45 protein-coding genes (1 of these 45 running past the window's edge) are annotated in these 57,671 nt (G+C 46.1%); 23 read left to right on the forward strand and 22 right to left on the reverse strand.

All coding sequences use genetic code 11. The features are described 5' to 3' along the window. The first annotated feature begins 778 nt into the window (after positions 1–778). From ltrA to QUA24_RS06610, 3 genes are all read left to right on the forward strand, one after another. Entirely contained in the window at positions 779–2,596 is a 1,818-nt protein-coding gene (gene ltrA, locus QUA24_RS06600; protein WP_333228221.1) for a group II intron reverse transcriptase/maturase, read from the forward strand. Positions 2,597–2,743: 147 nt separating this feature from the next. After that, positions 2,744–3,346 (forward strand): hypothetical protein, encoded by a 603-nt coding sequence (locus QUA24_RS06605; RefSeq protein ID WP_333228223.1) that lies wholly within the window; start codon positions 2,744–2,746, stop codon positions 3,344–3,346. A 105-nt stretch (positions 3,347–3,451) separates the two neighbouring features. Continuing rightward, complete coding sequence (locus QUA24_RS06610) at positions 3,452–3,802, forward strand: hypothetical protein (protein ID WP_333228224.1); 351 nt, start codon at positions 3,452–3,454, stop codon at positions 3,800–3,802. 150 nt (positions 3,803–3,952) lie between these two features. On the opposite strand, the gene QUA24_RS06615 is transcribed toward QUA24_RS06610, so the two are convergent. After that, positions 3,953–4,933: an ABC transporter ATP-binding protein gene (locus tag QUA24_RS06615; protein WP_333228421.1), complete on the reverse strand. Its 981-nt coding sequence runs from the start codon at positions 4,931–4,933 to the stop codon at positions 3,953–3,955. Between the two features lie 112 nt (positions 4,934–5,045). On the opposite strand from QUA24_RS06615, the gene QUA24_RS06620 reads away from it, so the two are divergent. Then, positions 5,046–5,234 carry a hypothetical protein gene (locus QUA24_RS06620; protein ID WP_333228226.1) on the forward strand — a complete coding sequence of 63 codons (189 nt, stop codon included), beginning with the start codon at positions 5,046–5,048 and terminating at the stop codon, positions 5,232–5,234. 103 nt (positions 5,235–5,337) lie between these two features. On the opposite strand, the gene QUA24_RS06625 is transcribed toward QUA24_RS06620, so the two are convergent. Both QUA24_RS06625 and QUA24_RS06630 read right to left on the reverse strand, forming a co-directional pair. Continuing rightward, a complete protein-coding gene (locus QUA24_RS06625) occupies positions 5,338–6,267 on the reverse strand; it encodes a phosphoribulokinase (protein WP_333227394.1) in 930 nt (309 codons plus the stop codon). Positions 6,268–6,469: 202 nt separating this feature from the next. Then, positions 6,470–6,808: a hypothetical protein gene (locus QUA24_RS06630; RefSeq protein ID WP_333228228.1), complete on the reverse strand. Its 339-nt coding sequence runs from the start codon at positions 6,806–6,808 to the stop codon at positions 6,470–6,472. Between the two features lie 95 nt (positions 6,809–6,903). Here QUA24_RS06630 and QUA24_RS06635 point away from each other — a divergent pair, with 95 nt between their 5' ends. Continuing rightward, entirely contained in the window at positions 6,904–8,037 is a 1,134-nt protein-coding gene (locus QUA24_RS06635; protein ID WP_333228230.1) for an adenylate/guanylate cyclase domain-containing protein, read from the forward strand. 102 nt (positions 8,038–8,139) lie between these two features. Here QUA24_RS06635 and QUA24_RS06640 read toward each other — a convergent pair whose 3' ends face one another. Beyond that, positions 8,140–9,783 carry a GTP-binding protein gene (locus QUA24_RS06640; protein WP_333228232.1) on the reverse strand — a complete coding sequence of 548 codons (1,644 nt, stop codon included), beginning with the start codon at positions 9,781–9,783 and terminating at the stop codon, positions 8,140–8,142. A gap of 72 nt (positions 9,784–9,855) precedes the next feature. Next, the gene (locus QUA24_RS06645; protein ID WP_333228234.1) at positions 9,856–10,083 is read right to left on the reverse strand and encodes a hypothetical protein; all 228 of its coding nucleotides are present in this window, start codon (positions 10,081–10,083) and stop codon (positions 9,856–9,858) included. 328 nt (positions 10,084–10,411) lie between these two features. On the opposite strand from QUA24_RS06645, the gene QUA24_RS06650 reads away from it, so the two are divergent. Both QUA24_RS06650 and QUA24_RS06655 read left to right on the forward strand, forming a co-directional pair. Then, positions 10,412–12,340 (forward strand): ATP-binding protein, encoded by a 1,929-nt coding sequence (locus tag QUA24_RS06650; RefSeq protein ID WP_333228236.1) that lies wholly within the window; start codon positions 10,412–10,414, stop codon positions 12,338–12,340. A 253-nt stretch (positions 12,341–12,593) separates the two neighbouring features. Continuing rightward, positions 12,594–13,124 (forward strand): hypothetical protein, encoded by a 531-nt coding sequence (locus QUA24_RS06655; RefSeq protein WP_333228238.1) that lies wholly within the window; start codon positions 12,594–12,596, stop codon positions 13,122–13,124. Between the two features lie 116 nt (positions 13,125–13,240). Here QUA24_RS06655 and ilvD read toward each other — a convergent pair whose 3' ends face one another. After that, complete coding sequence (gene ilvD, locus QUA24_RS06660; protein ID WP_333228239.1) at positions 13,241–14,926, reverse strand: dihydroxy-acid dehydratase; 1,686 nt, start codon at positions 14,924–14,926, stop codon at positions 13,241–13,243. A 287-nt stretch (positions 14,927–15,213) separates the two neighbouring features. Here ilvD and QUA24_RS06665 point away from each other — a divergent pair, with 287 nt between their 5' ends. Continuing rightward, positions 15,214–16,056 (forward strand): pentapeptide repeat-containing protein, encoded by an 843-nt coding sequence (locus QUA24_RS06665; RefSeq protein WP_333228423.1) that lies wholly within the window; start codon positions 15,214–15,216, stop codon positions 16,054–16,056. A 45-nt stretch (positions 16,057–16,101) separates the two neighbouring features. Beyond that, entirely contained in the window at positions 16,102–16,965 is an 864-nt protein-coding gene (locus QUA24_RS06670) for a sulfite exporter TauE/SafE family protein (RefSeq protein WP_333228241.1), read from the forward strand. 93 nt (positions 16,966–17,058) lie between these two features. Here QUA24_RS06670 and QUA24_RS06675 read toward each other — a convergent pair whose 3' ends face one another. Further along, positions 17,059–17,859: a hypothetical protein gene (locus QUA24_RS06675; protein WP_333228243.1), complete on the reverse strand. Its 801-nt coding sequence runs from the start codon at positions 17,857–17,859 to the stop codon at positions 17,059–17,061. Between the two features lie 381 nt (positions 17,860–18,240). Between QUA24_RS06675 and QUA24_RS06680 the strand changes: the two genes are divergently transcribed. Both QUA24_RS06680 and QUA24_RS06685 read left to right on the forward strand, forming a co-directional pair. Beyond that, complete coding sequence (locus QUA24_RS06680; protein WP_333228245.1) at positions 18,241–18,567, forward strand: hypothetical protein; 327 nt, start codon at positions 18,241–18,243, stop codon at positions 18,565–18,567. A gap of 59 nt (positions 18,568–18,626) precedes the next feature. Continuing rightward, a complete protein-coding gene (locus QUA24_RS06685; RefSeq protein ID WP_333228247.1) occupies positions 18,627–19,166 on the forward strand; it encodes a GIY-YIG nuclease family protein in 540 nt (179 codons plus the stop codon). A 321-nt stretch (positions 19,167–19,487) separates the two neighbouring features. On the opposite strand, the gene QUA24_RS06690 is transcribed toward QUA24_RS06685, so the two are convergent. The 3 genes from QUA24_RS06690 to QUA24_RS06700 form a co-directional block, all read right to left on the reverse strand. Continuing rightward, positions 19,488–20,810 carry a response regulator gene (locus QUA24_RS06690; RefSeq protein WP_333228248.1) on the reverse strand — a complete coding sequence of 441 codons (1,323 nt, stop codon included), beginning with the start codon at positions 20,808–20,810 and terminating at the stop codon, positions 19,488–19,490. Between the two features lie 105 nt (positions 20,811–20,915). Then, on the reverse strand, positions 20,916–25,043 hold the full coding sequence (locus tag QUA24_RS06695; protein WP_333228250.1) for an ATP-binding protein: 4,128 nt from the start codon (positions 25,041–25,043) through the stop codon (positions 20,916–20,918). 72 nt (positions 25,044–25,115) lie between these two features. Beyond that, positions 25,116–25,292 carry a hypothetical protein gene (locus QUA24_RS06700; RefSeq protein WP_333228252.1) on the reverse strand — a complete coding sequence of 59 codons (177 nt, stop codon included), beginning with the start codon at positions 25,290–25,292 and terminating at the stop codon, positions 25,116–25,118. A 7-nt stretch (positions 25,293–25,299) separates the two neighbouring features. On the opposite strand from QUA24_RS06700, the gene QUA24_RS06705 reads away from it, so the two are divergent. Beyond that, on the forward strand, positions 25,300–25,449 hold the full coding sequence (locus tag QUA24_RS06705) for a hypothetical protein (protein WP_333228254.1): 150 nt from the start codon (positions 25,300–25,302) through the stop codon (positions 25,447–25,449). Here the strand turns inward: QUA24_RS06705 and QUA24_RS06710 are convergent. Beyond that, a complete protein-coding gene (locus QUA24_RS06710) occupies positions 25,446–30,953 on the reverse strand; it encodes a PAS domain S-box protein (protein ID WP_333228256.1) in 5,508 nt (1,835 codons plus the stop codon). The two genes, QUA24_RS06705 and QUA24_RS06710, sit on opposite strands and share 4 nt — an antisense overlap. Before the next feature lie 229 nt (positions 30,954–31,182). Here QUA24_RS06710 and QUA24_RS06715 point away from each other — a divergent pair, with 229 nt between their 5' ends. Then, positions 31,183–34,995, forward strand: a complete 3,813-nt coding sequence (locus QUA24_RS06715) for a glycoside hydrolase family 2 TIM barrel-domain containing protein (RefSeq protein WP_333228258.1) — start codon at positions 31,183–31,185, stop codon at positions 34,993–34,995. Between the two features lie 263 nt (positions 34,996–35,258). Here QUA24_RS06715 and QUA24_RS06720 read toward each other — a convergent pair whose 3' ends face one another. The 7 genes from QUA24_RS06720 to dnaK all read right to left on the reverse strand — a co-directional run bounded on the left by QUA24_RS06720 (position 35,259) and on the right by dnaK (position 43,047). Further along, positions 35,259–35,504, reverse strand: a complete 246-nt coding sequence (locus QUA24_RS06720) for an HNH endonuclease (protein ID WP_015179287.1) — start codon at positions 35,502–35,504, stop codon at positions 35,259–35,261. Positions 35,505–35,554: 50 nt separating this feature from the next. Then, complete coding sequence (locus QUA24_RS06725) at positions 35,555–35,989, reverse strand: KGK domain-containing protein (RefSeq protein ID WP_333228260.1); 435 nt, start codon at positions 35,987–35,989, stop codon at positions 35,555–35,557. A gap of 28 nt (positions 35,990–36,017) precedes the next feature. Then, positions 36,018–36,383, reverse strand: a complete 366-nt coding sequence (locus tag QUA24_RS06730) for a type II toxin-antitoxin system PemK/MazF family toxin (RefSeq protein WP_333228262.1) — start codon at positions 36,381–36,383, stop codon at positions 36,018–36,020. Continuing rightward, positions 36,364–36,567: a hypothetical protein gene (locus tag QUA24_RS06735; protein WP_333228264.1), complete on the reverse strand. Its 204-nt coding sequence runs from the start codon at positions 36,565–36,567 to the stop codon at positions 36,364–36,366. Before QUA24_RS06735 ends, QUA24_RS06730 begins: the two co-directional genes overlap by 20 nt. Before the next feature lie 197 nt (positions 36,568–36,764). Next, positions 36,765–39,191: a dynamin-like GTPase family protein gene (locus QUA24_RS06740; protein WP_333228266.1), complete on the reverse strand. Its 2,427-nt coding sequence runs from the start codon at positions 39,189–39,191 to the stop codon at positions 36,765–36,767. 414 nt (positions 39,192–39,605) lie between these two features. Then, positions 39,606–40,802, reverse strand: coding sequence for a DnaJ C-terminal domain-containing protein (locus QUA24_RS06745; protein ID WP_333228268.1), 1,197 nt, complete (start codon positions 40,800–40,802; stop codon positions 39,606–39,608). A gap of 124 nt (positions 40,803–40,926) precedes the next feature. After that, positions 40,927–43,047 (reverse strand): molecular chaperone DnaK, encoded by a 2,121-nt coding sequence (gene dnaK / locus QUA24_RS06750; RefSeq protein ID WP_333228270.1) that lies wholly within the window; start codon positions 43,045–43,047, stop codon positions 40,927–40,929. Positions 43,048–43,106: 59 nt separating this feature from the next. Here dnaK and QUA24_RS06755 point away from each other — a divergent pair, with 59 nt between their 5' ends. From QUA24_RS06755 to QUA24_RS06785, 7 genes are all read left to right on the forward strand, one after another. Continuing rightward, entirely contained in the window at positions 43,107–43,301 is a 195-nt protein-coding gene (locus QUA24_RS06755; RefSeq protein ID WP_333228272.1) for a hypothetical protein, read from the forward strand. A gap of 64 nt (positions 43,302–43,365) precedes the next feature. Next, on the forward strand, positions 43,366–44,616 hold the full coding sequence (locus QUA24_RS06760; RefSeq protein WP_333228274.1) for an FAD-dependent oxidoreductase: 1,251 nt from the start codon (positions 43,366–43,368) through the stop codon (positions 44,614–44,616). A gap of 180 nt (positions 44,617–44,796) precedes the next feature. Continuing rightward, entirely contained in the window at positions 44,797–45,051 is a 255-nt protein-coding gene (locus QUA24_RS06765; RefSeq protein ID WP_333228276.1) for a hypothetical protein, read from the forward strand. Continuing rightward, a complete protein-coding gene (locus QUA24_RS06770) occupies positions 45,048–45,521 on the forward strand; it encodes a type II toxin-antitoxin system VapC family toxin (RefSeq protein WP_333228278.1) in 474 nt (157 codons plus the stop codon). The genes QUA24_RS06765 and QUA24_RS06770 overlap by 4 nt, the downstream gene beginning before the upstream one ends. 73 nt (positions 45,522–45,594) lie before the next feature. Then, positions 45,595–46,647, forward strand: coding sequence for a DUF6745 domain-containing protein (locus QUA24_RS06775; protein ID WP_333228280.1), 1,053 nt, complete (start codon positions 45,595–45,597; stop codon positions 46,645–46,647). 92 nt (positions 46,648–46,739) lie between these two features. Then, entirely contained in the window at positions 46,740–47,828 is a 1,089-nt protein-coding gene (locus QUA24_RS06780; RefSeq protein ID WP_333228282.1) for an SPFH domain-containing protein, read from the forward strand. 86 nt (positions 47,829–47,914) lie between these two features. After that, positions 47,915–49,177 (forward strand): hypothetical protein, encoded by a 1,263-nt coding sequence (locus QUA24_RS06785; protein ID WP_333228284.1) that lies wholly within the window; start codon positions 47,915–47,917, stop codon positions 49,175–49,177. Between the two features lie 79 nt (positions 49,178–49,256). On the opposite strand, the gene QUA24_RS06790 is transcribed toward QUA24_RS06785, so the two are convergent. Further along, the gene (locus QUA24_RS06790) at positions 49,257–49,895 is read right to left on the reverse strand and encodes a restriction endonuclease subunit R (protein WP_333228286.1); all 639 of its coding nucleotides are present in this window, start codon (positions 49,893–49,895) and stop codon (positions 49,257–49,259) included. 372 nt (positions 49,896–50,267) lie between these two features. Between QUA24_RS06790 and pds the strand changes: the two genes are divergently transcribed. Together pds and crtB are read left to right on the forward strand one after the other, a co-directional pair. After that, complete coding sequence (pds, locus tag QUA24_RS06795; protein ID WP_333228288.1) at positions 50,268–51,641, forward strand: 15-cis-phytoene desaturase; 1,374 nt, start codon at positions 50,268–50,270, stop codon at positions 51,639–51,641. A gap of 91 nt (positions 51,642–51,732) precedes the next feature. After that, the gene (gene crtB / locus QUA24_RS06800; RefSeq protein WP_333228290.1) at positions 51,733–52,662 is read left to right on the forward strand and encodes a 15-cis-phytoene synthase CrtB; all 930 of its coding nucleotides are present in this window, start codon (positions 51,733–51,735) and stop codon (positions 52,660–52,662) included. Positions 52,663–52,946: 284 nt separating this feature from the next. Here the strand turns inward: crtB and QUA24_RS06805 are convergent, their stop codons facing one another. Together QUA24_RS06805 and QUA24_RS06810 are read right to left on the reverse strand one after the other, a co-directional pair. Beyond that, entirely contained in the window at positions 52,947–53,444 is a 498-nt protein-coding gene (locus QUA24_RS06805) for a hypothetical protein (RefSeq protein WP_333216716.1), read from the reverse strand. 254 nt (positions 53,445–53,698) lie between these two features. Then, positions 53,699–56,452: a valine--tRNA ligase gene (locus tag QUA24_RS06810; protein ID WP_333228292.1), complete on the reverse strand. Its 2,754-nt coding sequence runs from the start codon at positions 56,450–56,452 to the stop codon at positions 53,699–53,701. A gap of 157 nt (positions 56,453–56,609) precedes the next feature. On the opposite strand from QUA24_RS06810, the gene QUA24_RS06815 reads away from it, so the two are divergent. Next, positions 56,610–56,987, forward strand: a complete 378-nt coding sequence (locus QUA24_RS06815) for a GxxExxY protein (protein WP_333060150.1) — start codon at positions 56,610–56,612, stop codon at positions 56,985–56,987. Between the two features lie 71 nt (positions 56,988–57,058). Here the strand turns inward: QUA24_RS06815 and QUA24_RS06820 are convergent, their stop codons facing one another. Then, positions 57,059–57,671, reverse strand: partial view of an FAD-dependent oxidoreductase gene (locus QUA24_RS06820; protein ID WP_333228294.1) — the end only. The gene runs 1,040 nt beyond the window's last position; only the last 613 of its 1,653 coding nucleotides appear in the window; the start codon falls outside the window, past its right edge — the gene reads right to left on this strand; it ends in the stop codon at positions 57,059–57,061.

Below are 57,671 nucleotides of genomic sequence, written 5' to 3' on the forward strand. Positions count from 1 at the left end.
AAATGTGCTCTTTGCCGCACTTGATGATGTCTGCTTTCGCGATAAATTCGGTTTAGCAATTTCAACGAAAGTGGATTAATATCTCGAAGTAAAAACATATAAAACCTCTTTGAAGTGCGATTCGTTCAGTCGAAACCGCGAAATCGGGGGATGACTGGCTTCTACAGGGTAATCCATCAGGATTGAGTTCGCACTTTAATCCCTTGTAGATGACAACTTCATGACCTTGCAGGTGAGCGTTAGTATCCTAGAAAACGGTAAGTCCTGCCCCTCAGACGTAGAGGTGAAAGCATATCTCCCACTGTAGAGACTAGCCATCAATCGGTGAAGCGGAGATAAAAGCGGAAAAGAGCTACTAGCCTAAAAGTGGTATCCCGTGAGCAAGTTCCCACGGATAGCGAAAGCGAAGTCACTGCCTGAATCACCGTTACGGCGAACCAGCGAAATAAGGCTCTGTGCGCTGGAAGTCCCAAAAGGGCATTAGTAAAAGGTGGTATGAGGATTTCAATCGACATACCTACGTTACCTAAAAAACTCGGTGAAGAGGTGACATCCTAACGGAACATACCAATGGTCATGAGGAACGAAGTAACCCACCTGATTACTCTCGGAGAGGTCGAATACTTCGAGCAGTCAGCTAAGACGAAACATCTGGGTTTCCAGGTAACAGGTGGTATAGATTGAGTCAGAAGCCAACGCCTCACTGTAATAGTGAAGGATATGCTAACGGACTCACGGTAATACGGATGATATAGCTACAAGTAGCAATGTAAATGTCATGAACACGGCAATAAAACCGATGTATGAATGGAGCGATATTAACTGGCGAAAGCTAGAGCGTAACGTCTTCAAGTTGCAAAAACGGATATATCAAGCGTCTAATCGTGGTGATGTCAAGCTAGTACGCAGACTCCAGAAACTTTTGATAAGTTCTTGGGCAGCAAAAGCATTAGCGGTTCGTCGGGTAACTCAGGACAATCAAGGCAAGAAGACGGCAGGTGTGGACGGCGTAAAATCGCTAACCCCAAAGCAACGTTTCGCCTTGATAAATAAAATTAGACTGGGTTCTAAGGTTAAACCAACACGCCGAGTTTGGATACCCAAACCTGGGACAGATGAGGAAAGACCTTTAGGAATACCGACAATGGAAGACCGAGCTTTGCAAGCGTTAGTCAAACTGGTGTTAGAGCCAGAATGGGAAGCGCGATTTGAACCCAACTCATACGGGTTTAGACCTGGGCGCTCATGTCACGATGCAGTAGGAGCAATATTTAACGCAATTAGGTATAAAGCCAAATATGTGCTAGATGCCGACATTGCTAAGTGCTTCGACCGCATTAATCACGATGCACTTCTCAAGAAACTGAATACTTGTCCTACCCTACGGAGACAAATCCGAGCTTGGTTAAAAGCTGGTGTTATGGATGGAAACAAGCTGTTCCCAACTGATGAAGGTACACCACAGGGTGGGGTGATTTCACCTCTACTCGCTAATGTCGCCTTACATGGGATTGAGGAATTGATTAGGGGTTTAGCCCCAAAATTCGACATGAAGCGACCCGACAACACTCAATTGGGTGTAAGAGATAAGCTGAAATCGATTTCATTGATAAGATACGCAGACGATTTTGTAGTCCTTCATGAGGATTTAGAAGTCGTCAAACTGTGTAAGTTAGAGATAGAGAAGTGGTTAAGTGGCATTGGGTTAGAATTAAAACCAAGTAAAACAAGATTAGCTCACACCCTGAACAGATTAGAGGATGAAGAACCCGGATTTAACTTTCTAGGATTCAACATCAGACAATTCCCTGTTGGAAAACACAATTCAGGAAAAAAGAGTAAAGTCGGGTTATTAGGTTTTAAAACTATTATCACCCCTAGCAAGGAAAGTCAGAAGAGACACTACAGAAAAGTTGCAGAAGTAATAAACAAATCGCGTGGGTTAAACCAAGCGGCTTTAATCAAAAAACTCAATCCCATCATAAGGGGTTGGTGTAATTACTTTTCAACAGTCGTCAGTCAGAAAGTATTTGAAAGGCTGTGGCACTTAGTGGTTTGGAAGCTCCTGAAATGGGGTCGCCATCGTCATAGGAATAAAGGCAGAGGGTGGATACGCCTTAAATATTTCAAAACCGTAGAAGGTGATAACTGGGTGTTCGCAACCAGAGAGGGTAATAACCCTTATGCGCTAATACAACATAGTTCCACTGAAATAAAACGCTATGTAAAAGTAAAAGGGATGGCATCACCCTATGACGGGGACTGGATATATTGGAGTTCAAGAATGGGAGTACACCCCGAAATACCCGTAAGAGTGGTTAAACTTCTCAAGCGACAAAAAGGGAAATGCACTCACTGCGATAACTACTTCAAAGATGGAGATTCGATAGAGGTTGACCACATCATCCCCAAATCGAAAGGTGGAAGGGAATTGTATGATAATTGGCAACTACTCCATCGACACTGCCACGACACAAAGACTGCCAATGATGGCAGTCTCGGTAACAAATCTAGCTGCAAAAGTGCTAAACCTAAGCCACCAGTGGAACCAAGCCTTTGGGTTTGGGAAAATGATATGTTGGTAATGACGTACTGATGACAACAGCCGTTTTATTGAGGAGCGGAATGATGGGAAACTATCACGTTCCGTTTTGGAGAGCAGTGGAGGGGGCGACTCCTTCACTGACTTTAATCACAACTTGATATTTTTATTATATCATATTACTTCTTTGTGTAATTAAATTTGTTTAACTACTTATTGACCCTCTCCAACGGCGACATTACCGCAGCCGTCAACGCTCAAAATGACTGTGGCAAAAAAACCGAAAATCTGCTGAAAATCCTCAGAGAAAAACCTTGCTTGCTCGTATTCGATTGCGCCGACACACTTTTGAAAGCAGGAGAGGCAAAAGCGGCGGATTATTTCGCCGACGATTGTGCAGAATATGCTTGGTTATTCAAACAACTATTAGAAACAGAACATCAAAGCAAAATTATTTTCACCAGCCGCGAAAGCTTAGGCAAATTGCCGTCAACAGTCACCCGCGAAATCCAGCTAAACGGATTGGATCGAGATGCGGCAGTTGCCCTATTGCAATTTTTTAATCTGACTGCAAATCCAGAGGAATTAGCCGAAATGTGCGATCGCTATTCAGGACATCCCAAAGCCTTACAACTCGTCGCAGCCTTGATTCGAGATGATACCGAGTTTCAGGGAAATGTCGGGATTTTTATGCACCAGAGAGACTGGTTGCTGATTCGAGATATTGAAAGAGCGATCGATGAAATGATAGCCCGTCTCAGCGACGGCGATCAAACTTGTCTCAGCCGAATTTCTGTCTATTAAACTTCAGAATATCCGCTATCTTTTTCAGGGATTAGCGCTCAAATGCCATAAGTTAGCAAGTATGAACTCAAAGAAAGTATTATTCAGGCCCTCAAGCGCCGACAATTGCTATATTACGATCGCCACCTCAAATCCTATCACTTGCATCCCCTAGTCCGAGAAAAGGGCGAGTACCTGCTAAGTCAAAACCCTGAAAATCTCCGTACCGCCCACAGCCAAGCCTATAGTTATTATATTAGCCTTCCCCTCAAACCTAAATCGGAATGGCAAGATATCGAGGATATTAAGCCCCTAATCAGAGCGCACTATCATGCTTCTCAAGCAGGAGATTTAGATGCAGCAAATGCGATTATTTCTGAAGTCTATGAGTATTTGCGGCAGTGGAATTGTACAGAGTTAGTATGTGCAAATCTACCGTTGCCATTGTTAACGGAAGTCAAAAACATTAGCCTTTAAGAGGCGGGCAAGATGCCCACCCCACAAGAAACTTGATCTTTTGTGGAACGGGCATCTTGCCCGTTTTCTTAGTCCGCGAAGGCGGACTTCATTTGTGTAGCTGCGGTTTCAACCGTCCGGTTTCAGTTTCAGCCGCCGATTTTATGGACTTCAACCACTAGAATAAATCCCTCTTTCTTGCAGTTGCTGCATAAAAAACTCTTCCAAACTAGGCTTAGCCAAATTCATCCCAATTAGCTGCCCTCCCGTACCACTCAGACTAGAAAGAAACTCCTTCGGATCGCCCTGCAAATGACCGTACCACAAATCATTATCCACTTCCATATCCGGTATCCATTTTTTCAGGATATTCAAGTGACCGCCCCTACCTTCAACCCGGTAAGTTTCAGTATTACCTAGGATTTCGTCGATCGCACCAATGCAGATTAATTCACCTCTGGCCAAAATTGCCACTCGATCGCAAATCTTCTCCACATCAGACAATATATGCGAATTAAAAAAAATCGTTTTTCCTTGATTTTTCAGCGATAAAATTATCTCCCGCATCTGATAGCGTCCCATCGGATCTAAACCAGACATCGGCTCATCCAAAAATACCACATCTGGATTGTTAATCAAAGCTTGAGCCATGCCGATCCGTTGCAGCATTCCCTTAGAATAGTGGCGCAACTGTTTTTTAATTGCCGCCGATTGAGATAGTCCAACTAAGTCTAGCAAATTCGGAATTCGCTGTCGCTGAATCGAAGGGGGAATTTCAAACAAGCCCGCCGCAAATTGCAAGAATTCCCAGCCCGTGAGATAATCGTAAAAATAGGGATTTTCTGGCAAGTAGCCGACTCGCTGCTTCACAGCGCGATCGCCCAAAGGCCTCCCCAACAGCAGCGCCCGCCCAGAAGTGGGGCGCACTATACCCAGCAAAGTTTTCAACAGCGTAGTTTTCCCCGCTCCATTTTGCCCTAACAACCCAAAAGTTTCCCCCTCAGAGACAGTCAGAGTGCAATTTTTGAGCGATTCAATTTTTTCATTCATCCAGAAGCCGGTACGGTAGAACTTCCCCAGATTAAATGTTTCCACCACTGGGGTAGCTCTGGGCATCTCGATGGGATTTGGCGCATCTACAAGAGGTTCCATTTTGGTCAGAGAAATAACTAGCACCTGATTATATTCTATTGCATAAGTTAAGTAATAATGTTGATATTTTTAATGTTAAACTAATATTAGCTGTAGTTAAAATTTGCTGAATATGGATCGTTCAAAACTTGTTGCTATTATCACTGGAGTGATTTCTATAATTTTAGCAGTTGCCTATCTGCTGCTTGTCACCATCCTCGACTTCCGAGGCGAAATGCTCCCTGCACCTCAAAGTCAGTTGCCAGTCTCCATGCCACTTCAGCAATTAGGCACTGCTAACCCGACTTTGCGACTACATTAGTTATTGGTTATTGGTTATTAGTTATTAATCCTTGCAATAACAACCAACAACCAACAACTGCCAACCAACAACTGCCAACTAACAACTGCCAACTGCCAACTAACTAATACACATGAATTGCTTTCATCATGTGATATGCAACTAGCAACTGCGTCAAAGCTAGCGGGTAACTTTGCAAAACTTCGCCAGTTGTGCCGATCAGTTTGCCAATTTCCGGGTTGCCTTGGGCGGAGCAAAATCCCCGCAGGTGTGGCAACTCGCTACACAACATCATTTCCAGTTCGTTTACTTGCTCGCTGGTAGCGTGGGAGTCTACTTCCAAAACGTCAACTGGTTTGCCCATATCCCGATCGAGTCCCAAGCGAATTGCAGGTTTAAAACTCTCGCTGCCTCGACCTAAAATTTCAGTAAAATCAGGGTGAGGAATTGTCGGTCTGAGAACTAAACGGACGCTCAAATTCGATTCATTTTCCGCTTCGGGCGGGTAAAAACTAACTACAACGTCGGCCGATTTGCGCTGAGGACGAATGAAGTCTTCAGAGTCAGGTTCCCGTTTTTTTATTTCTGCAAGCACCTGTTCTTCAGTATAACCGCGCTTCATAATATCGCGCTTAACTTTCCACTGAGTTCGCAACTCTTCGGGAGGAGCAAGATACACTTTTACGTCGTAAGAATCGCGGATGGTTCGGGTTGCGTAACCCAGCAAACCTTCAACTATTACAAATTTGCTGGGCTTGATGTATTCCGGTGGGTCGAATGTACCTGTGGTGTGGTTGTAGATGGGTTTGAGAATTGCTTGTCCGGTACGCAGCAGGCTGAGGTGCTGCTGCATGATATCGAGATAATTGCAGTCGGGATGCAATGCTGTGATTCCGATTTCTGCCCGCTGCTTTCTGTCGTAGCGATGATAGTCGTCAGTGCAAATCACAGTGACATTTTCTGGCCCCAATACTTGGGCAATTCCCCGCGTCAGGGTGGTTTTGCCCGCTGCGCTGTCTCCGACAATACCGAGAATAATTGGTCGATCGCTCATTGTTTTTACCCGGACGCACAATAGCAAATTTTGTTGTCAATCTTAAATCTTATCAAAGTTGTGTTCGATCCGCTCGCTCGGATGGTTTGACTTGATCCCGCCCCCGGAGTCTCCCCCATGTGTAAAATTATTGTTATATTTCTTAATATAATGCGACACCGCAGACTCAGGGAGCATCAGATAAAAAGATCACGCCCATTTCTTACCGCCCACGATGTCGATCGTACTTTTGAATCCAGCTCCGCGTCAGAACTTCGGGAAAATTACCCCTGCAAAGTGTTCGGGTAGTCTCCTTAGTCTTTTGTAGTGCAAATTGCAGCGGTGGGGCTTGTGAGATATTTTTGGTTTCCAAACCCGCAGCAAGCAGTGAATCAATTCGCCAGTCAATCAATCGACGCCCAGGTCGATCGAATTTATCCGAAATATAAAATTTTAGCCCTAGCTTTCGCTGTTTTGACAAATTAGTATAATAAATTTGACTTGAGGAGGCAATCATGCCCTCACAAACCTGTTTTTTTTCCTCTTGCTTGCCTTCGGCCATGCGTCTTTCCGTGAAAAAAAATAGGTTTGGACGCACCTGTGCGTAATTTATAAATTTAAACAAATTTTAAGTTTAACTAAGCCCGTAGCAAGCCGATGAATCAATTATCTTCAGAAAAATTAAGGGGCAGTATTTTAATTGTGGATGACAGTCTTAACAATTTATTGTTAATGGAGCTGATATTATCCAGGAAAGGCTATAAAGTAGAAGCTGCATCTAGCGGTCAAGAGGCACTCGATGCTGTGGATTTGGCTCAGCCTGACTTGATCTTGCTCGATATTATGATGCCCGATATGGATGGCTATGAAGTTTGCAGTCGCTTGAAAGCGAACGCTAGCACTCGTGGCATTCCCATTATTTTTCTGAGTGCTGTGGTACAAGCTTCTGAGAAGGTGAAAGCCTTTAATGCTGGCGGGGCGGACTACATTACTAAACCTTTTCAAACCGTAGAGGTGGTAGCTAGGGTAGAAAATCAATTGCGGCTGCGGGAACTAGAGTTGCAACTGAGGGATAAAAATCTGATGTTGCAGCAGGAAATCGCCTATCGGGAACAGGCAGAAATGGAAACGCGCTTGCTGTTGGAAAAAACCAAGTCTCAGAAAGAAAAAATTGAAGAATTGCTATTAAATATTTTGCCGAAACCGATTGCAGATCGCTTGCAGGAGGGACAAAGCATAATTGCTGACAGCTTTTCGGAGGTCAGCATTTTATTCGCAGATTTGGTGGGATTTACGAATTTTGCCTCTCAAAAAAGTGCGGCAGAAACGGTGAAAGTTCTGAATCAAATTTTTAGTCTATTTGACGAGTTATCGTTACGGCACGGTTTGGAGAAAATCAAAACTATGGGTGACGCTTACATGGTAGTCGGCGGTTTGCCCGATCCGCAGGAAAATCACGCTTTTGCTATTGCCCAAATGGCGCTGGATATGCAAGCTGCTGTCGCTAGCTTCAATGTCCAAAACAATCACAACTTTAGTCTCCGCATTGGGATAAATATTGGTGGGGTGGTGGCGGGAGTCATTGGTTTAACTAAATTTAGTTACGATTTGTGGGGGGATACAGTAAATGTTGCTCAGCGGATGGAATCAAGCGGTATTCCGGGGGAAATTCAGGTGACTGCTGCGGTTTACGATCGTTTAAAAGATAAATTTTTGTTTAAAAAGCGCGGTGCTGTTGAGATTAAAGGTAAAGGAGAAATGATCGTTTATTTGTTGGTGGGGCGAAATTAGTTATTAGTCAGTTGTGAGTTGTCAGTTGACAGTTGACAGTTGACAGTTGACAGTTGACAATTCCAAATTCCCCATTCCCCATTCCCCATTCCCCATTCCCAGTTACCACTCATCGTTGCGTTTGTTGCTGTAAGTTTCCCAATCGTCTTGTTGCGGCGCCTGATACAAAGATTCTGGTTCTATTTCTGGTTCCAATTCCGCTGACATTTCTAATTCTGGTTCCGATTCTTGCTGATAGATGTTCAGAGGTTCGACAACGCGGGCGATCGCATCTTTGACAAATGCTTTGACAAACTCGTCTTTCCGATTTAACTGAAACTGCCTTTGCACAACTTCGGTGATGCCACCATCGCCCCAATCTTGGTCATGGCGGAAATATTCAATAAAACTTTTACCGGCAATTCTGGTTAAATAAGCGGCACTGACTGCTTGAATTGCTTTGCCCAGTACAAACCCGGCCACGCTTAACTGCAGCGCCCTAGACACTACTTGAATTACGCCTTCAACTATTCCCAAACTTGCTAGGGTTTTTGCTAGAGACAATGCCAGTTCTTTCGCGCGATCGATATTTAATTCGCAGCCGTAAATCTTAGCAATTTCTACTACCATTTGAGCGTTAACTGCTGCTGTCGCTAACAAATCCACAACTGGCAAAGGCGTGACAGCAATTACTCCGGCTCCGATCCACTGAAATCGCTCTACTGCTTTATCAGCTTGCCGCCTTCTTTGAGCGTCAATTAACTTGCGCGCTTGGTCTCCCAAGTGCTGAGATTGCAGCAAAATATTGTCCGCAATTAAGTCTTCGCCTTCAGCTCGCAAAATCGCAGCGACGCGCCGAATTAATGGCATAATATCCGGGTATGGCTGAAAAATTGTGCCGTCTTCTAGTACAACTTTTTGCGGATTGGCGCTAATCGCGACTACATCCATTGCTGATACAAAACCTTTAACACGCTGCCGCAGTCGATCGAGAATTTCATCTCTGTCGGTGTCGGGATAAAGGTCAACTTTATTAAAAACCACGATCGACCTTTTGCCAATTTCCGCCAAAGTCCGCAGCGGTTCGTACTCGGATTTTCGCAAATCGCCGTCCAAAACAAATAAGATCAAATCTGCCCTCGCCGCCAACTGCCTCGCCAATTCCTCTCTGTAAGTCCCCGCAACTCCCGCTTCCAAGATGCCTGGGGTATCGGTAATTGCTAATTCTCGATCGATTCCTTTCAATTTCAGAGTGTAAGTTTCCCCAACTTCGGTAGTTCCCATCGGCGCGCCCACCTGTCCCGCCATCCGCCCCACCAACGCATTGACAGCGGAAGTTTTGCCCGCAGAACCGGTGCCGAAAACAACTACTCGAACGCTGCCACGAGCCATGCTAGCTTCAATTTCGCGAGCTCTCAACAGCAAAGCTTGCCGCGCTACTTCATCTTGAATGCGATCGACTTGTTGCCGAATTGCTTTGAGATTTTCCGAAGCTGCTTCACTTTTCACAACAGGAATCTTCGGAGTAATCGGCCGTTTTCCCTTAACTTTCTGGGGGCGTTGCAGCAGCCTAAAATAGTAAACCAGCGCAAAAATTAGGGTTCCCAAAAGTACAATTATCAGGAAAATCAGCAAATTAGCCAGCAGCGGAGAAGCAGACCACGCAACTTGACTGTAAAGCCCTGTTAAGGAACTCACCAGCCCAATAATCAGCCCCAGGGTGAGGCAGAAAGCAGCAATTAAGGTTAACAGGCGCGGCAAAGGCATGAGGAAAGCGACAAATAAAAGGGTTATGCTTTGATTTTTACATTACCCCGATCGTCATCAGTCATTGCAAATCTAAAATCTAAAATCTAAAATGGCGAAGCGCCCGTTAGCGTTAGCGAAGCGATCCGAAGGAAAGCCCGTCCCTACGGGGGCTACGCCAACGAAGAGGATCGTACTGTGCGAGCCCGCCAATCGCGATTCTGCTTGTCCAGCAGGCGCGGTTTTCGGAGTTTGAGCGCCAGCAGGACGGACAAGTGCGATCGCGCTCTTGCTGCAATTGTAGCTTGCACGATAACTCACCTACAGTTTATCGCCCGCCGCAACTGCAGGCTGGTTTATTTGCGTTTACCTACTTATTTATTCGGTGATTTATTCGATCGCGAGTCGAGCCATACTTTTTTATTAAGAATAAAATATCGCATGAAGTATCCAGAAACCCTATTTCTTAAGGTAAGTGCCTCCTGGAAGCTCCAAAAGCGGAAACGAAAAACCGGGTTTCTTAGGCAACGTAAGAGCATCTTAATTTACAAAAATTATCACATAAAATATCAATGCGGTACTCTCAAATTAGCCGCGAGTTAAGTTAGACTGAATTGTCAGTGCGTGAATTATTCACAGGTTAGCATCTATGCAGCTCAAACATCTAAATCAGCCTTCACAAGAACTCTCTACCTCTTGCGATCATCACATCAAAGAGAGCCAGCCACTCAAGCCCAATTATTTCGCTCACATAGCCCATTCCTTGGGCAACCTTAGTATTCGCGACAAAATCAGCAGTGGGTACGCACTGGCTCTTTGTGTTGCGATTGGAGGAACGACTATCGGGATGTTGGTGGGCACTCATTACTATCGCAGAACTAACAATCAAGTACACATCGATCGAGAAACTCAGCTTTTAAATAAGTTACAGGTGGCTTTACTGCGAACTAAAAATAGCCAAGAATGGCTTATTTACGGGCTAGAACAGCCCAGAACTTTTGACAATAAATACGAACAACTACAAAACAATATTTACAACTTGAAGGTGTTATTGTCTGAAGTCAAAAACTCTAAATACATGGAAGATATAGAAGGCATAGAAAACTTCAAAAAAACTTGCAATTCGCTATTGTCTAATTATCTTGCTCGAATAGAAACAGTTAATAAAAAAATCATTGTATTGCCAACTAACCCCGCTAAACAACTTGTAAAACGTAAGTTGCTGTCGAATTTAGATCGAGATAAAATAGGGTTGGAACTAGATAGGGCGGTCAATGATATAGCAGAAATTATCGATCGCGCCCAAGAGCAAGAAGATGCAGGGCGGGAGGATCTGCTGCGAGCCCAGACGCTGCGGGTGCAAATAATTTTGGGTAGCATGGCACTGTCAATCATCGTTGCAGCAGTGCTGGCGGGCTTCACCAGTCTGGCGATCGCCCAACCCCTCGCCGCTGTAACTAAAATCGCTCAGCGAGTGACTAAAGAATCTAATTTTCAGTTGCAAGTACCAGTTACCAGCACCGATGAAGTAGGAGTATTAGCAACTTCGCTGAATCAACTGATTCAGAAAGTAAATCAGTTGCTCAAAGAATTGAAATCTGAACAAGAAAGCCAGATACTTCAAAATGAGAAAATGGCAACTTTGGGGCGGATGTTAGCCGGTGTTGCTCACGAAGTTAACAACCCAATCAATTTTATCTATGCCAATATCGCTCCTGCAAGAAATTATGTTGAAGATATTTTAGACTTGCTCAAAACTTACGAAACAGAAATTTCCAACCCCCCTGCTTCTGTGATCGCCAAAGGCGAAGAAATAGACATAGATTTTCTCAAAGAAGATTTGATCAAAATATTTGACTCAATGCAAGTAGGCGCTGAAAGAGCCAAAGCTATTATCTTAAGTTTGAAAGATTTTTCTCGCCTCGATGAGGCAGCCCCTCATCCCGTCGATTTGCACGCCTGCATAGACAGCAGTTTGCTGATTCTCAACAGCCGCATCAAACAGGGCATTGAAGTGGTGCGAAATTACGGGAATATTCCGACTGTGGAAGGCTATATGGGTTTGCTTTACCAGGTATTTGTGAATCTTCTCAACAATGCACTAGATGCTGTGGAAGAGAAAGCAAAAAGTGAGAAGTCCAGCTCAGCCGAGGCGAAAAAACAATCGGCTTCGGAGTCACTCCAGGAAGCACCGAGTTTTTCGCCGAGGATTGTGATTGCTACAGAATACTTGGACGACGACTCAGTGGTAGTGCGAATTTCTGATAACGGTACGGGAATAGCACCAGAGAGCCAAGAAAAAATGTTTGAAACATTCTTTACGACTAAACCGAGAGGTGTAGGTACTGGTTTGGGATTGGCAATCGGTCGCGAAATTATCGTTAAGAAACATGGGGGGACAATTAACTTTTGGTCTGAGGTGGGAACGGGGACGGAATTTTCGATCGCCCTGCCGATTAAGCATGAGGATTTAAGGCAAAATACGCTCTTACAACCTCCAGTTGCTCGTGAATATAATTCCCTAGGCAACGGGAACGCGCCAACCAAGCCCGAAAAGAGAGGAGCTGTAAAAACTTAAAAATTATTCGTTTTAATCCCTGTTTCAAAAAAGAATGCAACTGCAAGCACGCTCCGCAATCTGATGTCAGAATTCATTCCCCATCTAAAATCTAAAATCTAAAATCTAAAATGGTATGAGATTGCTTACTAACTGGCTGTCGCTACCCCATTAAATGAGTGACAATACCCAAATCCCAACTATTTTTAGTAATCGTGAAAAACAGGAGTTGCTATAATTTAAAGTTGAGAAACAACTGTACGGAGCGAAAATTATGGGACTATTTGACCAAATTTTGAGCGCGATCGACAATCCCAACCAACAAGCAAGCCCCAATCAGTTGGGCAACATTCTCGGTGCGGTAGAGCAGTTGAGCGGCAACCAGGGCGTCAATGCGGGTACGACTCAGTTGGCGATGTCGGTTTTGGGCGGATACGTGCGATCGGCATTACAAGACGTGCGATCGCAGTCAGGAGACGCACAAGCTCAACAACTTGTCAACCAATTTAGCGGCACAAATCCCAATCCGCAAGCGGTACAGAGTTTGTTCGGAGTCGGCCAACTGACGCAGATAGTGAACGATATCGCCCACAGAACCGGTTTGAATAACGCCACAGTGCAGGCGATGATACCTGTTTTGGTGCCGCTCATACTGAATTTGCTACAAACCGGCGGCAACGCCCAAAATCCTGCCCAGGGCGGAAATCCCGTTTTAAATACGTTTTTAGATGCAGATGGAGACGGCGACGTAGATATTACTGACGCCATGTCGATGGCAGGCCGCTTTTTGAATCAGCGCCCTTAATTTGGGATTTTGTAACCGCAGATATCAGCGGATGGACACAGATGAACGCAGATAGGATTTTATCTGCGTTCATCTGCGTTTATCTGCCTTCATCTGCGGTTACAAAATTTCCTACTTTAACCCAAACCCAAATCAGTCACAGCACCAAGACTGCTAGAAGAAACCAACTTAGCATATTTAGCCAAAACGCCCTTAGTATAGCGAGGTTTAGGAGGCTGCCAAAGAGCCCGGCGCTGCTCCAATTCGGCATCAGAAACATTGAGCTGCAACAAGCGATTTTGAGCATCAATTGTAATCGAATCGCCCTCTTTTACCAAAGCAATTGTCCCGCCAACTTGCGCTTCGGGTGCAACGTGACCGACAACCATGCCGTAAGTTCCGCCAGAGAAGCGGCCGTCAGTAATTAATCCTACGGAATCGCCCAAACCTGCGCCAATAATTGCCGAAGTTGGTGCTAACATTTCGCGCATTCCCGGCCCGCCTTTGGGCCCTTCGTAGCGGATGATAATCACATCGCCGGCTTGAATTTTGCCCGCTAAAATTGCATCCAAACAATTTTCTTCAGATTCAAATACCCGCGCCGGGCCGGTAATTTGCGGTTTTTTAACGCCAGTAATTTTAGCAACGGCTCCTTCTGTTGCCAGATTTCCTCTGAGAATTGCTAAATGTCCTTGGGCGTAAAGCGGGTTGTTCCAAGGGCGGATGACATCTTGGTCGGTGCGGGGTTCGGCTGGAATATCTGCCAACACTTCAGCAACAGTTTGGCCGGTAATTGTCAGCGCGTCTCCGTGCAGCAAACCCTTTTCTAGCAGCATTTTCATTACTTGAGGAATGCCACCAGCTTTGTGCAAATCGGTTGCTACATATTTGCCGCTGGGTTTGAGGTCGCACAGCACGGGCACTTTCGCTCTAATAGTTTCAAAATCGTCGAGGGACAACTCCACTCCGATCGCATTTGAAATGGCTAATAAATGCAGCACAGCATTGGTTGAACCGCCGACTGCCATGATGACCGCGATCGCATTTTCAAAGGCCGCTCGTGTCAAAATCTGGCTCGGTAACAACTGTTTGCGGACAGCTTCCACCACAACTTTTGCAGATTCGGCAGCGCTGTCAGCTTTTTCGGCATCCTCAGCAGCCATTGTCGAAGAATAAGGCAAACTCATGCCCATCGCTTCAAAAGCGCTAGACATCGTATTTGCTGTGAACATTCCGCCGCAGGAACCCGCACCCGGACAAGCTTGTTGTTCCACTGCATTGAGTTCTGTTTCGTCAATTTTGCCCGCGCTGAATTGACCGACTGCTTCAAAAGCGCTGACAACGGTTAAATCTCGTCCGTTGTGGTGTCCTGGTTTGATCGTGCCGCCGTAAACAAAAATAGCAGGAATGTTCATGCGGGCGATCGCAATCATCGCCCCCGGCATATTTTTATCGCAGCCGCCGACAGCCAGCACACCGTCCATACTTTGGCCGTTGCAAACAGTTTCTATCGAATCAGCAATTACATCTCTCGACACCAGAGAATATTTCATCCCTTCAGTTCCCATCGAGATCCCGTCGCTGATAGTAATCGTGCCGAACATCTGCGGCATCGCGCCGGCTTCCCTTGCACCCGCAATAGCCCGCAAAGCGAGCTCGTTCAATCCCATATTGCAGGGCGTAATCGTGCTGTACCCGTTGGCAATTCCCACAATCGGCTTAGTGAAATCGCCGTCACCAAAACCGACTGCCCGCAGCATTGCTCGGTTGGGCGCGCGCTGCACGCCCCCAGTCACAGCTTGGCTTCTCAAATTTTCAGGCATTTTAAAATTTCCTTTGTCAGTTGTCTGTTGTTGACTTGTCAGTTGTCTGTTTTTCTTTGCTGCTGGCTGTTGACGGCCCAGTGCCGAGAGTTTTACGCTATTTTTAATTTTCTCAGAAGCGTTGAAATTTGTCAGGCCCTTTAAGAGGCAGTGGCACAGCAGTGTCCCGAAAGCAATGCAAAGATTCTACAGATACTACAGCGTGCAGAGTGAATACCGTAGTTATCTGGGATGATGTGGTAACACCCATCACTCTAACGTTTAAAAAAAATTGCGAGGCGAATGACATGGAGGCCGATCGAATTCTGAGGCAATATGCGGCCGGAGAAAGAAATTTTCGAGAAATTAACCTCGCCGGGGCCGACTTAAAAGGGGTAAACCTCAGCGAGGCTAACTTTACCAGAGCGAATTTCCAAGACGCAAACCTCAAAGGGGCTAACCTGACGGGAGCGAACTTGCGCGAGGTGAAATTGGCAGGGGTGGACTTGACGGAAGCCAACCTCAGCGAAGCAAATCTCATCGGTACCGATTTGAGCCGTGCCAATCTCAGCGGGGCTAACCTGATGGGAGCCAACCTGCGCGGCTCAATGGCCAGAGAAGTCAACATGACCAAGGCTAATTTGACCGAAGCTAATTTGACCGAAGCCAACTTTACCGAAGCGAATTTGTTTGCGGCCAACTTAACCGACGCTAGCATGATTCGCATTAATTTGATGAAAGCAAATTTAAGTTGGTCAACTCTCAAAGCGGTAAACCTGACAAATGCCATCCTCAGCGAGTCGCTTTTAGAAAGAGCTAATCTGACTCAGGCAATTCTCAGCGGGGCGATGCTGAGCGGGGCCAACCTGACTGGTGCAGACTTGCGCCAAGTAACGATGATTGGAGCTAATCTGAGCGAAGCTAATCTGAGCAATGCTAATTTGAGAGTTGCTAATGTGAGTTGGTCAACCCTGGCAAGAGCTAATTTGAGCGGTGCTAATTTGTACCGGGCAAAGCTGTGCTGGTCTAATTTTAGCGGGGCTATTTTGGTGGAAGCGGTTTTGATTGATGCTAATCTCAATCGAACTAACTTCCGCGATGCAGACTTGAGGCGGGCAATTATGCCCGATGGCACGACTAATGATTCTTAAAATTTGACTGTTAACTGTTGACTAATGACTAATGACTAATGACTAATGACTATCACTGAATTATTGATGTTGGGTGCGGCGGGAATTTTTGCCGGAATTCTAGCTGGATTTTTGGGTATCGGCGGCGGTACCGTGCTCGTACCTTTGTTGGTGGCTCTCAATTACGCTCCCGTGGAAGCGGTTGCTACTAGCGGTTTGTCGATCGTGATTACAGCTATTTCTGGCAGCATCCAGAATTGGCGCATGGGCTACCTCAACTTGAGTCAAGTCGCAGGCATCGGATTTCCCGCCGTCATTACAGCACAAATCGGTGCTTATCTGGCGGGGATATTTCCGCCTTACTTGCTGTTACTTACTTTTGGGTTGTTGCTGTGGCTGAATATTTATTTGATTGAAGTTCGCAAGCACCTGACAGCTAAGAAGAAAGCGGAAGTAGAACAAGGGGAACTGGGAGGACAAGCGGGACAAGGAGAAAATTCTCAATTACCAATTACCAATCACGAATTACCCCATAATTCAAATATTTTATTCCATCCAACTTTTGCTAAAATTGCCACCGGCAGTGCGGCGGGTTTATTAGCGGGTTTGTTTGGCGTAGGCGGCGGCGTAATTATGGTTCCCCTGCAAATTTTGCTGTTAGGAGAAAGCATTAAAACGGCAATTCAAACCAGCTTGGGCGTCATCGTCATCACGGCAATTTCGGCGACGGCGGGACACGCGGCGCGCGGGAATGTTTTGTGGGTTGTGGGGTTAATTCTGGGGGGTGGCGGTTTGTTGGGCGCGCAGGTGAGTACGCGGTTCTTGCCGAGATTGCCCGATCGTATTGTTAGTTTAGCTTTTCGATCGCTCTTGGCAGTGTTATCGATTTATGTTTTCTGGCAAGCTTGGGAAAAATTTAGTAACGGCTAATGGGTAATTGGTAAGGTGCGCGGCCCGGCGCACCCTACGAAAGAATGCGGGAAGATGCCCGCGCAGCACCCTACGAAAAACGAATAAGTAAGACTAATTTGCTGATAGTTTTTTCACGGCGCGAGTCAGACGCTGTAAATAAGGCTTGACAATTTCTTGATTTTGCCTCTGCAACTCGGACACTTGCTGCTGCAAATGCTGAATCTCGGTTTGCAGCATCCCTGTGTCTATTGTGGGTCGATCGAGCAAGTCCTGCAATTGCTGGAGAGAACCTTGGATTGTATCCAAGTCTACTTCGTTCAATCGCTCCTGTAACTGAGCCGTAATAGTTTTAACTTCAGTTAACTGTTCGCCCATCAATAAAAATCGGACGTTGACATTTTCCCAATCATGCTCTCTCAGGGCACTATTTTCCAAAATGCGGAGTTTTTGCTGCAAATCGGACAGTTGCGTGTGGAAATCCTGAGAATCTGCCGGCAGCGCCTGGGCTTGGCGTTCGAGGGAGGCTACGGCAGCTTGTACTTCGGCGATGACGCCGGATTCCAAGCCCTGGAGTTTCTGCCGCAAGTCGGAGACAGCGGTGTAGAGTTCCGCAGGTTCTCCAGGTAGTATCTGAACTTGCTGCGATCGACGTTCTACTGCGGCCTGTACGTCCGTAATCGCAGAATTTGCCTTTTGTTGCATTTGTTGCTCGAAACGCTGGCGATTGGCGAGATTTATCGAGAGTGCTGCGGTTAAAGGGGCGGCAGCGTAGACAATTTGGCCCGACAATCCTGCAGCAATCGTGCCAATAGCGGAACCAGCAACAGAGGCGTATTCTACCAATTCTAGCCAGTCCGGCTGGTTCGGGGCACTTCTGGAAGCTGGGAATGATGCTTTTTCAATCTTCTGCATAGCCTTTTAGTCGTAGTCGGATAGATGGCGATACCGACATGATAAAAGCGATCGGCAAATAAATCAGGCCTCTTTGTCAAAATTTCCTGATTGTGGTATTTTCATTGACCGAAAGCATCCAGGATACAAGCAGCCGGATTCATCCGTGGAGAAAGAAAAAACCTGTATCCGATGAAACTTGCCCCCAGAATTTATCCGTAGGGTCAATGCTTCAATCCTTTAATCTAAAATCTAAAATCTAAAATCTAAAATCTAAAATCTAAAATCGATTGACCTTCTGCCTTCAAAACGGTCAGTGTCAGGTAAAATTCAAAATAAGTCGATCGCTCAAAACAGTTAACCAATAACCGTTAACCGCCATCTGTCAGGAGTATACAGAAAATGGGTCTTAAGATTATTGAAAGCTACGATAGCAGTTTTGTCCTCGAACCAGAGGCTAAAACTGCACTGTTCAGTTTGTTAATCGGTGAAAGCTTTGTCAAACAAGTAGCGCTACAATTGCAATGCTCGCGCATTGAGTTTGCCGAGTTACTGTTTCAGCCAGTCCCTTACAGCAGCGATACGCCGAAGGGAATGCCTACGGAATTTGAAAAGTATCATCAATCGAGCGATTTTGCGATCGTCAACGTCCCCCCTAATTTCATGTTCCAAGCCAAAATATTTAAACCCAGCCGCCTCTGTGCAATTTATCGAGTTTTCAAGAGTTAAGTAAAGGCTGGTTAATGTGTGGTTTAATCTAAAATCTAAAATCTAAAATCTAAAATCGGATGACAGAAGACATTCAATCTCTCGCCAGCTTAGAATTCATTCCCTACATAGACTCCGAGGGAAAATTGCCAGATTTTGTCCAGGGAAAAATCGGCGTTTACGCGATTTTTGACAACGAAAAAGTCCTGCAATTTGTCGGCTATTCTCGCGACATTTACCTCAGCCTCAAACAGCATTTGGTACGCCAAACCCAATATTGCTACTGGCTGAAAGTCCAAACTATTGACAAGCCCAGCCGCACTATCCTAGAAAGCATCCGATCAAGTTGGATTGCCGAAAACGGTTCCCAACCCCAGGGTAACGGTGCCGATGCTGCCAAGTGGAACGATCCCATCGACACCAAAACTGTAATGACTGCCCAAGAAACGGCAAATTATGAAGGTATCTTCGCCGATGAAATTGCCAAAGATAAATTGTTGAAAAATGTCGCGCGGCGCGTGGAAAATGAAATTTTCGCGCTGCTAAAAGCTCGCGGCGTAACTGAAGAAATCCGGTTTAATCCCAAGCTGAAAACTAGCGGATTGCTGGATTTAAAGTAAATACGTTCTATGGTCAATTCCCCACAATCAGCCCCTGTTTGTAATGAGGACTCCTATCAAATTCTGTAGCAAGAGAATGAAACAGTCCTCCTGCTCACCCGGCACTCCGCCAGGGAATGAATTCCCTGTCTAATAGCAAAAGTCCTCTAAAAGAGGACTAATAAATTATTCAGTCCTCGGAAGCGAGGACTTTCGCTTTGAGGCAGGGGTTTCAACCCCTGACGGACTGACAGACTATCGGTTTTACCTTAAACAGATGCTCGCGTACAATCTATCTGATATATCCTCTGGGTCACTTAAATTTTAAAATGTTGAAATTTATTAAAATTTAACAGATATCGGAATCTGCACAATTAACTTGGTTCCTCGGCCCGGAGCAGAAATACAACTGATGTGACCTCGATGTTTTTCCACTACAATATCGTGACTGATTGCCAATCCTAATCCAATACCGCGGCCTACAGGCTTCGTAGTAAAAAATGGGTCAAATATCTGGTGGCGCACTTCCTCACTCATCCCACAACCGTTATCGGCAATGTGGATAACAACGGATTTATAGTTGTGAGTGGCTAATTTGGAATCTTGATTGTGCAGGGCAGATTCTGACTCACAACTTACTGAAGTGCTGATGGTAATTTTTCGGGGAGAAGGTTGAGTTTCCAGGGCATCAATAGCATTAGTTAACAAGTTCATGAACACCTGATTTAACTCACTGGCGTAACAGGTGACTCTTGGCAGTTGGCTGTAGTGTTTAATGACCTCTATCTCACCAGCTTTGTTTGTTCCCTTCAGCCGGTGCTGCAAAATAACTAAAGTATTGTCAATGCCTTCATGAATATCCACTGGCTTGTACTTTTGTTCGCCAAGGCGGGTGAATTTCCGCAAAGACATCACAATTTCGCTAATCCGAGAAGCACCCTCTGTCATCGAATTCAGCAGTTTTGGATAGTCCTCTGCGATGAATTCGGGTTGAATCTCGTTCAATTTGCCGATAATTTCTGCAACGGGGTGGGGGTAGTAATGTCGGTACAATTCGACGAGGCGAAGCAAATCTCGCGCATACTCCGCCGCTAGAGCAATATTGCCGTAGATAAAGCTGACGGGATTGTTGATTTCGTGAGCAATTCCTGCCGCTAGCTGACCTAAAGAAGCCATTTTTTCCTTCTGTATTAACTGAGCTTGAGTTTTCTTGAGTTCAGTTACGGTTTGTTCGAGTTGCTGGGCGTAGGATTGTGTTTGCTGGAATAACTGGCGCTGCACGAGTTGATTTGAGACGCGGGCGAGAACTTCTTGTTCGTGAAACGGTTTTGTGATATAATCTATACCACCAACTTCAAAGGCTTTGACTTTATCTAATACTTCATTCAAAGCACTGATAAAAATAACCGGAATGTCCTTGGTTGTGGGAGAAGCTTTCAATGCTTGGCAGACTTTGTAGCCGTCCATACCGGGCATCATGATGTCGAGCAAAATCAAGTCAGGAGGAGTTAACTCGATCGACCGCAGCGCTAGTTTCCCGTCGGGGGCGGTGCGTGTTTTGTACCCTTGCTGTGAGAGTATTTGAGCTAAAAGTTGCAAATTAGCCGGAATATCATCAACAATTAAAATATTCCCTTTTATGACGGGAGTTGGTTCGTAATTCATATCTAGTTCGGTAAAATAACCTTTATAGGTTTGTAGTGAGTACGATCGCCCGATCGCGTTTTATGAGGACGATGGTACTCATTACAAACCTATCTCATATCCTGATTATTTTGGTTCGGGATGGATGAGAGCTAGTATTTGATTGAACTGAAACTCGTTAGCCAAGGCGGCTAAAGCGCTAGCTAAAGCGTCATTACGATCGCGAATTTGCTCAATTTGGATCAGAATTAACTCTAAATCGCACTCAATTGTGGCTTTCTCTAAAGCTGCCAGCCAATCTGCGGGTAAAGCTGCCAGAGTCTCTGAAGTCGGAGCCTCGATTTGAGTTGACTCGGGAACACTCTCCGGTTCACCGTAAATGTAACGCACTCCCAGATGCTTGTGCAGGGTGGCAAAAATTTCTGTATCTCGAAAGGGTTTGTGGATAAAGTCATCGCAATCATCTGATACAGTAACGGTTTGCGCTTCCTCAGCGTTACCGGCACTCACGGCAATAATTGCCGTAGCTTGACCTTTAACGGTGGCTTTAATGCGCTTGGTCGCTTCATGTCCATCCATCACGGGCATCCACATATCCATAAAAATTAAGTGTGGCTCAAAACTCGACCACATTTCAATAGCTTCCATGCCATTGGTGGCTTCTTCGAGTTCAAAGTTAAAGCCAGCGAGGAGTTTGATCAGCAGTTGGCGGTTGTCCGATCGATCGTCCACAATCAAAATACGATAGCGTGGCTGGTTGCATTCCAGCGCTATCACCCGACGCGGTGGCTGTACGGGTTGAGTCGCCGGGGCATCAACGGCGCTGATGGGAATATCAAACGCGAAGGTGGTGCCGCGTCCTACTTCACTGCGTACAGTAATCAGGCCGCCCATCAGCTTGATAAACTGTTGGCTGATAGCGAGTCCCAAGCCTGTTCCTTGCTGAGATTTGGTTCCTGTTTTGGTTTGCACAAAGGGTTGAAAAAGCTTATCTAACTCATCAGGAGCTATGCCGGCACCTGTGTCTTCTATTTCAAAATGTAATTGGTAATTACTAATTAGTAAATCCTGATTTTCACGCTCTATAAATGCACTTAGTCTTAACCTAATTACTCCTTGTTTCGTAAACTTAATAGCATTAGAAAGCAGATTAATTAAAACTTGACGTAACTTCATTTGATCTGTTTGTACGTATTCGGGAGTTTCGCTAGAGCAGTCAAATATTAACTGCAATTGTTGCTCCCGTGCCTGGAGTTGAAACATCTCTTCCAGATCGTTCAATAGGCTGCTTAATTGAAAGTCTGTTGGGTTGAGGGTAATGCGTCCCGCCTCTATTTTGGCTAAATCTAATATTTGATTGATCAGAGCTAGCAAGTGTTCTCCGCTGCGGTTGATGATACGAATATTTTCCTGTTGTTCGCGAGTGAGGTTGGTAGAGCGCTGCATCAATTGCGAGAACCCCAGAATTGCGTTTAGCGGGGTGCGGAGTTCGTGGCTCATATTTGCCAGGAAAGTGCTTTTGGCAAGGTTGGCGGCTTCTGCGGCCCAGGCGGCTTGTTGAAGCTGTACTGCTTGCTGTTGAGTGGCTTCGAGCAATTGAGCTTGTTGTAAGGCAACTCCCAGTTGAGTGCTAATTTGCAGCCCAATATTGATTTCTGCTTCGCGCCAAGTGCGGGGTCCAGAATTTTGATAGCTGGCGAGCAAACCCCAAAGTTGACTGCCACAAAATATGGGAAAAATAACGTAGGCTCTAGCTTGAAATTGTTTTAAAAGTTCTAGGTAACAAGGACTCAACCCAGCGCTGTATATGTCTTCAATTATGCGGTAAGGAACGCCTCTAGCATACATACCACCTTGATTTCTTTGTAGATAGGTATCCAGCACTGGTTCACCGGAGGCTTGCATAGTTTTCACGGTACAGCGAGAGTCTTCGACGAGAGTGTTTGGCACCTTAAAATCGTCAGGTTGCATCAGAGATATCCAGCCGGCAGCCATTGATTCGGCAACAAATTCCCCACTCCAATCAGGATTAAAGCGATAGATACCGACACGATCGCATTTTAGGGTTTGTCGCAGTTCAGAGGTTGTGGTTTTGAATATTGTGTCAATATCTAAGGATTGACGGATGCGATCGATCGATCGGGCGATGGCTTGTTCTCCCTGGGCGCTTTCTCGCAAAGCTGACTCGGCTTGTTTGCGATCGCTAATATCCAAGACAGTGCCCAGCAAACGGATCAACTGCCCTTTTTCATCATAAACAGGTTTCCCTCGAACTTCAATGTAATTGAGCGAGTCATCTCTTCGGATCAGCCGGAGATCAATTTCAAAGCTTTGCCCCGATATAGCTTGCTCGCGCACCATTGCCAGATAGCGCGATCGATCTTCTGGATGAAAACGCTCGATTAATTGTTCGGTTGGCAGCGGTTTTTGAGTAGGATCGAGCTCATAAATGCGATAGAGTTCTTCACTCCAAGTGGTTGTTGCTGTGGCGATATCGTATTCCCAACTGCCAATACGGGCAATTTTTTGGGCTTCCAGCAGTCGGGATTCCGCCAACTGGCGATCGCTAATGTCGCGCGCTACCCAAACCGCAGAGCTATCCGACAAAGGCGAAATTTTAGCAGCAAACCAAACTTCTTGGTTATTAATCTGCAGACTGTAATCAAAACTAATAGTTTGTTTGGTTTCCAATGCCTGTTGAACTTGAGCGAAATAAATCTCCTGGCTTTCCTCATGAAAAAAATGTTCGATGATGGAGTCGATCTGATTCGTCTGATAGTTGTAGTGAAAAATCCCCTTGGTGGGTATAATTTGAATAGTTTTTTGTTCGCATTCAAAAATCAATACAATGTCTGTGATAGAATCAAATATTTTTACAATTTGCTCGGTAGAAGTGTAAAGTTTTTGTTCGAGCAATTTGCGATCGGCAATTTCAGATTGTAAGAGTTCGTTAGCACGAGCTAAGACGCCGGTACGTTCGATTACTTCGGCTTCTAAAGTACGATTGTAGCCAGTTAATATTTTTTCAGATTGTTTGCGCTGTGCGATGTTAGAAAAAGCAGTGATGGCATAAATAATGTTTCCGCCTTCGTCGAAAATTGGTGTGGCGCGCGCCTCAAAAGGAATAAATTTCCCATCTCGATAAAGTTCTACATCTTCAAGCAATACCGTTTCGCCACGCAGTGCTCGGAATGCGGGCAGCTCTTCAGTGGGATAAGGCTGGTTTTGGCGGTAGATTTGATAAACTTCTACTGCTTCTTCTAAAGTCGAATCTGGAATAGTTGCTACGCCGAGCCAATGCTTGGCAGTTTCGTTCAAGTACACGACTTTACCGGAGGTATCGTGGATAGATACTCCCGTAGGTATGGCTTCGAGAAATTGATTGAGTTGGCTCTCTCTGTGCGCTAAAGCTCCATTTAAAGATTTTTGGTCTGCAAAAGCCTGTTGCAGTTGCACTGTCATAAAATTGAAGGAATTGGCGAGTTCTCCGACTTCATCCAAGCGTTTATTTTCTAAAGGTTGATCCCATTTTCCTTTGGCAACATTTTTGGCTGCCGTATTCAAACGCATAATTGGCTTTGTTACCCAACGGGAAGCCAAAAATCCGATCGCGATCGCCAGCGGCAGTGTACCGATCAATAACCACAATGTATGGCGCGTATTTGCTTGAATGCGAGCCATGAAATCAGACTCTGGCATCACCACCACAATCAACCAATCCAAACCACGGAAATCTCGATAAGGAGTGACACGGACAAACTGCCTATCGCCCTTGTTCGCCAAGGTAAATCGCTGGGTTGTTTGCAGTGCGCCGAAGTTGCCAAATCGGTTGGCAAGTTGTCGAGCAATATCTCGCGTGCGGGCATCCTTGCTGTTGGTGGCTAGCAATGGCGTCGATTGCTTTTTTGTTGGCGTCACCAAGGGTGTTTCTAGTGTGGATGTGGCAATCAGATTGCCCGATCGATCCATAATAAAAGTTTGTCCTGAAGCTGAGAATTGCAGCCTAGCCAGAAAGGTATTGATTGCCGAGAGTCCATCATTATCTGTGAGGCGATCGCTAATTCGCTCTCCTACTTGTTCGATTAGCTGATGCGCTACATCCTCAACTGATTCCTGACCACTTTTGAAAGAAAGATAGCCCACTAGCCCAACTACACTTACCGTTTGCAAAACTAACGGAACAATCAGAACCGTTCGCAGCGGAAGCTTGCTGAAAAATTTGGCGGTTAGGCGGTTGAGCGGATGAATGGGCATGGATGTGAACCAATTGCGCTGATAATCGTATTTTAACTGCTGGAGCGTGCCTTTTCCTCCAATTGGCTCGCCCTAAAAAATGTAAAATTTTCCGCCCGTTTCAAGATAGGCAACTACCAGCGAAGATTGGACGTGGATGGAAAAATTTGCTTCTGTCTGTTCTGTTTCTAGCTGTTGGGAATTTAATTCATTTTTACTTGCAAAAATTGTGATAAATTTTCTAATTGCTTTGTGTTTATCGGCAATCATTTCGTTAATGAAAAGCCAGCGGGGGCGGGTTTATGAGATTGTAGATTATGGGCAATTATTATTGGTCAACCAGCCATTACAACATTTAACATCATACAAATCCGAATCAAACGGAAATGATATTATTCGTGCGATCGTCCGAGCCCGATCGCCCTAATGCCCATTTATTAACTTGGCTAAAAGGGTGGCGAAGAGAACGGGTTCGATCGGCTTTGTTAAGTGTTCGTTGTAACCAGAGGCGATCGCCCGCTCGCGGTCTTCTTCGCTAGCATAAGCTGTCAGCGCCACGGCCGGCAAGCACTTGATTTTGTCGGATTCGGACGATCGCACTTGACGGATCAGCCAGTAGCCGTCCTCAACGGGCATACCGATATCGCTGACTAAAATATCCGGTGGCGACTGCTGCAAAATGTCGATCGCCTCCGCAGCCGTTGCCACCGCAGTCGCAGTCGCCCCGCACTGTTGGAGGGCAACCATCAAAAACTCGCGGTTGTCGGGTTCGTCGTCAACTACCAACACCTTTAAACCAGCCAAAATACCCGGAGGCCTTGAATTGGATTTAGTTTCTCCTCTCAACTGCGGCTGCTTACTCCGATGCTGTTTGAGAGGTAGTGTCACCGTAAATGTCGCGCCCTGGTCTTTACCGGGACTTTCCGCAGTCACAGTACCCTCGTGGAGTTGCACCAAGTGCTCGACGATGGCCAATCCCAGTCCCAAACCGCTCTCAGCCTTAGTTTTCGAGGCGTCTGCTTGTCGGAAGCGATCGAACACGTAGGGCAGAAACTCAGCAGAAATGCCCTTTCCGGTATCGCTGACAGTAATTTGCACGTAATTGGGTGATGAGGAACCGCTAACAGCCACCGCAGATAAGCGCAGTTCCACAGTTCCCCCCGAAGGCGTAAACTTCACGGCGTTAGTCAGCAAATTCCACACTACCTGCTGCAACCTCTGGGCGTCGCCCCACATCAAGCCGACTGCGGGGTCAAGTTCTAACGAAACGGTGACAGACTTGGCCTCGGCTGCCGAACGAACTGAATTATGAGCCGCCTCGATCGTCCTTACCATGTAGAACCAGCCGGGTTTCAGGACCAGCTTACCTTGAATAATCCGGGAAACGTCGAGCAAATCTTCCACTAGCTGAATCTGCACCTTCGACTGACGCTCAATGGCTTCCAAACCCGAAGCTAATTTATCTTCGTTGTAGGGATGGGCGCGCAGGATCTGTGCCCACCCCTGAATCACATTTATAGGCGTTCGCAATTCGTGGGAAAGAGAGTCTAGAAACTCGTCTTTCCGGCGGCTGATCGCTTCTGCTTCCGCCCGCGCGGCTTGTTCGCGATCGAGCAACTGAGCGCGTTGGGCCTCGACTTGCTTGCGATCGCTGATGTCGGCGACGATCGACATACAGTTGATATTGCCGTTGCTGTCGCGGACTGGAGTTGCCCACAAACTGATGTCGATCAAGCTGCCGTCTTTCCTTTGGCGATGGGTTTCCATCCCGGCGATCGCGTTTCCTTGGCGAATTTTTTTCAAATTAGCAGTGAATTCCTCCCGCTTGTCTACGGGAACGCTGGGCACCAATTGACCTACCGCTTCTGATTCATGCCAGCCAAAAATCCTCTCGGCGGCTGGGTTCCACATTTTCACAGTGCCGTCGTCGCAGTCCAAAACGGTAATTGCTAGGGGACAAGCCTGAATCAAGGCTTCTAAAGTTTGATGGATGTGCGATCGCGCAGCTTCTGCTTCTTTGCGATCGCTGATATCAACGTTCACCCCGATCATCCGCCAAGGCAAACCCCGATCGTCCTGAAACACCTTAGCCCTGCAAGCAATCCAGCCGACGCTTTTGTCCGGGCGGCAAATGCGGAACTCTATGTTTAATTCCTCCCCGGAAGCCACCGCAGCTTTTACCTGCTTTTCGGTAACAGCGCGATCGTCTGGATGCACCATTTGGACCCAACTTTGATAGCTGTCTAAACTGCCGGCAGGCAGCCCGTACAAAGCCTCTAACTCCGGCGTACAGGCGACCTCGCAGGTTTGGATGTTCAATTCAAAAGTTCCAATTTTGCCTGCTTGCTGAGCGATTTGCAGCCGTTCTTGATTGTGTTTGAGTTCTGCTTCGACGCGCGAGATCTCGGTCAAGTCGATGTAGAATGCGACGATCGTCTCTGGTTCGCGATCGTCCGCGTTCAGAGTCGTCCCGCCCATCAGAATCGGCACGCGGCTGCCATCTTTGCGGATGTACTCTTTCTTGAAAGGAGTTGCGACTCCGTGATCCCGCAGTTCCCCGGCCGCCAAGGCGTCGAGGTGCAGGTATTCGGGGGGGGTCATCCTGTCCCACCGCATTTTACCGGAGAGCATCTCTGAGCGGGTGTAGCCGACCATGTTGAGCAGGGATTGGTTGGCGTAGGCGATGCGGCCGCTAAAATCGCCGATCGCAACTCCGAAAATATTTGACTCGAACAGCCGCCGGAATATGGCTTCGCTTTGCTGCATTACCCGTTTTGCTTGTTTGCGATCAGTGATTTCGGCTACCACAGTGCTGACTCCCAGCAGTGTTCCTGATTCATCGCTCACGGGGTAAAAGCTGATTTGCCAATCGCGCAAAACTCCTGGCTGTTGCTTGGTTTCGGCCTTAACTTCCAAGTCGATCACGGGGGTTTGCGTCGCCAGGACTTGGCGATAAATCGGCTCTACCATATCGGCCATTTCGGGAATTACTTCTCTCACGGTATGCCCGATGTAGTCTGCCATCGATTTGCCGTCGATCGCAGCGAGGCATTCGTTGATGCGGATGTAGCGCAAATTGGTATCGACAAAGCACAGCCCGACTGGTGTGGTTTTGTAAACTAAGTCGAGTTCTGCTAGTTGGCGGCGAATGCGTATTTCGTTTTCTCGAAGTTGGTTTTGAGCTTGTTTGCGATCGGTGATATCGAGTACGAAGAATGCTCCTTTTTCTGTGCATCCTTGGAAGTTTCCGCCGCCGACTAAAACGGGGAAGCGCGTGCCGTCTTTGCGGAGATATTCTTTTTCAAAAGGCGCGCAACTTCCTGATGCTTCGACTTGCGCGAGAGCGATGCGATCGAGTTCTAGATATTCCGGCGCCGTGAGTTCGAGCCAGCGGATCTGTCCCGAAAACAAGTCTTCCCTCGTATATCCGATCATTTCCAGCAAGGCGTCGTTAGCGTCAGTAACTTCGCCGTTGGCATCCCAGAAACCGATGCCGATCATGTTAGATTCTACCACGCTGCGGAAGCGCATTTCGCTTTCCCGCAAAGCTAATTCTGTTTGTTTTTCTGCGGTAATATCTGTGATAATTAGGCCGGCTCCGATTATTTCTTCTCTTTCATTTTTCACTGGGTAGTAGTTGGCTAGCCAGTAACCAAAATATCCCGGTTTCCCATGAGGTTCGCCACTCATTTCTAAGTTTAAAACAGGCTGGCCGGTTTCTAAAACTTGCTGAATTATCGGCGCAAATTTGGCTGCATGTTCGGGCAACAATTGGCGGAAGTCTTGGCCGAGATGCTGTTCTATCGGCAAACCGTTGAGTTCTGCTAATACTTGATTGATACGGATGAAGCGCATTTCGCGATCCATAAAGCAAATCGCTAGGGGAGATGCTTCTAACAGCGCGTCAATTACGGCAAAGGATTGCGATGTTTGAGATAGTGCTTGTTGCGCTTCAGTGTAAAGTCTGGCGTTGTCGAGGGCGATCGCCACGCGGTATGCTAGGTCTTCTAGCATTGCCATGTCTTCTGCACTGTAGCGACGGCCCAACTTCTGCGTAAAGCAAGTGATGGAACCCATTACCCGCCCGCGAGCCCTCAGCGGTACGCAAGCGTGAGATCCGATATTGAGCGATTGCAATATTTCCAATTCTGCTGCATTTTCGGCTCCTGCTGCTAAAATCTCCTCATCCACTTCGGCAATTAGTTCGGATTTTCCGCTGCTGATTACCAGCGGATAGCCGTTAACAGCATTTTCGGCGCTCAAACTTCGGATGCTGAAGTTATTAATAGTCTCAACCATAGAGAGTTCTGCGTGAGCCACAGCGACTAGACGCACATTTGAGTCGCTTTCGGTCAAATGAATGCAGCACCCATCAGCGATCGAATTTATGGCTAATTCTGCTACCTTTTGCAGCACCGTTTCCCCGTCAAACGCATCAGCCAGCATTTTGCTGACTTCTGCTAAAAATGCCGAGCGCTGCTGTTCTATTTCCGCTTTTTCCCTTGCTGTTTGCTCGATTGTTAACTGCAATCTTTGAGTTTCCGCAAGTTTTATTTCTGTGATATCGCGGGCGACAATTAAGGCTGATTCTGCTACGCCATTTTTGTCAAATTCGGGAACTACGCGGGATTGATAATTCCGGAGGCCGTTGATTGAGAAAGCTTGAAACTCGACAATTTCTTCTCGACCTGTTTCTAACACTTTGTGCAGGGTTTCATCCCACATTTGGCACAGTTCCGGCGGCATTCCTATTTCTTGACTGGTTTTACCCAAAAAGAATAAAATTGGTTTTCCTTGGCTTCTTTCAACTGCGTTATTGACGTAAATATAACGCAAATCTTTGTCAGTGCGGATAATTACATCTGGCGTATTTTCTAGCAGCGTTCTGAGTTGCTGTTCGCTGCTTGCCAAAGCTGCTTGCGCTTGTTGTCTTTCGGTGACATCTCTCACCGTACCCACGTATCCAATGAGTTCGCCGGAGTCGGAGAACATCGGCGAGGAACAAACGTTAATCCAGCGCACAATCCCCTGTGGTGTTTGCACGCGATACTCGATCGCATAATCCCCACCTTTCCGAGTATAATTCAGCCATCGGGCCAATACGCGATCGCTGTCTTCCGGGTGAATGCAATTCTCCCAACCGTCTCCTAAAAGTTCTGTTAAACTTAAGCCGCAAATAGCCTGACAGCGAGGGTTTGCATAGGTGTAGCGCCCCTCAAAATCTGCCATAAAAATGCCGACAGGCGAACAGGAACTTAAACAGCGAAATCGTTCTTCTTGAGCTTGCAGTGCTTCTTTAGCTACTGTTAGTTCTGCTGTGCGTTCTTTAACACGACTTTCTAGCTTAGTGTAGGATAAAGCCAGGGCTCTTTCTGCTTCTTTGCGGTCAGTAATATCGATCCCCGTTCCTATCACATATTCTACCAAACCCTCGCCATCTGTCGTCACAGTATTTGACCAAGAAATTAAGCGCTTATTACCGTTTTTACTACGCCAATAGTTTTGATATTCGCTATGAAAATGTTCGGCTTTGAGGTTGGCAAAAACGGTTTTAACCGGCTCTATTTCTTCGGGGATTAAAAACAAATCCCAAACATATTTATTGATTACTTCTGCTGTCGAGTAGCCTGTACTTTTTTCGCAAGCTTGGTTAAACCGGACAATCCGGCCTTGGCTGTCGAGAACTACAATCAAGCAAGCCGTCGTCTCAATGACTTTGGAAATAATCTGACGTTCTATTTCTTGTTCTTGTTCTACGGACTTTAAGCCAGCATACCAAGCGCTAACCATTGCAGTGGCAAAAAGTAAGATTACAGGAGCTGTCTGGGATGAAAACAGTAACAGAGTTGTCAGCAGTAAAGCGGTGCCGGCACTCAATGTAGCAATTTTGTAAGATGTAATGGGTGAGGTCAAGACCTGAAACCGACTCATTTTTATTGACCTGTAGCGATGGCGCGATCGCACTATTGCTGATGTCGATGAAACAACCTTGTTAAAACTTAGTTAAAACTAAGTATTTATTTTTTCTATACAAAACCACATTTGTCGGCTCTGTGCCATCTTCCCAGAGACAGATTGGCTGCGGGGTTGCTGCTGAAGCAACTGCTATCATAGATCAAGAGACAAATTAGATTATCTAATTTCTGGGAGCAATAAGCGAGTGAATCACAAGCTGGCAAAAATTATCGGGTTATTTTTCGCAGCCGCCACCCTCTTTGGATTCGTCGGTTACGCGCTTCAAAATCCCAACTTCGCCAGCAGCTCAGCGATGTCGATCGGCTTCCCCAATCTTACCACCCTGGCCGTCGGGGCGATCGACAACAAACGATCCCAAATCTATCTTAACGGAACTTGGCAATTTGTCCCCGCAGTTGGCAACCCCCAAACCCCCCCCGTATCCCCAAATTGGGGTTCCGTCTCGGTGCCGGGAGACTGGCAAAAAGAAAACCACGAATCCGTACCCGGAATCATCACTCGCGGCAGCGGCAAAGATTGGGAAAACTTCAACAGTAAACAACTATCAAAAGCTTGGTATCAGAAAAATATAGACATTCCCGGCGACTGGACAAACCGCCGAATTTTTCTCGACTTAGCCAGAGTCAGCACCGATGCAGTCATCTTTGTCAACGGCATTAACTGCGGTGAAATCTCCTGGCCCTACGGCACTATTGAAATTACCAAAGTAGCAAAACCAGGTCAAAACACCCTATCTATTTTAGTGGTGGCAGTATCCGATGAAAAGGAAAAAGCCGTCATCATGGGTCCCACAGAAATCTACACAGAAAAATCCAAGTTGCAATCGCGGGGAATTATCGGCGAGGTACGACTGCTGAGCCTTCCCCCCGGCCCGCTGATTAGCGACGTATTCGTCCAAACTTCCACCCGAAAAAAGCAAGTTAAATTAGAGGTAGAACTCAAAGACGTTGCCCAAAGCGGTCAAGTTAAATTAATCGCGGAAATGCTCGACGAAAAAGGCAAAGTACAACAAAAATTCACCGCAACTGCCAAGGTTCAAGCTAAACCAATTCAGACCATCCAAGTTCAGTGGAATTGGCCAAATCCCCGCCTTTGGGATGTCGGGCAACCAAACCTTTACACCCTGCAATTAGAAGTAAAAAACAGCGGTATTGACACGCAATACTACCAACCTTTTGGCTTCCGCGAATTTTGGATAGAAGGGCGCAAATTTTTCTTAAACGGAACCGAATTGCGGCTGCGACCAATCTTGCACTCGGATACTTGGCAAGGCGGGACATTAGAAGTGGCTGATAGCCTAATTGATGGCTACGTCAAAGCAGGTTTTAACATAACAGAAATGTGGCCTTGGAATCACGACGAACGGGGTAGATGGCACTTCCGAGAGTTATTTTCCGAAAGAGCAGACCTCAAAGGTTTTCCCATTATGGCTCCCGCTTTAGACATTAGTCCTATCGCTTGGAACGGCAAATGGAAGAACCCCCTGTGGAAAAACCGCTGGAAAGACCGAATGGTGACAGAAATGCGCCGCTACCGCAATCATCCATCAATATTAATGTGGGCGACAAGTCCTAATTTTTTCGGCAACGCTGACGACCTAAATCCCCGTCGCATCGGCAAAAGCAAAGTAGAAGGAACTCTCAGTCCCTCGGACAACCAGCGTTTGCGGGTCAACACTCCGCTAGGAAATGACGCTATAGCTTCGATAAAATCGGCTGACCAAACCAGACCTGTGATGGTACACCAAGGCGCCAACTTCGGTGATGTTTATGCGCTGAATTCTTATTTAAATCTGATTCCCTTGCAAGAACGAGAAGAGTGGATTTCTGAGTGGAGCAAAACCGGGGAAAGACCCTACATGGCAGTCGAGTTTGGGACTCCTCTGCACGCAACGATGATGCGGGCCCGCAAAGGTTTTGGTCTGGCGATTCTCAGCGAACCTTGGATGACGGAGTTTGCGGCAATTTATTTTGGTAAGCAGGCTTACGAGTTGGAAACATCCGCTTATAAATCTAAAATTCGCGAGCAATTTGTCAAGGGTCAGGAGTATCAAAGCTGGCATTTTCAAAAAGAGTTGGATTTTGCACCCGCTTTTCAAAAGTTGCAGCAGTTATTCAGTACAAATACTTGGCGGAGTTGGCGGACTTTTGGAATGTCTGGGGGGATGATTCCTTGGAATGACGGACATGGTTGGGAAGTGTCCGAAGCAGGCCGAAAAAAGGTAGATATTGGGGCATTTCAACCGGGTGGCAGGGGAGTTTATTTGAAGCAAGTGTCGAATAATCTTTTGAATTATTTGCAGCCCGAAGCTTACACTGTTCATCCTGGGGGCGAGGCAATTATGAAGAATAATAGCTCGACTTTGGCTTGGATTGCTGGTGCTAGCCCGGTTTTTACTGCGAAAGATCACAATTTGTTTGTGGGCGGAAAACTGGCAAAGCAAGTAGTGTTAATTAACGATACGCGGGCGTCGCAAGAATTTTCGTTTAATTGGCGAGTTTTGGTGGGGGGCAAAGAAGTAAAAAAAGGCGAGCAAAAAGGGAGGATTGAGCAGGCAGGAACACTGTTTTTCCCAATAGAGGTAAATTTGCCAAATACCATTTCTAGCAAGGCTGACGGCGAAATTCGCTTGACTGCACGGGTGGGCGATCGATCGCATTCTGATACATTTGCTTTCCGAGTTTTTCCCAAACAATCCAAAAGTAAGGATACGCTGACAATCTTCGATCCAGTCGGCAAAACATCGGCCATGTTAAAACAGTTAGGTTATCAGCTTGTACCGTGGAATGGTTCGCAAGTTTCCTCGCTATTAATTATCGGTAGGGAAGCATTTTCTAGCGGGGAAAATTTGCCGGGAAGTGTAGAAAATTTTGTGCAAAACGGCGGCAAAGCAATTGTGTTTCCTCAACGCAGGGAATGGCTGGAAAATACGGGTTTCCGGGTGGCCCGCCATGTCAGCCGTCGCGCTTATCCAGTTGACAGCAACCATCCCGCAATTAGCGGTTTAGACAGTGAAGATTTGCGGGATTGGGCGGGGGAAAGCACGCTGCTTGAAGCTTATCCAGATACGATCCAAACTGGCCATAATTTGAGTCCGGCAAATAAACCCTGGTACGGCTGGCGTTGGGGAAATCGCGGCGGTGTCAGTAGCGCTTCTATTGAGAAACCGCACCGCAGCGGTTGGCGCCCCATTTTGGAATCTGAGTTTGACTTAGCTTATTCGCCGCTGATGGAATTGGATTACGGAAAAGGGCGGCTGATTTTAAACGAGTTGGATTTGGAAGATCATTATTCTGTAGATGCTGGGGCGGCGCAGTTAGTGCAACAAATTGTGAGTTACGGGATGAATTCTCCGGTACTTGGGAAGCCGGATAAAGTGGTTTTAATTGGGGGAGATGAAGATGCCCAAAAGTTGGACAGTTTGGGGGTAATTTATCAGCGCGCTAGTTCGCTTTCTAATGATGTTGGTTTGGTGATTGTGGGGAGAGAGGCGAATCTGAAAGATGCAGATTTGCGCGGTTATTTGAATGCTGGCGGGAAGGCGTTTTTCTTGCCGCGTCAAGTGCCTGCTGCGGGTTTGGGCGTGGGTTTGCAGCAAGCGCAGGATTTCGGGGGTTCGCTGGCGGTTCCGAGTTGGGATGAGGTGAAGGGGGTTAGTGCTTCAGATTTGCGATCGCGCTCTTTTTATGATACTTGGTTGATTAAGTCTGGGGGAGAAATCGGTGCTGACGGTTTGTTAAGTCGGGTAAAAGTTGGCAAGGGTGTGGCGATTTTTTCTCAGATTGAACCGGACAGTTTGAATGCTGATACTAAGACTTATTTGCGTTTTACTCGCTGGCGGCAAACCAGGGCAAATGCTCAGATTTTGGCTAATTTAGGGGCGAGTTTTAAGGCAGATGGATCTGTGTTTAACGGTTCGAGTCAGGAGTTTTATCACTGGGATTACAGAACGGATTTTGAGAAGGGGGATGATCCTTATCGCTATTATCGATGGTAGGAAGTTCGGCAGCGGATTTTGTAGCGGATGTAACGGATGTAACTGAGATGTTCCACCATTCTCAATTATTTGCTTAGGAACAGGCAAGATGCCTGTTCCATAAGAGATAAATTTTCTTGTGGAACAGGCAGGCATCTTGCCTGTTCTTGACAATGGTGCAATTTGTCAGCATTGCAGTTATCCAAGCTAGGGATTAAAAGTGCGATCGAACAGAGGTTAGCAATTTCAAGCTTAAATTGCTGATTTTATTATACTGTTAAATATCAAAGGTCAAAGTGTCGCCTGAAGCGCGGGTCTAGTTTGTCGGTTTTCTTTTGGTTGCAGGTGCCGCAGAGGGTTTGCAAGTTGCTGATGTCGTTGCTGCCGCCGCGCGCTAGGGGGATGATATGATCGATCGTCAGTTGGGTTTCTAGTTTGGTTTGGCCGCAGCTTTGGCATTGGTATTTATTGCGAGTAAATACATATTTTCTGACTTCTGGGGGAATCGGGATTCTGGGGGTTTTAGACATGATGATTTTTAACCGCAGATGAACGCGAATTAACGCGGATGTTTGATGGATTAGCTGGGTGAGTTTTGTTGATTGAGCAGTTGGCGACGCAAATCGTCAAGGGGAGATTCTGGTTTGCTAGTTTCTGATTCGTTGTTTTCTGGTGTTTCTTCAACGTCTGGTTCGTCGGGGCAAAACTCTATAGTGACATTGAGTTTGATTTTAATCTTTCCTTTCTTCCAGCCCTGAGCACCCACTCTGAGAATTTCACAATCTATACCTTCACCAAACCAGTTCTCATAAGCAGTACGTAGTTGGTTAGTAGTTAAACCTATATCAATATTTAGATTCTGTTGCCTTAACGTCTCACTAAGTCTCTCTCCTAACACATATTCAGGCCAAGCTCGATTTACTGTTTCCTTGAGTTTTTCTACTTTAAGCATTGCGTTACCGAAAGATAAAGCATCCTCATTACCGCAGTTGTGAAAATCAAATTTATCTTCCATATTCTTGCGCGCCTCGTGTTAGTCCTATTTAATCTACTATTTCTAATTCCAAAGCTACAATCAAACCGCGATTAACGTGGTTTATAGCCTCATTTGAAAGGGAACCCAGTTTCCGGGCAATCATTGACTTGTTGAGGGTAAAAATGGACTCGCACCTAACTACAGACTCAACTCTAATACCAGCTAATACAATTTCATCTCCTGTTATCAAATATTGAGTGGTAGTCAAAGGGCGAGTTGTCTTAGAAGTACAAGGTACAAGCATCACATCGTCAAGAATTTGGTTGAGATTATCTGCCGAAATTATCACAGCCGGACGCAGTTTAAACTGTGTTAGCTGAGTAGATGGCATTGGCACTTGAGCCAACACTACATCACCGCGTCGTAAGTTCATCGGCAAATATTTCGTCATAAATGTCATTTTCCGCACTCAGCCAATCTTGATAAGCTTGGGATACAAGCATCGGCTGAATAGGTTCTTTTCCACTTTTCAAGAAGAGGGCTAGGTTCAGAAGTGTTGCTAACTTATCCTCTGGAAGTTGTTCGATTAGTGTTAAAAGTTTTTGGCGAATGTTCATAGGATTAAAGTCGCTCTTTGTTGGCTATTATAGCACAATAAACACAATAAAGATACCGGGCGAATAGAATTCGCGTCTACACAAACAATGTCCGCCTGCGCGGACTAAGAATGTTTTCAACCCGCGCAGGCGGGTTTTGTCTGTGTAGCCGCGATTTCCAATCGCCGGATTTCCAATTACGCCCATTCCCATTCCAATCATTCACCATCCACAGAACCACTATCATTTTGCCCAATTACAGGCAACAAATGCTCGTGCAGCTTCATCGCCTGCAAACAACTATTAATCCCAGAAACCGCCCGATCGTACTCTTGAATCTTTTGCTCATTCTCAGCTTGCCGCCGCAGATTCCCAGCAATCTTTTCCTCCGCTTCCTGTGCCAAAGTTTGCTCTAAATAATCGCGGGCTTGACTGTATTTCTGCAAAATATCATCAGCTTGCTTTTGGGCCAGCGGCAACAAATGCTCTTTCAGAGTTTGATTGACAGTTTGGCGGAAAGTTTGCCGAATAGTTCTAGATACTTTCGGCTCGAAATCTAGCCGCAATAATTGTCGAATTGCCGGTTGGGCGTCCACCATGTTTTCGCAGTCGAAACCTTGAGAAGTTTGCTGCAATGTTTCCCGGAATTGATAAATTGAAAATGTGCCTTCGTCGTAAAAACGCGGACTTTCTCGCACGTAGCGATCGCACTCAACGCCCGCCGCATTTACCAAAGCATCAGAAACCCGCTTTGATAACTCCTCTAACTGCTGTTCAATTCCCCCGTCGTTCCCCAACAACCGATAAAGTAATCGATAGTATTCCGACTTACGAACGCTATCTTTCAAATACTGGAAATAATTATCAACCAGTGACTTAGTAGCCTCTACTAAAATATCTTCCAACTGATTCGCTAAATAATAAAGCGCTTCAACTAAAACAGCAATTAAAGGTGCTGTGGCATTGCGGGGATGATTCCGCAAAGTGCGTCCGTAAGCCGCCTCAACAGAAAATCCGTCTAACAATTCATCTAAGCGGCGGATCATCCGAGATTGCAATTGCCGAAAGTCTATATCGAAAATATCGCATCTGTTCATAATCATTTCATTGACTTCTTCGGCGATATGTTCCCGGAAATCCTGCCCGACTTGCTGCAACTCTTGATTTAGCCGCAAAAGTTCCTGTGCTTTCATGGCTTCAATTTCGCGGGGCTGGCTGTCCAAGTTCCGCTGAATTGTTTGGTAATGTTTCCGCAGTTGAATGCACAAGTCTTCTAAGTCGTCAGCTAAATTTTTGAACAGTTGCGGGCGTTTTTCTTCAGTGAGGTAACGGGTGATGGCTGTGCGAAAATCTTCGATACCGCTATCTTGAATTAATTGAGTAATTAATGGTTGTCCTTGCTCGGCAAGAATCCGCGCGTAGTTTTCATTGGGTGTTTCGTAGCTGTTAACTGAAATGCGAAATTTGCTGGGAGATAGCTTACCGGAATTCGCACAGTAGCGATTAAATTCACTAACAAATTGCGGAGTCTCTTCACTATTACCGAGCAACTCTGAATCTAATTTATCATCTCCAGAAACTCGCCCTTGACTGGTGGCAAAGATTGTATTTAAACCAAAGCGATCGCGCCCTGTTGTCCCTCGAATCAAACTTCCGTAAAATCCCAACAATCCGCTAGTTTTGTAAACTCTCGCAGTATCGCGAAAGTCGGAATTAATCAGATTTTCTAAGCGCTGTCGCAGTTGCGTGTTGTACCAAGTTTCGTCAATGCGGTTAAAAATGTAAAACAGTCGATCGCGAATTCCCGGATTTCCCCGTGTTTTTTCCATCAACTCGGTTTCTTCCGTCGTCATTTCCCCAGACGAAGCCGCTTTCAAAACGCAGACAACCGCCGAAGTATCGGGGCTTTCAATCTTATCATAAGTCAATTCTGCATCCCGCTGCACCGGCGCATCAATTCCCGGCGTATCGATAATAATATTGCCGTCTTGCAGCAGCGGATGATAACAGTAATATTCAACTCGCTTGAGTACAGCGCTGTTACTACCTCGACGCGCATAACTAGCAGCTTCCTTGAGATTGGAAAAGTTAAACTGTTCCATCGAGTAGGTAGCGTTTTCGAGAGTTTGAATGCGATCGCGATTTGCCTCAAAACCTTCTAACAGCAGCATCAAAGCCTTAGCTTTTTTGGCTAATTCCGATTTATTTTCGCCGCCTTCCCTTTCAATAATTATATTACATCCCTGAGACAACAGCGACACTACATCTGTTTGATTAATATTAACTTCAGTAGCTAAACCTAACTGATGACAAAGCACAGAAGCTTGCTGGCTAATCTCAAACTCGCTCAAAAAAGTGAGAACCACGCGCTCTTTTTCCGGCTCAGCAAAGGCGATATAACATTCCGTACCTGTCGCGTGTCCTTCAGCACTGTAGAGCAATTCCCGCTCCAGCAAAGCATTAATCAGCATCGATTTTCCCGCACTGAAAGCGCCAGCAAACACAATTTCAAACTCAGGAGAAATTGCCTTTTTCAGAGAAGCTTGTACTGCCGTGATATCTTGTTGTCGCAAAGACGATTCCTGACGGAGCAGTTGCAGTAAGGAGTCAACTTGCTCTTGCAGATTGTTGCATTGAGGGGGCATTTGAGTCATCGCGGCAGACTGCTCCTGATTGTGGGAAAATTACCTTATTGTTAATTCTCTGCTAGTTCAGGAATAATCACAACATTAGTTTTACTTATGCGCTCCAGGATTGCTGAAAGTGCGATCCTCTTCGATGGCTGCGCTAACGGCTATTCTGGCGACAAATCCTATCGTTTACGCTTGTTTCGGAGTTATTAAACCGCAGAGGCCGCAGAGGGTGCGGAGGAAGAGAAGAGAGAGATGAATAATTCCGATACCAACGGATTTGTTATTATCTATTTAGAGGCAAGTGGCTAAATCTGATATGTCAGTAAAATTTAGCCAAGCATCTCCTAATTTTTCGTACACAATTAGTAGTAAGGCGCGCATTATTGCGGCACTACAAAATTAAAGTTGCGCCTTGCTTACTCTACATTAAACCGATAAATCCTGACGCGGTTTAAAAGACTCAACCTGCCGCAACTTTTCGTATAATTCCCGTTCCTCCTCACTAATTTCTTTGGGAATTAACACCTGAATTTCTACCAATTGATCGCCCCGATCGCCATTTCCCGTCGGATAGCCCTTGTTAGCCAGCCGCAACCGCTTTCCAGAGGTTACTCCCGGTGGCAATTTCATCTTTACCAAGCCGTCCAGGGTCGGTACTTCAATATCTCCGCCTAACACCGCTTCGCTGGGAGTCAGTGGCAATTCGCAGCAAACATCTGACATTTCCAAGCGAAAAAAGGGATGGGGAGAAACTGTGATTTTCAAATATAAATCTCCGCCGCCCATACCTTGATTTCGCAAGCGAATCCGCTGGCCTGATACCATAGCAGGAGGCAGAGTCACCTCGATCGCTCGCCCATCTTCCAGACGAATTCGCTCAGTACCACCCGAATAAGCCCTTTCCAAAGGCAGAGTTAGCCTGGCCTCAATGTCTCTTCTGGGTTCGCGATCGACTGTTTCCCTAATTTCCCGTCGCATTTCGCGATCGACTGCTTCCCGTCGCATTTCGCGATCTTCCGCATCCCTTCTGGCTTCACGATCGACTATATCCCTTCTGATTTCGCGATCGACTATCTCCTGTCGCATTTCACGATCGTCTGTTTCTCGTCGCATTTCGCGATCGTCCACATCCCTTCTATCTTCTCTAGAATTAGCTACATAACTCGTTCTCTTAGAAGCCGTACTCCACGGTTCATAGGAGGCTGATCGCGGTGCATCATTCGCGGTCGCCATCCTCACTTCCCGACGCCTTCCAAGCACTTGATCTAGAAATTTATTAAAATCAGAGTAATCGCTAAAATCGACATCTTCGGCCGGCTTTTTGCGGGTAGCTTTACCGTTTCCCCAAGTTTTGAAATTGGGAAGTCGCACCCCTTGCTTTCCTTGAAATCCTTTTTGTTTCCAGAATTTACTAAACTGATCGTATTGAGCGCGCTTGTCGAGGTCGGAAAGAATATCATAAGCTTCATTAATATCCTTAAACCTATCTTCAGCAGATTTATCACCTGGATTTACGTCAGGGTGCAACTGTCTTGCTAGCCGTCGATAGGCTTTTTTTATCTCATCAGCCGTGGCATCTTTGGGCACTCCCAAAATTAGATAGTAATTGCGAAAATTCTGCATAGTTAGTCATTAGTCATTAGTTATTAGTCATTAGTTATTAATTATTAGTCATTAGTCATTAGTCATGCTGCTTCCCTGCTTCAAACTAGGGACTAATGACTAGGGACTAATGACTAACCACTAATTACAACCAATCGTCGTCATCATCCCAATCGTCGCTTTGATTCTGATAAGGGCGAGTGGGGCGATTAGCACTGCTTCTACGATCGTTCATACGATCGCCCATACGATCGCCCATACGATCGTTCATACGATCGCCCATGCGATCCCCCATACGATCGTAGGGGCGATCGGGAATTGGATCGACAGTCGATCGCCTGTACGGTTTAGCATTTTGATAATAGCTGCTGTCATCGCTGCGCCGCTTGGTACCGTCGCCCGTAAAAGTCCGCTTCACAGACTCAAAGAAATCGTCATCATCGTCATCATCAGCAAAAGCTGAAACTTCCCTGCTCAAATCGTAAAGAGCATCTTGCAAATCCGAACCAACTTGGTCAACTCCCCGCTCATCATTGCGTTCCAAACTATCTCGCAATTCCCGAATTAAAGTTTCAATTCGCTGGCGGCTTCTTTGAGCAAACTGCATTCCGCGATCGAGCGCAACTTCTCGCAACTGCCGCTCCGCTTGATAAGCTAAAGCTTCAGCGCGATTGCGTTTTTCCACCCTTTCCCGCTGCAACTTATCAGCTTGAGCAAACTGTTCCGCATCGCGAATCATTTGATTCACTTCCTGCTGACTCAGCGTCGAAGCACCTTGCACAGTAATGCTTTGTTCCCTGCCGGTAGTTTTGTCCAAAGCAGTCACCAACAGCATCCCGTTAGCATCAATATCAAAAGCTACTTGCACCTGCGGAATCCCTCGCGGTGCCGGCGGAATTCCCGTCAGTTTAAACCGTCCCAAAGACTTATTATCTCGGCCTAATTCCCGTTCGCCTTGGATTACGTGAATTTCTACCACAGTTTGGTTGTTTTCAGCAGTGGAAAAAATGTCCGATCGCCTGACGGGAATAGTAGTATTCCGAGGAATCAATTTTTTCATCACCCCGCCGATAGTTTCCAAACCCAGTGACAGCGGCGTCACGTCCAACAGCAGCACATCGCGGACATCGCCACCCAAAATACCCGCTTGAATGGCCGCACCCACCGCCACAACTTCATCGGGATTCACATTTTGATTCGGCTCTTTATCAATCAAGTTGCGAACAACTTCCTGCACCAAAGGAATGCGAGTCGATCCGCCGACTAGCACAACTTCATCAATGCGAGAAGGACTCAAACTTGCATCAGCCAAAGCTTGTTTCACCGGACGCCGCAGCCGCTGCACCAAATCTGTGCACAGCCCCTCAAATTGACCGCGAGTTAGTCGCGTTTCCAAATGCAAAGGCCCATCTTCATTCGCATCGATAAAAGGCAAATTAATCTCCGTAACACCGACTCCCGACAGCTCAATCTTGGCTTTTTCTGCCGCTTCGATCAAGCGCTGCAAAGCTTGCCGGTTGCGTCGCAAATCAATTCCTTCTTTTTCTAAGAATTGTTCTGCCAACCAGTCAACAATTTTAGAGTCAAAATCATTGCCACCTAATTGAGTGTCGCCGCTAGTTGCTTTAACTTCAAATACTCCGTCTCCCACGTCTAAAATCGACACATCAAAAGTACCGCCGCCCAAATCAAACACTAAAATAGTTTGACTTTCTCGCCTCTCCAAACCGTAAGCCAAAGAAGCAGCCGTCGGCTCATTTAAAATCCGTTTGACATCAAGTCCCGCAATTCGTCCCGCATCCCGCGTCGCCTGTCGCTGGGAGTCGTTGAAATAAGCGGGAACAGTAATTACAGCCCCCGTCACCTCTTGTCCCAGATAGCGGCTGGCTTCATCGGCCAGTTTCCGCAAAACCATCGCCGAAATTTCCTCTGGGGCAAAATCTTTTTTCAGGCGGGGACACTTGACTTTGATGTTCCCGTTTTCGTCGCGGCGAGTTGTGTAAGGGACGCGCTTTGATTCTGGAGTCAGTTCGGTATATTTGCGTCCGATGTACCGCTTGACACCGTAAAAGGTGTTTTGCGGGTTGAGAACAGTCTGGCGTCTGGCCATCTGTCCCACCAGGCGTTCTCCTTCCTTTGTGAAAGCGACTACCGAGGGAGTTGTCCGCATCCCTTCTGCATTGGCAATCACAACCGGTTTGCCGCCTTCCATGACGGCTACTACTGAGTTTGTTGTTCCGAGGTCAATGCCAACTACTTTACCCATGCGTCAGTTGTCTCCTGTGGCGTTGTGTGTAGCCTTTTCAATATAAGCGTTAAGTATGATTGCACTTATTGTACCGCGTCGAGCAGCGGGGGCTGCAGGGGGATTGCCTCACCTGCGGTTCAGGTTGCTGGGGTTGGCTGGGTACGATCGATCCGCTGGTGGATGTACGATCGCCTTTAGGAGTAGGAGTGTCAATTTGGGAAAGCCGTGTATGTCCATCTTTAGAGAGCAAAAAAAAGTTGAGAATTGATTAACTACTGCCTTTTGCTAAACTAAAAGCAGCTAGCAGGATTGTTGAGCAAACAGGAACATAAAAATATGACTGTCAACTCTGTTCAAAATTCAGAATCCTCTCAAGAACACTCGATGGTTGACGTGCAACAGACAAGCTGCTGCATTGTGGGAGGTGGGCCTGCTGGTGCTGTTTTAGCATTACTTTTAGCGCGGCAAAACATTCCAGTCATCCTGCTAGAAGTACACAAAGATTTCGATCGCGAATTTCGCGGCGATACGCTGCATCCGTCTGTGATGGAAATTATGGAGCAATTGGGTTTAGCAGCACAATTGCTGGAATTGCCCCATACAAAAATGCACAAACTCACTATCCAAGCGGCTGGAAATACCGCCACACTCGTAGATTTGTCCTGTCTCAAAACCAAGTATCCTTACATCACTATCCTGCCCCAAGTCAAGTTTCTCGAATTCATCACTGCCGAAGCGCAGCGCTACCCCAGTTTTCAGCTAGTAATGGGAGCTAATGTCCAAGAAACGATTGTAGAAAATGGGGTTGTGTGCGGAATTCGATACCGGGGACGCGGGGGATGGCATGAAGTGCGCTCGACCCTCACTGTCGGTGCAGACGGTCGCTTTTCCCGCCTTCGCCAATTAGCAGGTTTTGAACCGATTAAAACTTCCCCGCCGATGGATGTCCTGTGGTTTCGTTTGCCGCGCAGTCCCCATGATGTCCAAGATTTCGGCGTGGGAGGTCGAGCTGCTGGAGGTCATTTATTAGCTATAATTGACCGCTTGGATTATTGGCAACTCGGTTACATTATTCTGAAAGGCAGCTATCAGAAATTGCGCGAATCAGGAATAGAAGCTTTGCAAAAATCTGTTGCTGAATTAGCACCAGAATTTGCAGATAGGGTCGAGCAACTAAAAGATTGGTCGCAAATTTCTTTTCTGTCGGTTGAATCAAGTCGCCTTCCCCGCTGGTATCGTCCCGGTTTGCTCTTAATTGGGGATGCCGCTCACGTCATGTCGCCTGTAGGCGGTGTGGGAATTAACTATGCTATTCAAGATGCTGTCGTCGCGGCCAATGTACTCAGCGCCCCCCTGAAAAACCATCACTTGCATCTGTGGGATTTGGCAGAAGTGCAGCGACAGCGGGAGTTGCCCACACGCATCATTCAAGCATTTCAGTCGTTTGTACAGGAGCGAATTATTAAGGGGGCATTAGATACAAATCGACCGTTTACACCGCCAGTTTTGTTGCAGTTACCAATTTTACGAAATATTCCAGCGCGATTAATTGGTTTTGGATTAAACCGGGTTCGCGTGCGAAATTAATCAGATACACCAATTCTAAATATAGAGGTAGAATGACGCACGGGTGGTCAGAAACCGGGTTTTTTGACGAATATCTTTCGCGCTCACCCACATATTCGGTAAAAAACCCGGTTTCTTTGGCATAGATGAGTAATTCCTGACAAGATTGAATTTCAGTACAAACTTAATGAGGCCAGAGCTATGCAAATTATTAAAGTACGATCGCACGTCGGTTCGGACGGGATGTTGCATTTGCAAGTCCCCGTTGGGATTACAGATACAGATTTGGAAGTTATTGTAGTTTTCCAGCGCATAACACCAGCAACTGAGGGTAAAACACCGGAAGATTTAGGCTGGTCGCCCGGTTTTTTTGAGACAGTAATAGGAAGCTGGGAGGGAGAACTGCTTGTTCGTCCTGAGCAGTTGGAATATGAAATCCGGGAAGAATTGCTGTGATTTATCTTTTAGACACCAATACTTGCATCCGTTTGTTAAATCCAGACCGCAACTCATCGGTATCTCGCCGACTAGCAATGATGCGGTCAGGTGATGTAGCAATATCCTCTGTAGTTAAAGCAGAACTTTACTGGGGTGCTTTTAAAAGTTCTCGTCAAGATAGCAATCTAGCTAGACTAGAACGTTTTTTCAATGAGTTTGTAAGTTTGCCTTTTGATGACCAGTCTGCCCTAATTTACGGTCAAATTCGCGCTCAATTAGCTGCATCTGGAACACCCATTGGCCCTAATGACCTTTTGATTGCCTCTATTGCTCTCGTCAACAACCTAATTCTTGTAACTCACAATACCCTCGATTTCAGCGGTGTTGAGGGTTTGCGTCTGGAAGATTGGGAGATAGAAGCCGGAGTTGAGCTACTGAAAAATGATGGAGTGATCGCACTGGAAAATATGCAATTGCGCTCGTCGTAGCTGTCAACTATAATTTTACAAAGCAATGACTGAATTGCTGGGTGCAGGGGTCGATCGAATTTAGAGAACAACGATGATTGAAACACTTACTCCCGAACAAGAAGATTTAATGCTAGTTTATGCGGAAAAGTGGAAGAAAATAATGTACTCCACCGAGCCGCTCGATTGCGAAAGAGCGACAGAGGCAGTTAAAGAAGCTTACCGGGCAATTAACGAAAAAAAACCGGAAATTATTTTTTGCCGTAGCCCCTATAAAGGTGCTAATCTTGTTATTGACGGCGACCAATCAATTAATCACCTGTCCGAAAAATTAGGAGTCAATCTTTGTCGGCTATTTAAAAAGCAACTGAAAAATCATACTGTGGAAGGCCTCATCTTTAAACAAATTTCATATACGTTATTTTGCCAACTTTACAGTCAAGTACGTAGTAATATTAGCTATGACTTTTTTACAAAAAAATTAACCGAAATATTGGCTCCAGTCAATTCTTCTTTAGGTGAGGAATATCACAGCTATATCCACCCTATAGCCATGGCAGGATATTGGACAATTTTTGACTTCTGTTTTTCCGGCTTAAAATGCAATCCTAATCATATCAACTGGCAAGCACTGCTGTTTTTTACAACGCAATGCGGCTGGATTTTTCCCTATGAAAAAGTTTGCATTGTGTGCGATCGCCCCCGCATCCTCTCTTTCGACTCCCAACACCGCCTCCACGCCGAAGGAGGGCCCGCAATTCAATTTTCTGACGGATACAGCATTTATTCCTATCACGGCGTCACCTTACCCGAAAAATACGGAAAACTGCACCCCCATGAATGGCAATCTCAATGGGTTTTAGAGGAAGAAAACGCCGAAATCAGGCGAGTGCTAATTCAAGGAATTGGTTACGATCGCATAGCCCGCGAATTAGCAGCCGTTGAATTAGATACTTGGCAAGAATACACGTTATTAAAAATTGATACAAAGGTTGACGTGGAGCCGATTTATCTGTTAAAGATGACTTGTCCCAGCACCGGATTTATTCACGCTTTGCGAGTCCCGCCCGATATCAACTCAGCCAGAGAAGCGATTAAATGGGTGAATTGGGGAGTCGATTATGAGAATTTTTCAGTACAAACTTGAATTGCAACAAACAGTAAAACTTTACAATGGCGATCGGGAACATCGATCGCTCCTCTTGAAGCTAAAATCAAACAACAACCCAAAATAAATCTATGGGACTCTTTGACAAGATTCGCGGCGAATTTGTCGATATCATCGAATGGTTAGACAATACCAGCGACACCATTGCCTATCGATTCGAGCGTCACCAAAACGAAATTAAACAAGGTGCTAAACTAACTGTACGACCAGGACAAATAGCCGTCTTTGTCAGCGAAGGCCAAGTGGCCGATGTCTTCGCTCCGGGAATGCACGAACTGTACACCCGCAACTTACCCATTCTGAGTACCTTAAAAGGTTGGCCCTACGGTTTCAACTCTCCCTTCAAAGCAGAAGTCTACTTTTTTAACACCAAAATATTTACAAACCTGAGATGGGGAACCTCTAACCCTGTAATTATCCGCGATCCAGAACTCGGCCCAGTGCGAATGCGGGCTTTTGGCACATACAACATTAAAGTTTCCCATCCAGAACAACTCTTAAAACAACTAATCAGCACTGACGGACTATTTCAAGTAAATGAAATCAGCGATCAACTCCGCAATACAATAGTCAGTGCCTTTGCTAATTGGGTTGGCAATTCCCGCGTTCCCCTGCTAGACTTTGCAGCTAACTACACCCACATGGGCGAACAGGTACGAGTTGCCATAGAGCCAAGTATCCAGCAGTTTGGGTTAGAGTTAACTCAGCTATTAATTGAAAATATTTCGATGCCGCCTGAAGTTGAAGAAGCACTCGACAAACGAGCCTCAATCGGACTTCTGGGAAATATGCAGCAATATACCCAATATCAAGCTGCTAACGCTATAGAAGCCTCAGCAAATAACCCTAGCGGCGGCAATCAAGCATTAGAATTTGGCATGGGAATGGCACTAGGTCAGCAAATGACAAATATGATGCAGTCACCAGGATCGCAAACTCCGCCGCCACCTCCCCCGCCAACACAAACTCAGTGGTATATTGCCCAAAACGGTCAACAAGTAGGCCCTTTTGGATTGGAGCAACTTTTGCAAAATGGTTTAACACATCAGGTAATGGTGTGGCGTGCGGGTTTTGACGGCTGGAAGTTAGCATCGCAAGTGCCGGAATTAGCATCTTTGTTGGCGACAGTACCGCCGCCTCCCCCGCCAGCCGCCGCCTAAAATTTTGCATATTTAGTTAATTGGTAATTGGTAATTGATCTGCTTCCCAAATTACCAATTACCAATTACATCATTAATTAACCATTATGAATACTTCAGAACCTGCTGTTAAACGTTTTCCCTGTCCTAGCTGCGGGGCTTATTTAGAGTTCAACCCCCAAGCAGGAAAGCTCAAGTGTGCTTACTGCGGCTGGGAAGATGCAATTCCCCAAACTGCTGAAGAGGTAAAAGAAAATTCTTACGAACAATATCTACAATTCGACGAAACAACGCTGACAACTTTATCAACAACAGCCTTTGAAGTAAAATGCAATGATTGCGGAGCAAGTGTTACTTTTGAACCGCCGAAAGTAGCGGGTAAATGCCCATTTTGTGCTTCTCCAATTGTGACGCAACCTGCAAAGGCTAGCCCTACCGTGCATCCAGAGGGAATTGTACCCTTTGAAGTTAGTGATAAACAGGCCAGAGAAAGCATTCAGAAGTGGCTCAGCAATCGCTGGTTTGCTCCCTCTGCTTTGAAATCCCTAGCGCAACAGGAGAAAATTCAAGGGGTTTATTTGCCGTTTTGGACTTACGACACTTATACGGTTAGTTACTATAGGGGCGATCGCGGAGAACACTACTACGTGACTGAGACTTATACGGAAACAAACGCGCAGGGCGAAACAGAAACTAAAACTCGCGAAGTCCAACATACCAGGTGGTGGCCTGTTTCTGGCAGAGTCGATCGCTTTTTTGACGATATTCTGATTCCCGCTACAACTTCAGTCGATCGCCCGCGTCTGGATGCGTTAGAACCTTGGCATCTCAAGGAGTCGCTGCGCGCTTACAATTCATCTTATTTAGCTGGGTTTGAAGCACAGCGATCGCAAGTTTCTCTCACTCAAGGATTTGAATCTGCTAAAAATGTCATGGCCTCTACTATTCATTTCGATGTTTGCAGGAATATTGGTGGCGACGAGCAGCGGGTTCACAGCATTTCTACTGATTACAATGCTATCACTTTTAAGCATATTTTGCTACCTGTGTGGCTGTGTGCCTATCGTTATCAAAACCAGCGATATCAAGTAATGGTTAATGCACGCACCGCTGAAGTTCAAGGCGAACGTCCCTACAGTGTTTGGAAAATTACTGCTGCTGTTGTTAGCGGCGTCGTGCTTGCGGGTGTTATGTACCTATTGTTTACTGGTAATTGGAGATATATCCGTGTTCCCGGTGTGCCTCAACCGCAACCCCAACCAACTTCCCTACCTGTACCTAGCCAAAGTTTACCGCCAGTTCCTATTCCCTCTACCGCGCCTGTACCGAACAAAAAATTACCGCCAGCACCTATTCCCTCTTCTAATTAGTTCATTCTTCCTTTTTTATTGAAACGAAGTACAACCGCATCTCTGAGCGATCGCCCTCACAGAAGAGTGCGATCGCTTTCTAAACTATATTGCCAACATTCAACTGACCGAGGCGCTTCAAAATACTCAGTACGCTGTACAAATCATTCCCCGGATTGAACATAGAAAACCAGCGTAAAAAAGCATACTGTGGTGTTTCCCCCTTAACTAATTTAACAAATAAAAAACTAGAGCCATTCATTAACAATCCGTAAGTAGGTCGATCGGCACTCAGATTCGCTAACATATAAGCCAGTAACTGCGGAATCCCGACCTCCAAAGAAAACGCAGCCTTCTTGGACTCGATCACCACTACCCAAAACTCCTGAAACAAAGCCCAAACATCCAACTGTCCTCTGACAATCATTCCTTCATCTTCGTCAATAATTTCTACAGACTTTTCTGAAGTAACATGAAAAGGAGCAAGATAGAAATCAGCTAAATCCAAAAACGGAGACAGCACAACCATTTTGACTGTATTTTCTACAAGTGGCGGATGTTTGAGCAAATTCCTGTAACTTGCCTTCACTGTGTCCAGCCGCTGTTTCTCAGCTTCCGAGATTTCTGGTAAATCATCTTGCCACTCGCGAAAGAATTGGTCATCCTCAACCCATTCAATTTTGAATGGGGTTTCCAAATCGTTTAGTGCGACATTTCTCGCTTGAATTGTTTGTACCATAAATGCAACTAATTTATTGAAATTCGCCTCATAATTAATGATAGCAAAACTTGCTAAATTTCTGTTAATTGCGTTTCCTAGTGCCGTATGCCCTAAGAAACGCAATTAAGGTCAGACCCGCAGTCCGGCAAGTCCGGCAAGGGTTGAAACCCCTGCCTCAAAGCTAAAGTCCTATAAAAGAGGAATGAAGAACTCATTAGTCTTCTTTCAGAGGACTTGCGCTATGAGACAGGGACTTTCAGTCCCTGGCGGACTTTCGTGCTAAGCCGATACCTCCAAGCACAGCCGTGTCCCTACAGATTTCCCAAAAAAATGTAACGAGTTGTAAAGTATAATTAAACCGAAGCGAACACAGAGGCCAAGTAGTATCAAATGCGAGTTGCGATCGCCGGAGCAGGCTTAGCAGGACTTTCCTGCGCTAAATATCTTACCGACGCGGGCCACACCCCCATCCTCCTAGAAAGTCGGGACGTACTCGGCGGCAAAGTCGCCGCCTGGAAAGATGCAGACGGCGACTGGTATGAAACCGGCCTCCACATCTTCTTCGGTGCATACCCGAATATGCTCCAACTCTTCAAAGAACTTGACATTGAAGACAGGCTGCAATGGAAAGAACACTCGATGATTTTCAATCAGCCGGAAACCCCCGGAACCTATTCCCGCTTTGACTTTCCCGACCTTCCGGCTCCCTTCAACGGCGTCGCAGCCATCCTGAGCAACAACGATATGCTCACCTGGCCCGAAAAAATCCGCTTCGGTATAGGTTTGATTCCGGCGATGCTTCAGGGCCAAAGATACGTCGAAGCAATGGACAAATACTCGTTTTCCGACTGGCTCAAAAAGCAAAACGTCCCCCCCAGAGTCGAAAAAGAAGTATTCATCGCCATGTCCAAGGCGCTCAACTTCATCGACCCTCACGAAATATCCGCAACCATACTGCTGACAGCCCTCAACCGCTTCTTGCAAGAGAAAAACGGCTCGAAAATGGCTTTTTTAGACGGTTCCCCCACAGAAAGGTTGTGTCAGCCGATGGTAGACTACATAACTGAGCGCGGCGGTGAAGTACGGCTGAATGCACCTATCGGGGAGTTTTTGCTCAACGATGACAACACGGTGCGTGGCTTCCAGATTCGGGGAGTAAAAGGGGCAGAGTCAGAAATTCTGACGGCCGATATTTACGTTTCCGCGATGCCGGTTGACCCGCTGAAGCTGATGATGCCGAAACCTTGGGGCGAAATGGATTATTTCAAACAGCTCGAAGGTTTGGAGGGAGTACCCGTCATTAATGTACACTTGTGGTTCGATCGCAAATTAACTGACATCGACCATTTGCTGTTCTCGCGATCGCCCTTGCTGAGCGTCTACGCCGACATGAGCAACACCTGCCGCGAATATGCCAACCCAGACAAATCAATGCTGGAACTGGTTTTAGCACCGGCCAAAGACTGGATAGGCAAATCTGACGAAGATATCGTCGCAGCCACAATGGTCGAGTTAGAAAAACTCTTTCCCGATCAAATCCCAGAACCAGCCAAACTGCTCAAATATCACGTAGTCAAAACCCCTCGTTCCGTCTACAAAGCCACTCCCGGACGCCAGCAGTGCCGTCCCACACAAACAACTCCCATTAGCAATTTCTATCTAACGGGGGATTATACAATGCAGCGTTATCTTGCGAGTATGGAAGGTGCCGTGCTTTCTGGTAAGCTGACAGCGCAGGCTATTTCAACGGCCAATAACCAATGAAAAATTAAGAATTTTTCATAAAGACGTAAAAAATCTCCCGTTTTCTAAACGGGGGAAAATCAGTTCTAATCTTTAAATTTCTTATTCTCGGATGCTGCAACTGTCAAAACTCCAGTGCATGAGAACTCTGGCCTCTGTGGATGACTCTTACGAACTGTGCCGCCAAGTCACGGCGAGTTATGCCAAAAATTTTTATTTAGGCACTCAACTCATGCCCGAAGCCAAGCGTCGGGCGATTTGGGCGATTTACGTCTGGTGCCGCCGCACCGACGAACTCGTAGACGGGCCGGGTTCTGATGCAACGACCCCTGAAACCCTCAATCTGTGGGAAAAACGCCTAGAATCTGTGTTTGCTGGTCATCCTCACGACGACTACGACGTAGCTTTGGTGGATACCCTGTCTCGTTTCCCGATCGACATTGGGCCGTTTCGAGAGATGATTGCGGGCCAGCAAATGGACTTGTACCGCAGCCGCTACGAAACTTTTGAAGAGCTCAATCTTTACTGTTATCGAGTAGCTGGTACTGTAGGGCTGATGTCGATGTCTGTCATGGGTGTAGGCGAATCGAGCTCCGCTGCTAACTGGAATTGGCATTGGGGGAATAGAATTCCCAAAGAAGAAGCCATCTCCCTGGGTATTGCCAAGCAGTTGACTAATATTCTGCGCGATGTCGGAGAAGACGCCCGCCGCGGCCGCATTTATATTCCCTTAGAAGACTTAGCCTTGTTTAACTACACCGAAGAAGATTTATTCAACGGTGTCATTGACAACCGCTGGCGGGAATTGATGCGTTTTCAAATTCAGCGAGCTCGCAAATTATACGCCAGCGCCGAACCGGGAATAAAAGTGCTCAGTCCCGATATCCGCTGGACTGTTTGGGCGGCTACAATGCTGTACAGCAGAATCTTAAATGCGATCGAACGTAATCAATATGATGTGTTTCAGAAGCGGGCTTATGTTACCAATTCTCAGAAACTGCTGTGTCTCCCCGCCGCTTGGATGAAGTCAAAAGTGCTTTAACCGCAGGCAATTTTGCTGGCGATTCGGCAACGGGTAAGGGGTATTTGTCAAGTTACAAATTATATGATGTCCAGCAAATTGCATATTAGGTTTTTGGGGACAGGGCAGTGCCGTGTCCCTACCTGTTGTGTGTTAATTGGAGTCAATCGATTTTAGATTTTAGATTTTAGATTTTAGAGGCGACCCCACGAATAAATGCGGGGGCTTGAGGATTTTCGATTTTCGATTTGGGATTGATTCCACGGATAAATCACGTGGCGGGTACCACCTTTGAAATTCGCTTGTCAAAGTGGCGGTGTAGCGGGTGAAATTTTCAATTGGTTGATCGAACTTTCCAACAATTGCTTTTCCTGCTGGAGTTTTGCTTCTAAGTTTTGAATTTGTTCTCGGCGGGCTTCAACTTCAATCAAGCGGCGAGACAATTCTTGACTCTGCAAAGTGAGAGATTGCCTCCAATCTTCTACTTTTTGGGCTTCTTGCTGCAAAAAATCGGGAGTAAAACCTGTTGTTAAATATTTCTCTACTAATTGTAGTACCCAGTTTGTAGCTGCTTGAATATCCAAAACCTGGCTATTTTGGTCAACATTTGCTAATACTAAAATCCCTGCATTTAAAACATTCGTTGCAGAGTTAATTGGATTTTGAGCAAAATCTTTCTGTAATGTCAAGAAACTTTCTTCACTAAGAATAGCCCAAGTATCATCAGAATTTTGGCAAGCCAGCAATTGCAGACTTATCTCGCCTAAATTTTCCTGATTTTGTACTTGGGCTAAATATAACATGAGGGTAATTAGTAATGGGTGATGGTTGTAGGATTTGCTATCTTCTAGGGGCGGGTTTTACAAAAAATCTATGCCTGAAACTAACTATCTCCTAAACCCGCCCCCACCCCTGTCAACAGTCAACAGTCAACTCTTAAAACAACTTTAGCCGATCGCGCCTGTGGTGCGTGAGAGTCAATATTTTCCTGGGGATTCCCAGGTTTTTCGCCCTCACGCCGCCTACAAATTGACTAAAAACCGTCAACTGTCAACTCTTAAAACAACTTTAGCCGATCGCGCAAAATCTCAGCTTGTTTTTCGGCTTCCGCCAAAGCATCCCTCGCCCCCTGAACCACATCAGGAGTAGCCTTATCCACAAACTTCTGATTAGTCAAACGCGCCGCAGTATGCTTAATTTCAGCTTCCACTTTGCTCAACTTCTTTTCTAATTTAGCACGCAAAGCCGCCAAATCGACCACCCCAGCCAGAGGAATCAATACTTGCACAGTACCGACAACCCCAGCAATTGTCTGTCCCAAATCTGTATCCAAACTAGCAGTAACTGTCAGATTTTCGACTTTTGCCAAATCCTGAATGTAAACGCCTCCATCTGAGATTATTTGGCGTTCTTTCTCGTTTTCGCTTTGCAAAATCGCCGTCACCTTCACACTTGGCTTGATATCAGAATCCGCCCGCAAATTGCGAATAGTGCGAATTGTACCGAACAACAACTCAAACTGCTGTTCCAAATCAGAATCAATGAGTGATGCGTTTGCTTCAGGATAAGCTTGCAAAGCCAAACATTGATCGTCACCTGTTTGAGTCAGAGTGTGCCAAATTTCCTCAGTAATGTGTGGCATAAAAGGATGCAGTAGTTTCAGAATCCCTTCCAACACAAAAGCAAAAGTTTGCTGTGCCACTTTCTTAGAATTTTGTTCAGCATCCTGTTGCAAGCGAGACTTGACTAACTCAATATACCAGTCACAGAAATCGCCCCAAATAAACTCATAAAGTCCCTTCGCCGCTTCCCCCAAACCGTAATTTTCCAAACAATTGCAGCTTTGTTGCACAACTTGATAATAGCGAGAAAGAATCCAGCGATCGCACAATTCTAACCCTTCTTCTCTCCCTCCCTCGGTAAGGGGTGGTTGGGGGGGGTGAGGACTTCCCAACTGCTGCGGCGTCTGTCCCTCCAAATTCATCATCACAAACCTGGCCGCATTCCACAACTTATTCGTGAAGTTCCGCGAAGCTTCCACCGATTTCGATTCATCAGTTTTGCGATCGTACTCCATGCGAATATTTTGACCGGCCCCAACCACTTCCTTAACCAAAGTGTAGCGCAAAGCATCAGTACCGTACTTACCAATCAACAGCAGCGGGTCGATACCATTATTTTTACTCTTAGACATTTTCTGACCGTTTTCATCCAACACCAAACCGTGAATGTAAACAGTATCAAAAGGCATCTTTTCAGTAAAATGTCCTGCCATCATCGTCATTCTAGCAACCCAGAAAAAGATGATATCAAAACCTGTAACCAAAGTAGTTGTCGGATAGTAAAACTCCAAATCTTTAGTTTCGTCCGGCCATCCCAAAGTTGAGAAAGGCCACAACCCGGACGAAAACCAAGTATCCAATACATCTGGATCTCTTGCTAGCTTGACATCCTGACCAAATTTAGCCGTAGCTTTTTCCTTAGCTTCAGCTTCATTTTTTGCAACTATAAAAGGTGTTGTATCAGTAATTTCTCCTTGGGTTTCGCTAACAGCATACCAAGCCGGGATTTGGTGTCCCCACCACAATTGTCGGGAGATACACCAATCCTTCAGCTTCACCAGCCAATCGCGATAAACCTTTGTCCATCTGTCAGGAACAAAGACTGGTGAGTTACTTTTATCTAATGCTTCTAAAGCTCGTTGAGAAAGAGGATCGATCTTCACAAACCATTGTGTAGATATCAAAGGTTCGACCGGGACTTTGCCGCGTTCGCTGTAGGGAACAGTATGCTTATAATCTTCTATTTTAACTAAAACCCCGTCCGTTTCTAACCGTTTTACCACATTTTTCCGGGCAACAAATCGGTCTTGTCCCTGGAAATCTCCGGCATTTTCATTTAAAGTGCCGTCCTTATTCATAATGTTAATAAACGGCAAATTGTGACGTTTACCCATCTCGAAGTCATTCGGATCGTGGGCGGGAGTCACCTTGACACAACCAGTTCCGAAAGTCGGATCGACAAACTCATCAGCAATGATTGGGATTTCGCGATTCACGATCGGCAAAGTCACAGTTTTACCGATAAGATGTTTGTAGCGATCGTCCTGTGGATTCACAGCTACCCCAGTATCGCCCAACATCGTTTCCGGCCGAGTCGTCGCCACCTCCAAATAACCAGAACCATCCGTCAAAGGATAGCGGAAATGCCACAAATGGCCCTCAACTTCCTGCTGATCTACCTCCAAATCCGACACAGCAGACTGACTAGCCGGACACCAATTCACCAGGTAATTGCCGCGATAAATTAGCCCCTCATCGTACAGGCGGACAAACGCTTCTAAAACCGCAGCGGATAAGCCTTCATCCATCGTAAAGCGTTCACGCGACCAATCGACAGACACGCCCAAACGCCGCAATTGATTAGTAATAGTATTGCCTGATTCAGCTTTCCACTCCCAGGCCCGTTCCAAGAATTTTTCTCGGCCTAAATCGTGGCGAGTTTTGCCTTCTGCTTTGAGTTGCTTTTCCAGAATAGTTTGAACTGCGATGCTAGCATGATCCGTTCCCGGCAACCACAGGGTATTGCGTCCTGTCATCCGGTGATAGCGGACGAGGACATCAATTAGCGTCTCTTCAAAAGCGTGTCCCATGTGGAGACTGCCGGTCACGTTGGGTGGCGGGATGACGACGCAGTAAGGTTCGCCGCCTTTTTCGGGGTCAGCTTTGAAGGTTTGGTTGTCTTCCCAGTATTTTTGCCACTTGGCTTCGGTGGCTTGGGGGTCGTATTGGGGGGGTAGGTTTGCGGTCATGGTGGCTTGAGAGTTTGATCTTATTTATGATTGTGCCATAGGAGAGGGAGGAGAAGAGTTTTGAACCGCAGAGGGCGCAGAGGACACAGAGGGAAGAATGCTGGGAGGGTTTTGGGTTATGATTGCGATCTAGGTTTGAGAAGAGGAGAGAGGAGAGTTGGGAGAGGAGCTTAATGAGTTGACTTATGCTGTGATTGGGGCAGCAATGGAGGTTCATAAGGAGTTGGGGCCGGGGTTTTTGGAAGCGGTATATGAGAATTCGTTGCGTGAAGAACTCTCGCGCCGGGGAATTCCTTTTCAACCTCAACCTACAGTAAATGTAACTTATAAAGGTGTTGTGGTTGGGGAAGGCAGATACGATATGCTGGTTGCCAACACTATCGTAGTTGAATTAAAGTCAGTCCAAACTATACTTCCTATCCATGAAGCTCAAGTTATTTCATATCTAAAAATGACTGGTTATCCTCTCGGTCTTCTCATCAACTTTAACGTCCGCTTTTTAAAAGAAGGAATCCGCCGCCTCATCCTCTCCTAAATAAACATCTCATCCCTCTCCTCTCTGCGCCCTCTGCGCCCTCTGCGGTTAAATCCTCTTAATATATCTAATTACTTCACCTCCTTATAATCAACTCCATAACTCGTATCTCTCCCCGACAAATACGTCGTTTTCCCAGTTAAAGTCTCCAGAGTTTTTTTCGTTTCAGCCGAAGTAATTGAATTCAGCGGCACGCCGAACTTGGTAGCCAAACCAGCGGCCACGCCCACACCTTGTCCTTGATAAATATTCACCGTCGCAATTCGCCCGACGGATACAGCCATACCGACATAACCGGACGATCGCCCGACAATAGCTAAATTATTCACTTTGCTAGCCAAAGCGCTTTCTATGCCGAAATTATACACTGGCAGCGGCGGAATTCTCGCAGATAAATTCTTGACTCCGCCCCGCATATCGAAATCGTAGGAAAAACTGCCGATCGACTTTTCGGGTACTGTTCCCCCTTTGATAATCTCCTGCCCCGTCAGCGGATCTACAACATCGCGAACGTTCAAACTTTGCCTGATATAAATCTCGTCTGGAATAAATACTCTCACATCTTTACCAGACTTCTTTTGTAGCCAGTATTGGAGAAATGACATTTCTCTAATCATTTCAGGAGTCGGTTTTCTACCGTTAGCTTCCATCTTCATGATTTGGTCAACTTGGTATTTAAACAGA

Source organism: Microcoleus sp. Pol12B5, from assembly GCF_036701335.1.
Classification (GTDB): Bacteria; Cyanobacteriota; Cyanobacteriia; order Cyanobacteriales; family Microcoleaceae; genus Microcoleus.

Coding starts and splice junctions, on each gene's coding strand:
- ltrA (WP_333228221.1), top strand. CDS start 779: ATGAACACGGCAATAAAACCGATGTATGAATGGAGCGATATTAACTGG.
- QUA24_RS06615 (WP_333228421.1), bottom strand. CDS start 4,933: ATGGAACCTCTTGTAGATGCGCCAAATCCCATCGAGATGCCCAGAGCT.
- QUA24_RS06620 (WP_333228226.1), top strand. CDS start 5,046: ATGGATCGTTCAAAACTTGTTGCTATTATCACTGGAGTGATTTCTATA.
- QUA24_RS06625 (WP_333227394.1), bottom strand. CDS start 6,267: ATGAGCGATCGACCAATTATTCTCGGTATTGTCGGAGACAGCGCAGCG.
- QUA24_RS06630 (WP_333228228.1), bottom strand. CDS start 6,808: ATGGCCGAAGGCAAGCAAGAGGAAAAAAAACAGGTTTGTGAGGGCATG.
- QUA24_RS06635 (WP_333228230.1), top strand. CDS start 6,904: ATGAATCAATTATCTTCAGAAAAATTAAGGGGCAGTATTTTAATTGTG.
- QUA24_RS06640 (WP_333228232.1), bottom strand. CDS start 9,783: ATGCCTTTGCCGCGCCTGTTAACCTTAATTGCTGCTTTCTGCCTCACC.
- QUA24_RS06650 (WP_333228236.1), top strand. CDS start 10,412: ATGCAGCTCAAACATCTAAATCAGCCTTCACAAGAACTCTCTACCTCT.
- QUA24_RS06655 (WP_333228238.1), top strand. CDS start 12,594: ATGGGACTATTTGACCAAATTTTGAGCGCGATCGACAATCCCAACCAA.
- ilvD (WP_333228239.1), bottom strand. CDS start 14,926: ATGCCTGAAAATTTGAGAAGCCAAGCTGTGACTGGGGGCGTGCAGCGC.
- QUA24_RS06665 (WP_333228423.1), top strand. CDS start 15,214: ATGGAGGCCGATCGAATTCTGAGGCAATATGCGGCCGGAGAAAGAAAT.
- QUA24_RS06670 (WP_333228241.1), top strand. CDS start 16,102: ATGACTATCACTGAATTATTGATGTTGGGTGCGGCGGGAATTTTTGCC.
- QUA24_RS06675 (WP_333228243.1), bottom strand. CDS start 17,859: ATGCAGAAGATTGAAAAAGCATCATTCCCAGCTTCCAGAAGTGCCCCG.
- QUA24_RS06680 (WP_333228245.1), top strand. CDS start 18,241: ATGGGTCTTAAGATTATTGAAAGCTACGATAGCAGTTTTGTCCTCGAA.
- QUA24_RS06685 (WP_333228247.1), top strand. CDS start 18,627: ATGACAGAAGACATTCAATCTCTCGCCAGCTTAGAATTCATTCCCTAC.
- QUA24_RS06690 (WP_333228248.1), bottom strand. CDS start 20,810: ATGAATTACGAACCAACTCCCGTCATAAAAGGGAATATTTTAATTGTT.
- QUA24_RS06695 (WP_333228250.1), bottom strand. CDS start 25,043: ATGCCCATTCATCCGCTCAACCGCCTAACCGCCAAATTTTTCAGCAAG.
- QUA24_RS06700 (WP_333228252.1), bottom strand. CDS start 25,292: ATGATTGCCGATAAACACAAAGCAATTAGAAAATTTATCACAATTTTT.
- QUA24_RS06705 (WP_333228254.1), top strand. CDS start 25,300: ATGAAAAGCCAGCGGGGGCGGGTTTATGAGATTGTAGATTATGGGCAA.
- QUA24_RS06710 (WP_333228256.1), bottom strand. CDS start 30,953: ATGAGTCGGTTTCAGGTCTTGACCTCACCCATTACATCTTACAAAATT.
- QUA24_RS06720 (WP_015179287.1), bottom strand. CDS start 35,504: ATGTCTAAAACCCCCAGAATCCCGATTCCCCCAGAAGTCAGAAAATAT.
- QUA24_RS06725 (WP_333228260.1), bottom strand. CDS start 35,989: ATGGAAGATAAATTTGATTTTCACAACTGCGGTAATGAGGATGCTTTA.
- QUA24_RS06730 (WP_333228262.1), bottom strand. CDS start 36,383: ATGAACTTACGACGCGGTGATGTAGTGTTGGCTCAAGTGCCAATGCCA.
- QUA24_RS06735 (WP_333228264.1), bottom strand. CDS start 36,567: ATGAACATTCGCCAAAAACTTTTAACACTAATCGAACAACTTCCAGAG.
- QUA24_RS06740 (WP_333228266.1), bottom strand. CDS start 39,191: ATGCCCCCTCAATGCAACAATCTGCAAGAGCAAGTTGACTCCTTACTG.
- QUA24_RS06745 (WP_333228268.1), bottom strand. CDS start 40,802: ATGCAGAATTTTCGCAATTACTATCTAATTTTGGGAGTGCCCAAAGAT.
- dnaK (WP_333228270.1), bottom strand. CDS start 43,047: ATGGGTAAAGTAGTTGGCATTGACCTCGGAACAACAAACTCAGTAGTA.
- QUA24_RS06760 (WP_333228274.1), top strand. CDS start 43,366: ATGACTGTCAACTCTGTTCAAAATTCAGAATCCTCTCAAGAACACTCG.
- QUA24_RS06765 (WP_333228276.1), top strand. CDS start 44,797: ATGCAAATTATTAAAGTACGATCGCACGTCGGTTCGGACGGGATGTTG.
- QUA24_RS06775 (WP_333228280.1), top strand. CDS start 45,595: ATGATTGAAACACTTACTCCCGAACAAGAAGATTTAATGCTAGTTTAT.
- QUA24_RS06780 (WP_333228282.1), top strand. CDS start 46,740: ATGGGACTCTTTGACAAGATTCGCGGCGAATTTGTCGATATCATCGAA.
- QUA24_RS06785 (WP_333228284.1), top strand. CDS start 47,915: ATGAATACTTCAGAACCTGCTGTTAAACGTTTTCCCTGTCCTAGCTGC.
- QUA24_RS06790 (WP_333228286.1), bottom strand. CDS start 49,895: ATGGTACAAACAATTCAAGCGAGAAATGTCGCACTAAACGATTTGGAA.
- pds (WP_333228288.1), top strand. CDS start 50,268: ATGCGAGTTGCGATCGCCGGAGCAGGCTTAGCAGGACTTTCCTGCGCT.
- crtB (WP_333228290.1), top strand. CDS start 51,733: ATGCTGCAACTGTCAAAACTCCAGTGCATGAGAACTCTGGCCTCTGTG.
- QUA24_RS06805 (WP_333216716.1), bottom strand. CDS start 53,444: ATGTTATATTTAGCCCAAGTACAAAATCAGGAAAATTTAGGCGAGATA.
- QUA24_RS06810 (WP_333228292.1), bottom strand. CDS start 56,452: ATGACCGCAAACCTACCCCCCCAATACGACCCCCAAGCCACCGAAGCC.